Here is a 56,220-nt window from a genome sequence, read left to right as displayed (position 1 = left end):
CGACCAGCGGGAGCCGGAGCCGGGTGATCACCCGCAGGCCGCCGTCGCGCGTCTTGTGGTCGATCGGGTTCAGGCCCGCCGCCCGCACGCGGACCAGCACCTCGCCCGGTCCGGCGACCGGGCGCGGCACCTCGCGCAGCTCCATCACGCCCGGGTGGCCGTAGCGCCTGAGCACGTACCCCCGCATCCGCACGTTCCCTCCCTCGGTGGTCCGCCACGCACCGCCCGCCGCCCGCCGCGACGTCCGGCGCGCGCCGCGGGCCGCGCCCCCATAGCGTGACACCGCGACCGGGCCGCGCCACCTGCGGCAGCGTCCGGCCATCGTGACGAACCCCTGTCCCGCACCTCCCCGGCGGGACGTCACCCGCACCCCCGAGGAGGTACGGCCATGGCCGTCCAGGTCAGCATCGACAACTTCGCCCGCGCGGAGACGGACACGATGATCGCGAGGATGCTGCCGATGGTGGGCGGCCTCGGGACGTTCCACCACGACCGCGTCCTGGCCCCGCTCGACGAGCAGCCCGTGATCCGTCAGAACCGGGACACGCTGTACTCGGTGGCGATCGTCGACCTGGACGCGGGGGACGCGACGCTGACCGTGCCCGAGGTCGGTGACCGGTACCTGTCGGTGATGGTGATCAACCAGGACCACTACATCAACCGGGTCCTCCACGAGGCGGGCCCGTCCGTCCTCTCCCGCGACGAGTTCGGCACGGACTACGTGGTCGTCGCGGCGCGCACGCTCTTCGACCCGACGAGCCCCGCCGACGTCGAGGAGGTGCACCGCCTCCAGGACGGGCTCACCCTCGTCACCGCAGAGCAGCGCGAGTTCGTGCGCCCCGACTACGACCCGGCCAGCCACCAGGAGGTGCGCGGGGCCCTGCTCACCCTCGGCCGCACGATGGGCGGCCTCGAGCACTGCTTCGGCCGGGCGGAGGACGTCGACCCGGTGCGGCACCTCGTCGGCACGGCGCTCGGGTGGGGCGGCCTGCCCGACGCCGAGGCGTCGTACCTGAACGTCGAGCCGCGGCTCTCGGTGGGGCGGTACACGATCACGTTCGACGACGCGCCGGCCGACGCGTTCTGGTCGCTCAGCGTCTACAACGCCGACGGCTACTTCGAGCCCGGCCCGAGCGGCCTGACGAACGTGAACTCCGTCTTCGCGACGCCGGACCCGGACGGCCGCGTCACGATCCACCTCGGCGACTGGCCCGACGACACGCCCCACCGCATCCCGCTGCCCGAGGGGTGGAACTTCACCGTCCGCCTGTACCGGCCGCGGCTCGACGAGCTCGCCGCCTGGACGGTCCCGCCCGTCGTGCCCGCCTGACGCCGGCGCACGTCATAGCGTGGCGGCGGCCAGCGTCCCGCCGCCCGCGTGCGCGATCTCGACGCGCGCGATCCGGTCCAGCGGCACCGACGACGCCGCGCCGAGGCCGGTGGAGGCCGTGCCCGACCCGGTCCACGTCGCGGCGACCGTGCGTCCGCCGTCGTGGTCGACGAGGACGAGCTCGTAGGTCGGCGCCGCCGCAGGGTCGTAGCCGCCCGAGCGCGGCGGGTAGGTGCAGCTCCACTCCAGGCTGGTCCCCCACGCGCGGGGTGTCGCGGTGAGCGACGCCCGCACGTCGACCGCGCCCACCGGCTCGAGGTCCACGGCCGTGGACTGCGCGACCGGCGCCGGCGACGAGGGTGCCGGGCCCGGACCCTCCCCCGCGCCGCCGAGCGCCAGCCCCGTGCCGACCCCGCCCACCAGCAGCACCGACGCCGCCACCGCAGCCACCGATCGGCGCCGGCGCCGCGAGCGCCGGGCCGCGCCGGCCAGGGCCGCGAGGGGCACGACGTCCGCCAGGTCGCCGTCGTCGCCCCCGCCCACGTCGCGGCCTGCGTCCCCGCCCGCGGCCGTGCCCGCAACCGTGCCCCGGGGGTCCGACGCGAGGGCGTGCTCCGCGGGCACGGAGGCGAGCAGCCCGGGCAGGCCCGCGAGCTCCGCGACCGCCGCACGGCACGCGTCGCAGCCGGCCAGGTGCTCCTCGTAGTCCCGCCGGTCGGCCGGGCTCAGCGCGCCCAGGACGTACGCCGCGTCCCACTCGCGGTACGGGTCGGTCGGCGCGGTCATGGCGTCACTCCCTTCTCCTGCAGGGCGAGCCGCAGGGCGCGCAGGGCGTAGTGCATGCGGGACTTCACGGTCCCGGGCGGGACGTCGAACTCGTCGGACAGCTCGGCGACGGACCGTCCGCGGTAGTAGGCGCCCACGACGACGGCGCGGTGCTCGGCCGACAGGTCCGCGAGCGCGTCGGCGACGAGCCAGGCGTCCAGGACCGCCTGGGTCCGGTCCGGCTCGGGCTGCTCGGGCAGGCGCCCGGTGGCGCGCTCGCGCGCGTGGCGCGCGCTGCGGAGCTGGTCGACCACGAGGTGGCGCGCCACCGTGAACAGCCAGGCGCGCACGGACTCCTCCGGCCGTTCCAGCACCTCGGGGTGGCGCCACAGGCGCAGCAGCGACTCCTGCACCACGTCCTGCGCGTCGGTGTCGGCGGGCACCAGCCGCGCGACGAAGCGCTGCAGGTCCGGGGCGTGCGCGGCGTGGATGGCCTCGAGGAGCTGCTCGTCGGCGCGGGAGCGCGGCCTCATGACCGCTCCAGCACCAGCGAGATCTCGACGGCGCCCTCGTGGTCCACGCGGACGAAGCCGAGCGACGGCGCTGCGACGTCGTGGTCCGCGAACGTCACCGGCACCTCGGCGACGACCTGCACGACCTCCCCGACGGCCGCGACCTGGGCCGCGGCCACGACGTCGCGCGTCACGCCGTGCACGGTCAGCTTGCCCGGCAGGTCCACCTCGGTGGCGCCGGCGGCGAGCGGCACGGGCTCGGTGACCGTGAAACGCGCGGTCGGGTACGTCCCCACCTCCATCACGCTGCCACGGAAGTACGCGTCCCGCGGCGGTTCGTCGGTGTGGATGCTCGCGACGTCGACCGTCACCTCGCCCGACGTGAGCGCGCCGTCCTCGACGGTCACGGTGCCGGTCACCTGGTCGGTCCGCCCGGTGACGGTCACGTCCTCGCCCCGCAGCACGTCGTGCACGCGGTAGCCGGCCTCCGACCCGGGTGCCACCGTCCACGTGCCGTCGAGGGCCGCGGGGTCGGCGAGCGGAGCCCCCGACGTGGAGAGCGTCGGGACCTCCGCCGCGGCGCGGTTGGCGTGGTCGGCGTACAGGCCGGGGCCGACGAGCACGGCGGCGCCGCCGAGCAGGACCAGCCCGGCTCCCGCCCCCACCAGCACCTTCGTCCGTGTCCGCACGACCGCTCCTCCCGCCCCGGGCCGCGCCCGCCCGCGCGGCTCCACCCCGCACGACGAAGCAGGGCGCCCGAAGGTTCAGGTGAACCGCCGGCGCCGCGATCTCGTCGTCCCTCACAGCAGCACCCGAGCGGAGAGTCCGAGCCGGAGGAGTCATCATGCGCACCACGAGGTCACGACTGGCCGCCCTCGCCGCGGCGGCGGCGCTCGCCACCACCCTGGCCGCGTGCGGCGGCGGTGGTGGGAGCGGCGGCTACGGCGGCGGGGCGAGCACCCCGACCGACACCATGTCGGGCTCGTCCTCCGGCGGCGGGTCGGGGAGCGCCGGCGCGCTGTCCACCGCCGACAGCGACCTGGGCACGATCGTCGTGGACGGCCAGGGCATGACGGTCTACTACTACACGCCCGACGAGGCCGGGTCGGGCAAGAGCGAGTGCACCGGCGAGTGCCTGGCCGCGTGGCCCCCGGTGCACGCCGGCAGCGCGACGCCGGAGGTGCAGGGCGTGACGGCCGAGGTCGGCACGATCACCGGCAACGACGGGGAGTCCCAGGTGACGCTCGACGGCCGCCCGGTCTACCTGTACGCGGGGGACGCGGCGCCGGGCGACGTCGCCGGCCAGGGCATCCAGGACGTCTGGTGGGTGGTGGCGCCGGACGGCTCCGAGATCACCACGATGCCCGGCTCGGGCGGCGGGGGGTACTGACGCGGCACCCGCGGCGCGCGGTCACGGCGCACGGTCACGGCCCGGTGTGCCGCCGCAGGATCGTGGCGGCGTCGGTGCCGCGCGGCAGGACGCCGTACCCGTGGCCGCGGTCGGCACCCAGCCGGGCGGCCACGAACGCGTCGGCCGACGCGTCCGGGGCGTGCCGCACCATGAGCGACGCCTGCAGCCCGACGGCGAGGGCCTCGACGACGCGGCGCGCGGAGGCCTGCTGCCCGGCGGGGTCCGCGCCGGCGAGCCCGGTGAGCACCGCGCGGGTCGCGGCGAGGTGCGCGTCGAGGTCGCGGTGGGCGCCGGCGGCGAGCGCGAGCTCGGCGTCGACGGCGGCCAGCGACGCCGGCTCGCGCGTCATGGCCCGCAGCACGTCGAGCGCGACGACGTTGCCCGAGCCCTCCCAGATCGCCATCACCGGCTGCTCGCGGTAGCGCCGGGCGAGCGGGAACGCCTCGGTGTACCCGTTGCCGCCGAGGCACTCCATCGCCTCGTACGCGTGCTGCGGTCCTCGCTTGCACACCCAGTACTTCGCGACGGCGGTGGCCAGGCGGCGGAACGCCCGCTCGCTCTCGTCGTCCGCGTCGTGGGCCGCGGCGAGGCGCATCGAGGTGAGCGTCGCGGCCTCGGACTCCAGCGCCAGGTCGGCGAGCACCGCCGTCATCGCGGGCTGGTCCACGAGGGCGGCGCCGAACGCCGTCCGGTGCCGCGCGTGCCACAGCGCCTCGGCGACGCCCTGGCGCATCCCGGCCGCGCTGCCGTGCACGCAGTCCAGCCGGGTGCGCTGCACCATCTCGATGATCGTGCGCACGCCTCGGCCAGGCTCCCCGACCAGGTGCCCGACCGTGCCGTCCAGCTCGATCTCGGCCGACGCGTTGGACCGGTTGCCGAGCTTGTCCTTGAGCCGCTGGAGGCGGAAGACGTTGCGGGTGCCGTCCTCGAGGACGCGCGGCACGAGGAAGCAGGACTGGCCGTCCGGGGCCTGGGCGAGCACGAGGAACGCGTCCGACATCGGCGCCGAGCAGAACCACTTGTGGCCGGTGAGGACGTGCGTGCCGTCCCCGGCCGGCACCGCGCGCGTCGTGTTGGCCCGCACGTCGCTGCCGCCCTGCTTCTCCGTCATCGCCATGCCCACGAGCGCGCCGGGCTTGGCGCCGGGCGCGGCGAGGGCGCCGTCGTACCCGGTGGCGAGCAGGCGCGGCTCCCAGAGCGCCGCCAGGTCGGGGGCGTGCCGCAGGCTGGGCACGGCGGCGTGCGTCATCGACACCGGGCAGGCGTGGCCGGGCTCGACCTGCCCGAAGAGGGAGAACAGCGCGCCGCGGACGACGTTCGCCCCCGGCCGCGGGTCCGCCCACGCGCTCGTGTGCGCGCCGCGGCCGACTGCCGCGGAGATCACCTCGTGGTAGGCGGGGTGGTACTCGACCTCGTCGATCCGCCGTCCCCGCCGGTCGTGGGTGCGCAGCACCGGCTCGTGGGTGTTCGCGAGCTCCGCGGCCCGCTGGAACGCCGCGCTCCCGACGTGCGCCCCCGCCTCGACGAGCCTCTCCTCGCCCCAGCCCCCGCCGAAGGCGTGCACGGCGTCGCGCAGCACCGGGAAGTCGAGGTACTCGTTGACGTCCACACGCTCCGGCGGCTGGTTGGTCACCCCGTGCGTGCGATGCCCGCCCGCGTGCACGTCCTCGTCGACGGTCACGGCGGCTCCTTCCTCAGGTCGTCAGGAGGCGTACGCGCCCTGCCACACGGTGTCGAACGGCGTGCGGGCCTCGACGCGCGCCTCGATGCCCTGCGTCACCATGTCCTTCGCGACGCGGACCGCCTCGGGGACGTCGGCGCCCTTGGCGAGCTCGGCGGTGATGGCGGCGGCGAACGTGCAGCCCGCGCCGGAGACGCGCTCCTCGCCCACCTTGGGCGTGGCGAAGACGGTGACCTCGTCACCGTCGAACAGGACGTCGACGGCGTCGGGGCCGGCCAGCTCGACGCCGCCCTTCGCGACCACGTACCGGCGGCCGTGGCCGTCGCCCAGCCGGGCGTGGATGCGGCGCGCGGCCTCGGTCAGCTCCTCGACGGACGTGATGTCGTCCATGCCCGCGAGCGTCTTGGCCTCGAACAGGTTGGGCGTCACGACCGTGGCCAGCGGGAGCACCCGCTCGCGCAGCGCGGTGTCGGTGTCGAGCGCGGCACCGGGCTCCTGGCCCTTGCAGATCAGCACCGGGTCGAGGACGACGTGGCGCCACGGCTGCGTCTCCAGCGAGCGGGCGACGACGTCGATCGTCGCGGGCGTGCCGAGCATCCCGATCTTGACCACGTCCAGCGCGTGGGTGGACGTCGCGGCCTCGAACTGGTCCGCGATGACCTGCGGCTCCACGGGCACGAACCGGTGGCCCCAGTCGTGCTTCGGGTCGAACGAGACGATGCAGGTCAGCGTCCCCACCCCGTAGGTGCCGAGCTGCTGGAAGGTCTTGAGGTCGGCCTGGATCCCGGCCCCTCCCGTGGCCTCGGACCCGGCGATGACGTACGCGAGCGGCGGCGTGGTGCTCATGGTGGGCCAGCCTACGACGGTGGCGGACGGGTGTTGTCGGGCGCGATCCGTAGGGTGGGCGCATGAGCGTGAAGATCGGGGCCCACGTCGACCGGACCGACGCCGTCGCGCAGGCGGCGGAGATCGGGGCGGAGGTGGTGCAGGTGTTCCTCTCCGACCCGCAGGCCTGGAAGGTGCCGCCGCTCGACCATCCCGGTGGCGCGGAGGCCTTCCGCGAGGAGACGGCGGCCGCGGGCCTCGACGTCTTCGTGCACGCGCCGTACGTGATCAACGTGGCGTCCACCAACAACCGCATCCGCATCCCCAGCCGCAAGCTGCTCCAGCAGATCATGACCGGCGCCGGCGAGATCGGGGCGAAGGGCGTCGTCGTGCACGGCGGGCACGTCACCGCGAAGGACGACCCGGACGTCGGCTTCGACAACTGGCGCAAGGCGATCGACGCGCTCGAGACCGACGTGCCCGTGCTCATCGAGAACACCGCGGGCGGCGACTTCTCGATGGCCCGCCGCCTCGACCGGCTGGAGATGCTCTGGGCCGCCGTGATGCGGGCGAACGGGGCCGAGAACGTCGGCTTCACGCTCGACACGTGTCACGCGTGGGCGGGCGGCATCGACCTCGCCACCGCCGTCGACGACATCCGCGCGATCACCGGCCGCATCGACCTGGTGCACGCCAACGACTCCCGCGACACCGCGGGCTCCGGGGCCGACCGCCACGCGCACTTCGGCGACGGGAACATCCCGCCCGAGCAGCTCGTCGGCGTGGTCGCCGCCGCCGGCGCGCCCGTCGTGTGCGAGACGCACGGCGACATGGGCCCCGACATCGCGTGGCTCCGGGAGCGGCTGGCCGCCTGACCTCCGCCTGCCGGCAGGCCTGTGGACGACGGGCGGGCCGGGTGCCGTGGTCGCTCGACGAGATCGGGCGGGAGCCGCTCAGCCGGTGGCGAGCCCGGCGTCGTGCACGACGATGGCGGCCTGCACGCGGTTGGCGGCGTCCAGCTTGGTGAGGATGCGCGACACGTGCGTCTTCACCGTCGGGACGCTCATGTAGAGCGCGGCGGCGATCTCGGCGTTGGACAGCCCGCGCGCGACGGCGAGGGCGACGTCGCGCTCGCGCTCGGTCAGCGTCTCCAGCCGCGCGGCGGCGGCCCTCCGGCCGTCGGGGGCGGACCGGTCGGTGACCCGCGCGATGAGCTGTTCCGCGACGCGCGGCGACAGGGTCGGCTCCCCCGCCGCGGCCGCCCGGACGGCCGCGACCAGGCGGTCCGGCGGGGTGTCCTTGAGCAGGAACCCGGCCGCGCCCGCGCGGAGGGCCTCGACGATCATGTCGTCCGCGTCGAACGTGGTGAGCACGATGACCCGCGCGTCGGGCACCGACCGGAGCCGCCGCGTCGCCTCGATGCCGTCCAGGCGGGGCATGCGGATGTCCATGAGGACGACGTCGGGCCGCTCGCGCGCCACGACGTCCAGCGCCTCGAGCCCGTCCGACGCCGTCGCGACGACCTCCAGGTCCGCGTCGCCGCCCAGGATGAGCGTGAGCCCGGAGCGCACCAGCGCGTCGTCGTCGACCAGCACCACACGCGTCGCCCCGCTCATGCCGCCCACCTCATGCCGCCCACCTCATGCCGCCCACCTCATGCCGCCCACGGTAGCCAGGCCTCCAGCACGAACGCCGCGGCGCGCCCGTCGCGCGACGCCGGGTCCGCCGTCGTGCCGTACGACAGGCGTCCGCCGACGAGCTCCACGCGCTCCGTGAGCCCCACCAGGCCGAGGCCCGACGGCGGGGGCACGGACGCCTCGGGCACGGGCCCGACGCTGCGGACCGGGTTGCGCACGACGATCGTCAGCCCCTCGCCCGGCGCGCCCGTGACGGCGACGGCCACGGGCGCCCACGGAGCGTGCTTGCGCGCGTTCGTCAGCCCCTCCTGGACGATCCGGTACGCGTGCCGGCTGACCGCCTCGCCGAGCCCCGCGGCCCGCTCGGCCAGGTCCTCGATCCCCTCCACCCGCACGTCGGCCCCGTTCGCGCGGGCCTCGGCGAACAGCTCGGCGAGGTCGGCCAGCGACGGCTGCGGGGGCTCCGGCGGCACGCCGCCCTCCCCGTCCCCGGCGAGCGGGTCGCGCAGCACACCCAGCACCTCCCGCAGCTCGGTCAGCGCGGCGTGCGCGTTGTCCCGCACGACGCCGGCGGTCTCCGCGACCTTCTCCGGCGGCAGGTCGGTGCGGTAGGCCAACGCCCCCGCGTGCATCGCGACGAGCGAGATCCGGTGCGCCAGCACGTCGTGCATCTCGCGGGCGATGCGCGTCCGCTCCGCCGTGCGTGCCTGCGCCACCCGGCTCACCTGCTCCCGCTCGGCCGTCTCGGCCCGCTCCTGCAGCGACGCGAGGTGCTCCCGGCGCAGGCCGATGTACGCGCCGATCCACACGAACAGGGCATACATCACCGCGCCGCCGACGAGCTCGATCCAACGGTCGTAGGACTCCGGGGTGACGTACGGGTGCAGCGTGCTGTGCACCCGTCCCGCGGCCACGAACACCACTCCGACGACGGCGATCTTCCACCACCGCCGCGTCGTGGCCAGGGAGATCACCGCGATGGTCTCGGCGCCGACCACCAGGGACGAGACCGTCGCCCCGACGCACAGCACCAGCGCGATCGTCAGGGGGGCCTTGCGGCGCAGGAGCAGCAGCCCCAGCCCGACCAGCCCCACGAGGAAGTCCAGCGCCCACTGCCCGTCGGTCATCTGCCGCTGGCCGGTGTCCACCTCCCAGGCCACGAGGACCATCACCGTCAGGCCGGTGAGGAGGGCGACCAGCACGCGCCACGTCTCGCCCCACACCCGGCGGGCTCGGGACGGACGGGCAGGGGCGGTCGGCACGACGTCGAGCCTAGGCAGCAGCGGCACCGCGGGCATCCGCCGGGCGGAGGTGCCGCATCCTCCGGAAGGAGGACACGAACCATCCCCTCGCCGGACGCGGCGCCCGCCCGCGCCCGGGCAGGGTGGAGCCATGATCACCGTGGAGCACCTCACCAAGAGATACGGGCCGGCCGTGGCCGTGGACGACGTGTCGTTCACCGTCGAGCCCGGCCACGTGACCGGCTTCCTCGGCCCCAACGGCGCCGGCAAGTCCACGACGATGCGCATGATCTGCGGCCTCACGCCGGCCACGTCGGGCTCCGCCCGCGTGCTCGGCAAGCCGTTCACGGCGCTCGCCAACCCCGGCCGGCGCGTGGGCGTGCTGCTCGACGCCGGCGCCCAGCACTCCGGCCGCACCGGGCGCGAGGTGCTCACCCTCGCCGCCCTCATGACCGGCGTCGACCGCCGCCGCATCGACACCACGCTCGACCTGGTGGGGCTCACCGACCGCGAGGCGGCCCGCCGCGTGGGCCAGTACTCCCTCGGCATGCGGCAGCGGCTCGGGCTCGCGTCCGCGCTGCTCGGAGACCCCGAGGTGCTGATCCTCGACGAGCCGGCCAACGGCCTCGACCCCGCCGGCATCCGCTGGATGCGCGACCTGCTGGACGACTTCGCCTCCCGGGGCGGCACCGTGCTGCTCTCGTCGCACCTGCTGCGCGAGATGGAGGCGGTCGCCGACCGGATCGTCGTCATCGGCCGTGGCCGCGTCGTCGCCGAGGGCCACAAGGACGACCTGCTCCGGCAGGCCGGCGCGTTCGTCCGCTCCACCGACGACGCCGCGCTCGCCCTCGCGCTGCGCCAGGGCGGCGCCGGCGTGGAGGAGCTGGCGACCGGCGGGCTGTCGGTCGAGGCCGAGCCCATCGACGTCGGCCGCGCGGCCGCCGCGGCGGGCGTCGTGATCGCCGAGCTGCGCGCCGCCGACTCCCGCGGCCTCGAGGACCTCTTCCTCGAGCTCACCGCCGACGACGCCCGCGAGCAGACCCGCATGGAGGTGTCGGCATGACCACCGCGACCCCGACCCGCGCCGCCGGCGCGAGCCGCACGAACCGCCCGGGCGCCGACCCGCGCCCCGTGTCCTTCGCGACCCTCACGCTCGTCGAGTGGCGCAAGCAGCTCGACACCCGCGCAGGCCGCTGGATGCTGGCCGTCATCGCGATCATCACCGCGGCGGTGCTCGCCGTGATGATGGCGGTCAACGGCGGCAACCACTCGTTCAGCGCGTTCGTCGTCGGCACGACGACGCCGATGGCGATGCTGCTGCCCATCGTGGGCGTGCTCGCCGCGACGTCCGAGTGGTCCCAGCGGACCGCCCTGGTGACGTTCACGCTCGAACCCCGCCGCACGCGCGTCGGGCTGGCCAAGGTGGTCGGCGCGATCGGCTCCGGTCTCGCGCTCCTCGTGCTCACCGTGGGCCTGGCCGCCCTCGCGCACCTGCTCGTCGTCGCCTTCCGCGACGCCGACCCGGCCTGGGACGTCTCCCTGCGGGCCGTGCTCTACCTGGCGCTCTCCGTCGTGCTGTTCATGGCGCAGGGCGTGGGCTTCGGCCTGCTGCTGCGCAGCACGCCGGCCGCGATCGTCACGCTGCTGCTCGCGCCGACGCTGTTCGGCCTCGTGGGCGGTCTCGTGCCGGGCATGGCCGACGTCCTGCCCTGGATCGACCTCGGCACCGCGGGCGAGCCGCTGCTCTTCGGCGGCGCGCTCGACGGCCAGGGCTGGACCCAGCTCGCCACCGCGACACTCATCTGGGTGGTCGCACCGCTGGCCGGCGGCCTGTGGCGGACGGCGCGCAGCGAGATCTCGTCGTCCTGACCTGATCAGTCCGCCGGATCAGCCGTCGAGGTGCCCGCGCATCTCGACGGCGATCTGGTCGGCGTCGAGCTGGTCCAGGGCCCTGCTCAGCAGGTCCGAGTCGTAGGTCCCCACGGCTCGGGCCTCGAGCAGGGCCTTGCGCTGCGCGGCGATGGTCGCGAGGCGCAGCTCGAAGAACTGGGCCGACAGCTCCTCGGGCGTCGCCTCCTCCTCGTCCTGGTCGGCCTGCTCGCGCACGACGACGGTCCGCACGCGCTCCACGACGTACGGGGCGTAGGGGGTGCCGTCCTTGCGGCGCAGCCCGGGGTCGTCGAGCATGTCCCGGGCGGTGCCGTCGACGATCTCGCGCAGCCCCTGGGTCCCCTCGTCGAACCGCGACGACGTGACCCCGGCCAGCCCGAGCCTCCGCACCACCCACGGCAGCGTGCCGCCCTGCACCAGCAGGGTGCCGGCCGCGACCCCGAACGCGATGAGGACCAGCAGGGACCGCTGCGGGAAGTCCTCCCTGGGCAGGGTCTGCGCCGCCGCGAGCGTCACGACGCCGCGCATGCCGGCCCACACGATGACCACGCCCTCCTTCGGCCCGAGCGGGGCGGCGAGCAGGTAGTCGACGTCGGCGATCCGGCGCGTGAACCGGCGGCGGAACTCGGCGATCCGATCCATGCGGCGCTGCCGGATCCGCTCCTTCTGGTCGTCGGACAGCCCGCCCGAGGCCGCGGCCCGCCGCTTCGCGGCCTCGAGCTGCACGCGGCGCTGCACCCGCCGGACCTGGCGGCGGGGGTTGCCGGCCTCCCAGACGCGCTGGTCGCCCTGCGTCCACACGGCCGAGAGCGCCTTCGCGGCGTCGGGCGTGATGATCCCGCGCGGATCGGTGAACTCGTCGAGCTTCGCGGAGACCCGCTGCTCCATCCGGTCGAGCGTCTCGCGGACCTGCTCCGCGCGCCGTCGGCGAGCCGCGAGGTAGCGCAGCAGCGGCAGCACGAACAGCGCGCGCAGCGCGATGACGACGACCGCCGCGAGCGCCGCGACGCCCACCGCCGTCCACAGCGACCCGTGCGCCTCGCGGACGTCCTGGACGAGGCCGAACACCTCCAGGCCCATGGCCAGGAACAGCCCGCCCTCGAGCAGGGTCTCGATGGTGCGCCAGTTCATCCGCTCGGCCACCCGGTCCTGGGGACTGAGGTGGCGCGCCGAGAGCGTGCTGGTGACGAGGCCGGCCGCGACGGCGGCGACGATGCCGGAGGCGTCCAGCTCCTCGGCGGGCAGGTACGCCACGAACGGCACGACGAACGACACCGCGGTGGACAGCGCGGCGTGCCGCAGGTGCTCGCGCACCCACAGGCCGAGGCGACCGACGACCACGCCGATGAGGACGGCGAGCAGCACGGCCTTGAAGAAGCTTCCGACCACCCCCCACAGGCTGACGCTGGCGGCCGTCGCGGCGATCGCGGACCGCAGCAGCACCAGGGACGTCGCGTCGTTGAGCAGCCCCTCGCCCTCCAGCATCACGACGACGCGCTGCGGCGCCCCGAGCTTCTTGATGATCGACGTCGCGACCGCGTCCGTGGGGCTGACGATGGCGCCCAGCGCGATCCCCGCGGCGAGGTCGATGCCGGGGATGACCCACGAGAACACGAACCCGAGCAACACCGCGGTGATGACGACGAGCAGCACGGCCATCCCGCCGATCGCCGTGAAGTCGCGCCGGAAGTCCATCGAGGGGAACGAGGCCGCCGAGGCGTAGAGCAGCGCGGGCAGCACGCCGACGAGGATGACCTCGGGGTTGATCGGGATGGCCGGGACGACGGGAAGGAAGCTCACGGCGACACCGATCAGCACCAGTGCCAGCGGTGCGGCGACCCCGGCCCGGGGGGCGAGCGCGGTGACGGCGATGACGACGACCGCTGCGAGCACGCCGAAGAGCAGGACTTCCATGCCGAACAACGTAGGCGCACCTCCGCGCGTTCTCCTGGGCCCGTCTCCGATCCGGTATCGGAGTGACCCACGTCACACCTCGTCGGGACTTGCCGTAAAGATATATCGCGTCCTATCTTAGATACGTCGCCGCCCGAGGTCGAGGCGCCGCCGGCGCTCCCCGGGCGACACCGACCATCCATCCCGAACCAGTGAGGACACCGCTCATGCGTACCCCCCGAGACACGTCTTTCGACCCCCGCACCTACGACCCCCGGTCCTTCGACCGGCACCCCTTCGACCGTCAGCCCGGCCCGCGCGGCGACCGCCGCCGGCGGGGCGACTTCCCCGGCCCCGGCGGCTTCGGCCCCGGGTTCCCTCCGGGCCCGGGCTTCGGCCCCGGCTTCGGACCGCGCGGCCACCGGGGCGGCGGCCGCCGCGCCGGTCGCGGAGAGATCCGCGCCGCCCTGCTGCTGCTCCTCGCCGAGCAGCCGATGCACGGCTACCAGGTGATCACCGAGCTCGCCGAGCGCACCGACGGCCGCTGGCGCCCCAGCCCGGGCGCCGTCTACCCGGCCATCTCCCAGCTCCAGGACGAGGGCCTCGTCACGGTGGCCGACGACGGCGGACGCCGCCTCGCGTCGCTCACCGACTCCGGCCGCGCGTACGTCGAGGAGCACCGCGACGAGCTCGGCACCCCGTGGCAGAAGGTCGCGGAGGACCCGCGGCGCCAGGGGCACGAGCTGCACCACGCGATGCGCGCCCTGGGCGGCGCCGTCGAGCAGGTCGCCCGAGCGGGCACGCGCGCGCAGGCCGAGGCCGCGGCCGCGGTGCTCGACAAGGCGCGGCGTGAGGTCTACCTCGTGCTCGCGGACGACGTCGCCCCCGACGCCGACGCGGACGACACCGACGACCCGTCAGCCGAGGCCGACGATCTCGGTCGGTGACCAGCGGACGAGCCGGCCGGCGACCGCGAGCTGGACCCCCCAGCCGTCGCCGCCGAGCTCGACCTGCCACAGCTGACGACCCGAGGCGGCGTCGAGCGCTACCCAGTGCACGACGTCGCCTCGGGCGTAGTCCGGCACCACGAACGCGGCCAGCCGACCGTCGGTGAACGCCGCGTCGACGAACCGCGGCCCGTACGCCCCCATCGCGTCGAGCCCCTCCACCAGGTCGGGGCGCACCCACAGCACGTCCCCCGTGCCGAGGTCCACGCCGTGCACGCGCCGGCCCTCGTCCACCACCACGGCCACCTGAGCGGTCCGCACCAGCACGCTGGTGCTGCGCACGTCGGTGCGCCACAGCTCGGTCCCGTCGTCGGACGTCGCCACGGTCGCGGCGCCGCGCCGCGCGAGGTGCACGCCGTCCCCGCCCCCGTCCGTGCTGAGCGGCACGAGGTACCGCCCGCGCACCTCGCGCACCTCGGTGCCGTCGTCGCGCAGGATGCGGTCGGTGGCTGTGGGATCCTCGGCGCTGAGGTCGTCGGCGTCCGTGCGCACCGCGTAGCCGCCGCCGGTCAGCGGCTCCACGGAGAACCCCTCGAACGTCCCCGGGTCGGCCGGGCGGTCCAGGCGACCGCCGTCCGGCGTGAACCACGCGTCGATGCCGCACCCGCCGAGCCACAGCAGGCGGTCGGTGACCACCGTCTGGACGCCGCCGCGCAGGTCCACCCCCGACGTCGTGCCGTCGTCCGACCACCGCACGCACAACGACGGGTCCACCGCGCCGTCGAACGGGACCGTCTGCTGCCACCGGCGGTCGCCCGTGACCGCGTCCTCGACCCGGACCCGCAGGTCGTAGCCGTCCGAGATGGCCCCCGCGTCCGCGACGCCGGCCACGACGTCGTCCGCGACCCGCGGGTCCACGGGCGACGCCTCGCCCACCCACTCGACGGAGACCAGCGATCCGTCGCCGCCGGGGTAGAGCTCGGCCGGGGAGCCCTCCACCTCCCGCGTGCCCTCCACGGTGCCGTCGGCGGCGACCACGGTCACCGTGCTGCGCCGCACCCTGTCGCCCTCCGAGGCGCCGCCGTCGGAGGGCCTCGCCGTCACACACACGATCCGGTCCGCGGTGTCCGCCTGGACGCCGCCCGACCACACCTGCATCCCCGGGCCGCACGAGCTCGCGCCGGCCGGGAGCGCCACCTGCCAGCGCCGCTCGCCGGTCTCGACGTCCAGGCCGAGGAGCGTGTCCTGACGTTGCGCCACCACCAGCCCGCCGGCCACCGCCATGAGCCCGCCGGGCACGCTGCCCTCCGCCTCGACCCGCCACACCTCGTGCGGCTGGGCGCTCAGGTCCAGCACCCCGCCGGGCGCGGCGCGCAGGGCGGCGATGCGTCCGCGGTCGCCCACCGTGTCGACGACCACCGCCGTGAGCGCCGCCGCGACCACGACCACCGCGGCCACCAGCCGGCGGCCGCGCAGGGCGTCGCGCGCGCGGTCCAGCGCGCGGCGCCACGTCAGCGGCTCGGGCCCGGCGCCCGACGGCGGCGGGAACCCGTCCGGGCCGTCGTCGACGTCGTCGGGGTCGAGGTCGATGAGGAGGGGACCGCGGGACCCGGCGCTCCGGGTGGCGCGGACGACCGGCGCGTCCGCGGGATCCTCGACGTCGTCGGGCGCCGCGCCGTCCGCGTCGAGGTCGAACGTGTAGGCGTCCGGGCGGGCGCCGCGTCGTCGGGCCACCTCTCGAACCTAAGCCTGGCCCGCGTGCCCGGCGACCCGTGCGCGTCGCGGATGTTCAGGGCCCGCTCGTACCGCCCCTCAGAGCGCTCGGCGGCGCTCCACGGAGCGCGCGACGGCGAGCTCCAGCAGCGCGGTGCGGGCGCGCCGGCGGCGGTCGTCGGGGTCGACCGTGAGCCGGTCGCCGGGGTTGGCGCGACGCCCCGCCCCGGGGGCGGTCGCCGAGTGCGGCGAGGGCAGGACCGCCCGCGACGGGGCGGGGACGGGGGTCGGGACGGGCATCGTGGCAGCCATGGGAGACCTCCTTCGCGCGGCCCGGGCGGCCGCTCGTCCCCATGCTGCGCGGCGCCCGTTTCCGCGGTGTTGCCCGGGCGTCACGACCGCGTCAGGACCCGGGACGGCGGAGCGCTCAGAGGAAGACGGCGGTGCGCGGCCCGAGGGGGCGCACCAGCACCCGCCAGCTCACCGCCTGCGCCGCCAGGACGGCGGCGAACGCGCCCAGCACGGGCCAGGTCAGGGCGTGCAGCACCGCCGCGGGCGCGGCGAGGGCGAGCACCGCGGGCCCGACGACGGCGGCGGTCGCGGCCACCGGCACGACGGCGAGCAGCGGGCCGGAGACGCGCACGACGCCGGTGCGGTGCACACCGCGGTCCAGGTCGAACCGGGCCGCGAGCGCCACCCCCGCGACGACGACGAGCAGGACGGCGGCGACCAGCGCCGACGCCGTCCCAAGCGCCGCGACGGCGAGCGCGCCGAGCGCGCCGAGCGTGGCGAGCGCGGCGGCCGGCACGAGGGCGCGGCGGACACGCCGCCGGGCCTCCCGCGCGATCGCCTCGGGCGCCCGCGCGGCGACCACCAGCCCGCCGTGCACCCGCGCCGTCGCCACGGCGAGCCCCGCCGTGACGACCGGAAGCCCGAGCGCGAGCGCCTGCGCCGCGCCGGAGCCGCCGTCGGCCTGCGGCCCGACCACGGAGAACCGCACCCACGCGACGCCGGCCAGGGCACCGAACGCCGCCGGGAGCGCGAGGCTCGCCGCCTGCCCGACGGCGTCCCACCCCCGGCGCCAGCCCGGCGACGGCAGGCGGCTGCGCAGCCAGAGCGCGGCGTCGCGCACCACCCAGGCCACCAGCAGCGCCACCACGAACGGGTACCCGGCCGCCCAGAGCGTCGCCTCGACGTGGCCGAAGGCGGCGAGCAGCACGCCCGCCGCGGCGACCAGCCACACCTCCCCCAGCAGGAGGAACGGCGCGACCGTGGCCAGCACCGTGCGACGGCGCGCGTCGTCGCGGCCGCCGAGCGCGCGCACCAGCGGCACACCGCCCTGGACGGCGCCGTCGAGCGCGGCCCACCCCGCGAGCAGGACGGAGAGCAGCAGGCCCCAGCCCAGGACGTTCATCGGGTGCCTCCGAAGGTGAGGAGCTCGGCGCGGTCCTCGCGCCGGGTGCCGCCGTCGTCGCGCCCGTCGCCGTCGTCGCGCGCGTCGCCGTCGTCGTCGGTGTCGGCGTCGTGCAGCACCTGGGCGGGCGGGGCGCCGAGAGCGAGGCGCGTCGTGCCGCGGCGGGCGAGGCGCGCCATCACCGACCAGTCGACGACGGCGAGGGTGACCATCACGCCGACGAGGACGACGAGGGACGCGATCACCGCGCCCGCGGACGCGCCGGAGACGGCGTCCTCGGTGCGCAGCACGCCCGCGATCGCCCACGGCTGGCGGCCGATCTCGCGGGCCGCCCACCCGAGCAGCGCGGTGAGGAACGGCACGGGCAGCAGCGCGGTGAGCGTGGCGTAGAGGCCGGTGCGCAGCGGCCGCCAGAGGCGGAACAGCACGTTGCCGGGCAGCAGGAGCAGCAGCACGCACCCGACGACGAACGCCAGTCCGGCGACGCCCTGCATCACGCCGTAGGCGATGCCCACGACCGGCGGGTCGCCGCCGGGCAGGTCCTGCAGGTAGGTGAACTGCGCGTACCCGAAGGAGGTCGCGACGAACGCGCCGACGGTGCCCGCGACCAGCCCGATCCGCATCGAGCGCCGCCACACGTCGTTCTCCGGCGACATGACGGCGCCCGGCAGGCCGGCCGCGACCACGCCCGGCAGCCGCGACGGCGCCCGGCGCAGGTGCCAGGCGCTGACGCCCACCAGCAGGAACGCGCCCGCCATGAGGCAGGCGCCCACGACGTGCAGCGCGGACAGCAGCGCTGCGGGGTTGGTGACCAGGGCCGCGGCGTCGGTGACGCGGGCGACGCCGTCCACCATCTCGACACCGACCGGGTTCCGCAGGAAGCCGTTCGCCACCATCACGGTGAACGCCGACAGGTAGCCGGTGACCACCACCGCCCAGAACGCCGCCGTGTGCGCCCAGCGCGGCAGCACGTGCCACCCGAACACCCACAGCCCGAGGAACGTGGACTCCAGGAAGAACGCCGCCATCGTCTCGATCACCAGCGGGGCGCCGAACACGCCGCCGGCGACGTCGAGCAGGCCCGGGAAGTGGAGTCCGAGCTGCAGCTCCATGACGATGCCGGCGGCGATGCCCAGCGCGTAGTTGACGAGGTAGAGCTGCCCCCAGAAGCGGGTGGCGGTCTCGAGCGTCGCCGCCCGGCCGGCGTCGCGGGCGGCCGCCCATCGGGTCTGCAGGATCGCCACGACGGGCCCGAGCCCCAGCGTCACCAGGACGAAGAGGAAGTGGGTCCCGGCGAGCAGCGCGAACTGCAGGCGGGCGGCGTCGACGGCGGTCATGCGGCTGACGCTAGGGCGCCCGAGCCCCGCGATCCCAGGGTTTTCGGGACCTTCGGGGGACAACCCTGAGCGATTTCGGGGGACTCCCCTACCCCCACGGCCGACCTCAGGCGGCGGGGCGCTTGACGACGACCACGACCTCGATGGCCTGGCCGGCGCCGTAGCTCGGCGACAGTGTGCCCACCGCCTCCCAGCCCTCGCGGCCGAGGTCGTTGAGGTCGCGCTCCATCTGGGCGTAGTCGAACCCGCGCATCGCGAGCTTGTAGGTGAGCACCTTGTGCTCCCACGCGGTGGTCGGTGCGGTCATGGCCGGGCTCCCTCGTCGGTGTTCGTGGACGGTGCTCGTGGACGGTGCTCGTGGACGGGAATCGCGGTCCGTGCGGGCTGCCGGTCAGGCGCGCGCCGTCAGGGCGCTCCGCCAGCCGACGCGTCCGCCGGTCTGCAGCAGCGCGCCGCGGTAGGCCCGCTCGCTCACGAGCAGCGCCACGACGGCGAAGGCGGCGAGGATCAGCAGCGAGACGATCGGCTCCCACCACGCGGCGTCGCCGGACAGCACGCGCACGGGCATCGAGACGACGTTCGCCACGGGGACGTAGGACAGGACCGTCTCGAAGGTGCCGCTGGCGGAGAACGTCAGGAAGTACACGCCCATGATGGCCATCGTCATCGGGGTGGTGGTGTGCTGCAGGTCCTCGGTGCGCGACGCGAGCGCGCCCGCCACCGCGTACAGGGCCGCGAGGCCGAGGAAGCCGACCGCGAAGAAGAGCACGAACCAGACGAGCGACGTCGACAGCGACGGCAGGATCGACGCCGTCGGCGTGAACGACAGGGCCGCGAGGCCGACGGCGGCGAACACCACGTTCTGCGCCAGCGCCACGACCGAGCTGCCCAGGATCTTCCCGGCCAGCAGGTGCCGCAGCGGCACGGCGGTGGCCATGATCTCCACCAGCCGCGACTGCTTCTCCTCGACCACGCTGCCCGCGATCATCTGCCCGGAGCCGAGCGCCCCGATGAAGAACAGCAGCGCGAGGGCGAACGATGCGAAGAACAGCGTCTGCGAGTCCACGGCGTCGCCGTCGACCCGGTCGGTGGTCAGGGTGCCGCCGGCGGTGAGCTCGGCGGTCGTGGTGCCGGCGGCCTGCGCGTTGGCGTCGAGCGTCTCCGCGGCCACCCCCGCCGTGAGCAGACGGGTGAGCGTGCTGTCGGGGTCCGCCTCGCCGGTGAGCACCCAGCCGCCGGCGCCCCCGTCCGCGCCCCCGTCAGCAGGGTGCAGCCAGCCGTCCGCGTCGCCGTCGGCGAGCGCTTCGCGGGCGGCCGCGTCGTCGGGCACCTCGAGGGTCGTGAGCTCGGCGCCGCCGCCCTGCTCCTCGGGGATCGCGGCCGCGGACGCGACCGCCGCCGTCGCCGCGGCGTCGCCCGCCGGGACGGCGACCGTGAAGCTGTCGGTCTTGCTGCCCTGCCAGGCCATGAACCCGGCCAGCGCGGCGATGATCGCGACCGAGACGAGCAGCCCCACGAGGAACGTCTTGTTGAGGGCGCGCACCACGATCTCGCGCTTCATCACGACCAGCCATGCGCCGCGGGTGCTCTCCTCGCCGGTCCGGTCGAGGGTGCCCGGCGTGTCCGGGCGGGTCGGGGTCGTGGTGGTCATGCCGTCACCTCGCGGTAGATCTGGGCCAGCGTGGGCCGGACGGGGGTGAGCTCGCGGACGCCGCCGCGCTCGAGGCCGGTGGCGAGCAGCCGCTGCAGGGACGCGTCGTCGGCCACCTCGAGCAGCGCGACGGGCCCGTCGACGTCGACCGCGTGCACGCCGGGGACGCCGCGCACCCAGCCGGCGTCGCCGCTCGTGACGAGCCGGTGGCGCAGCGCGCCGGTCCGCTGCAGGTCGGCGGGCGCGCCGTCGGCCATGACGCGGCCGGACTTGAGGATCACGAGCCGCTCGCACAGCCGCTCCACCAGGTCGAGCTGGTGCGAGCTGAACAGCACCGGCACGCCGCGGGCGGTGTGCTCGGCGAGCAGGTCGACCATGCCGTCGACGGCCGCCGGGTCGAGGCCGCTGAACGGCTCGTCGAGCACCAGGAGCCGCGGCGTGCCCATCAGCGCGGCGACGATCTGCACGCGCTGCTGGTTGCCGAGCGACAGCTTCTCCACGTGCTCCTTGGACCGGCCGGCGAGGCCGAGCCGGTCGAGCATGTCCAGCACCTCGGCGCGGGCCCGCGGGGCCGCGATGCCGCGCAGCCGCGCCAGGTAGACGAGCTGGTCGAGCACCGGCTGCTTCGGGTAGAGGCCGCGCTCCTCGGGCATGTACCCGAACGCGCGGCGGTCCGCGCGGGTCACCGGGTCGCCGCCGAACCGGACCTCGCCGGCCGTGGGCGCGAGGACGCCCATGATCATGCGCATGGTCGTCGTCTTGCCGGCGCCGTTGCCGCCGACGAACCCGGTGAGCAGCCCGGCCGGAGCCGCGAACGAGACGTCGTCGACGGCCGTGAGGTCGCCGAACGTCCGGGTCAGGCCCCGGACCTCGAGGGAGTCGTTGTCCATGACGACGACGTTACGGACCGCGAGCCCGCGGCGGATCCGCCCGGCGGCGGAGTTCCGCGCCTCCCCCTGCCGACGGAGCCGCGCTCACCCTCGACCTTCGTCGCGGCACGGTGGCCGCCGGTCGGTACCGGCGGCCGTCCGCCCCCGGCACCGTGCGGCCGGACGCACGGTTCGCCGGCGACCTCCTCGCCCTGACGACGGTCGGCCGGAAGACCGGTCAGGAGCGGTCCGCCCCCGTCGGCGGGTTCCCCGGCGGCAACGGGAGCTGGATCGTCGTCGCGTCCGCCGCCGGCGCAGGGGCGAACCCCGCCTGGTACCTCAACCTCGCGGCACACCCCGACCACGAGCTGCCCGTCATCCGGCTGACCTCGCGCGCCTGACGTCGACGTAGTACTTGGTGACGGTTCAGCGCCGGGAACCGTCACCAGGTACTACGTCGACAGCACCAACGGGGTGTCGGCAGGCCAGGGGCGCGGCGCCCAGCCCGCCCGATCGAGCAGGCGGCCGACATCGGCGACGACAGCTCCCCCGATGACGTCCCGTCCCGTGTACCGCAGCATCCTGGCCCCGCGGGCGACCAGGGCGTTCTGCCGGGTCCGGTCGCGGAACACGGCCTCGGGGGTGGAGTGCTCCTCCCGCCCGTCGAGCTCCACGGGCACGACCCCTCCGGCGGGCAGGAACCAGGCCAGGTCCGCGCGGGCCAGGAACCGGCCGCGCTCGTCGTGGATCTCGAGCTGGAGCGCATCGGGCGGGAAGCCTGCGTCCGTGCAGGCCAGCCGCGCCCGGGTCTCGATCGGCGACTCCGCCCGCCCGTCCGACTCGTCCCACCACGCCCTCGAGCGCGCGGCGCCACGACGGCCACGGGCGGCCTCGCGGGCGTGTCGGAACTCGGCCTCCGTGACGAGGCGTCGATGCCCCACCGAGTCCATGAGGGCGACGGCGTCGCAGCGGTCGAGCTCCGGGACCGCCTGGGCCAGGGCGAGGTCTGCCTGGACGCAGGGGATGCCGTCGACGACCACCCACCGGCGGAGCTGCTCCCGTCGGATCCGGACGGGCTTGCTGCTCCGACGAGGCGTGCCGTCGGGGAAGGTCACCTCCGGCGGCACCCGCCGCGGCGCGCCCTGTGCGCCCTGCAGCACGAGCGAGGCGACGCCGGTCGCCACCGAGCCGGGGAACGCGAGCGGGCCGACGATCGCGCCCCGGCGCCGACGTCGGTCGTACGGGTCGTCGTCCCGCGCCGAGGGAATGCCGGTGTCGAGGACGCCGAGCATGGCGCGCCGCCATCGTCCCTGCCGTACGAGCGCGGCGACCTGATGGCCCGTCAGCCCGTGATCACGGCACTGGGTGACGGAAGCCAGGCCTTCCTGGTGGGCGGCGAGCCGGACAAGTGGCGAGGGGACGTCGATCCGACGAGGCATGGCAGCAGCCAAGCCGAGCGGGACGGCGGACGGCCGGCGTTGTCCACAGCCCTCGAGGTAGTACCTGGTGGCGGTTCCGCGCCGGGAACCGTCACCAGGTACTACGTCAGCGCGCGGTGGTAGTAGACGACGGCCTGCACGCGGTCGCGCAGGTGCAGCTTGGCCAGCACGTTGGAGACGTGGGTCTTGACGGTGGCCTCGCCGAGGAACAGCTCGCCCGCGATCTCGGCGTTCGACAGCCCCTGGCCGACGAGCACCAGCACCTCGCGCTCCCGCGGAGTGAGCTGGTGCAGCCGGGGGTCGGACGGTGCCGGCTGGGTGCCCGACGGCGCGCCCGCCGGCGGCCGCTCCCCGGAGACCATGCGCTCGATGACCCTACGGGTGACCTCCGGCGCGAGCAGCGCGTGCCCGGCGGCGACGGTGCGGACGGCGTCGACGAGCCGGTCGGCGTCGGAGTTCTTCAGCAGGAAGCCGGACGCGCCGGCGCGCAGGGCGTCGTCCACGTAGGCGTCGTCGTCGAAGGTGGTGAGCACCAGGACCTTGGCGAGGTCGTCGGCGACGATGCGCCGGGTGGCCTCGATGCCGTCCATCACCGGCATCTGCACGTCCATGAGCACGACGTCGGGGCGCAGCGCCCGCACCTGCTCCACCGCCTGCGCGCCGTCGGCGGCCTCGCCCACGACCTCGACGTCGGGCTCGACGGACAGGATCATCGCGAAGCCGGAGCGCACCAGCTTCTGGTCGTCGACCAGCAGCACCCGCACGGGCGCGTCGGCGCTGGTCACGGGCGGTCCTCGGGCAGGGGCAGGCGCACCCGCACACGGTAGCCGCCGGTGGCACGTGGCCCCACGTCGGCGACGCCGCCGTGCGTCGCGACGCGCTCGCGCACGCCCACCAGCCCGAGGCCGGTGCCCGTGGAGCCGGGGCGCGGGCGGCCGTCGTCGAGCACCTCCACCTCGGCGAAGCCGTGCGGGAACCGGTCGGCGGACGGGTCGTCGCGCCGTGCCGGGCGGCGGTCCACGCGCACGACGACGCGCGCGGACCGGGCCGTGGAGTGCTTGCGCACGTTGCTCAGCGCCTCCTGCGCGGTGCGGTACAGGCTGAGGCCGACCGGCGCGGGCACGGCGTCGACGGCGCCCGGCTCGGCCACCACCCGCACGTCGACGTCGAGACCGGCGTCGTCCGCGAGGGCCGGGACGTCGGCCAGCCCGGGCTCCGGCGCCCGCCCGCCGGCCGCCGCGGTCCCGGCCGGGCCGACGTCCTCGACCCCCCGCAGCGTGCCGAGCAGCCCGCGCATCTGCGCCACCGCCTCGCGCGACTCGCTCTCGATCGTGGCCAGCGGCTCGGCCGCGGCGGCCGGGTCGCCCGCGAGCATCCGCCGGGCTGCGGCCGCCTGGATGCCGATGACGGACACGTGGTGCGCGACGACGTCGTGCAGCTCGCGGGCGATGCGCAGCCGCTCGGTGACGACGGCCTGCCGCTGGAGCTCCGCCGTCTGACGCTCGATCGTCGCGGCCTGCGCCTCCAGCTGCTCGCGGCGGCGGGCGCCGTGCCACATGAGCTGGCCGGCCACGACCGCTCCGTAGAAGTAGGCGACGTTGATGAGCAGGTTGTACGCGGTGAACGCGACGCCGGGGTCGACCAGGCCGGGCTGCTCGTCGGCCAGCCCCATCGACTCGATGATGCCGTCGATGCCCGCCCCGACGGCGAACTGCCAGGCCAGCCACCCGAACATCGCCAGCAGCGCGGCGCCCACGACGAGCACCATCGCCTGCCGGTCGCGCGCCCACGCCACCGCGCTGAACAGGGCGACGAAGTAGACGACCTGGAGCGGCACGAGGATCGTCACCAGGGGGACGGTCAGACCCACCACGAGGAAGTGCAGGTACACCACGGAGAGCACGACCAGCGGGAACCGCCGCCGCCACATGAGGGGCGCGGCGCCCACGGCCGCGAGCAGGTAGAGCAGCCAGGTCGGGGCCGTCTCGTCCTCGAAGTACCCGATGCTGCGGGCGAGCTCGGCGCCCACGAGGGAGACGACGACGAACACGGCCCCGAGCCACAGGTCGTGGCGGTAGGCGCGGGCGGGGTCGGCGGGCACGCGTTCCCACCCGGAGTCGATCCCCCACCAGTCCGAGAGACGGGCGGTCCACCCGGCAGGTTGCTGCGGCATCCGCCCAGCGTAGGAAGACCGGCCGGGGTCCCGCCTCCCCCACGAGGCGGAGTTCGGGGGCAGGATGGGCGACGTGACCACCATCACCGGGATCGACACGACGCCCCCCGCTGCCCTCACCGTCTCCGTGTGCCGCACCTGCGCGGTCGAGCACGCCGAGCGCCCCGACACGTGCGCGATCTGCGCGGACGAGCGCCAGTGGGTGCCGGCGTCGGGGCAGGCGTGGACCACCCTCGAGGAGCTGGCCGCGGAGGGGTGCGCGGTGTCCGTGCGCGAGCTCGAACCGGGGCTCGTCGCCCTGGAGGTCGCGCCGGGGGTCGGTATCGGGCAGCAGTCGAAGCTGGTGCTGACGTCGGCCGGTGCGCTGCTGTGGGACCCGCTGGGCTTCGTCGACGACGCGGCGGTGGACGCCGTGGCCGGCCTGGCCGGCGAGGGCGGCGTCGTCGCGGTCGCTGCGAGCCACCCGCACATGTTCGGGGCCCAGGTCGAGTGGTCACGGCGGCTGACCGCGGTCACGGGACGCGAGGTCCCGGTCCTGGTCAGCGAGGCCGACGCCGGCTGGGTCGCACGCCCCGATCCGGTGATCGAGACCTGGGCCCCCGGACCCGCGGGCGAGCGGGAGATCCTTCCCGGTGTGTGGCTCAGCCAGCCCGGCGGGCATTTCCCGGGCTCTGCCGTCGTGCACTGGGAGGCCGGCGCCGACGGGCGGGGCGTGCTGCTGTCGGGCGACACGATCTTCGCGAACCCGGACCGCACGGCGAGCTTCATGCGCAGCTACCCCAACCGCATCCCGCTGTCCGCGGCGGTCGTGACGCGCGTCGCCGCGCACGTGGCCCGCCGGCCCTTCGACCGCCTCTACAACAACTTCGACGGCGTCATCCCGGCCGACGCGCGCGACGTCGTGCTGCGCTCCGCCGAGCGGCACGCGGCCTGGGTGCGCGGCGACTTCGACCACCTCACGTGAGTGCCTCGGCGGGCTCGTGCCGGGGCAGGACCGGGGCGGCGTCCGGCGGTCCCGGCACCACGACCGCCGCGATCGCCGTCGTGATCGGGATGGCGAGCACGAGGCCGATCGACCCGACCAACGTGCGGACGATCTCCTCCGCGATCTCCCCCGAGGTGAGCGCGGTCACGGGCGACTGGTCCAGCAGCCACACCGTGAGCAGCAGGGGCAGCGCGGCGCCCACGTAGGCGAAGGCGATCGTGTACACCGTCGACGCGATGTGGTCACGACCGATCCGCATCGCCCGCGCGAACAGGGCGCGGCGCGAGGCCAGCGGCGCCAGCGCGCGCAGCTCCCAGACGGCCGACGCCTGCGTGATCGTGACGTCGTTCAGCACGCCCATGCCCGCCAGCACGAGCCCGCACAGCGCGATGCCCTGCAGGTCCACCCCGGCCGCCATGGACGGCAGCATCTGCGCGGTCTCCGACGTCGCGCCCGTGATCTTCGAGGCGGACGTGGCCCACGTGCCGATCGCGGCCGTGAGGGCCAGGCCGGCCAGCGTGCCCAGCAGCGCCACCGACGTCCGCGTCGTCAGCCCGTGCGCCAGGTAGAGCACGACGAGCATCACCGCCGACGACGTCACCAGCGCGACCGCCATCGCGTCCTTGCCTGCGAGCAGGGCGGGGAACGTGAACCCGAGGAAGACCGCGAACGCGACACCGAGCCCGGCGATCGCGGCGAGGCCCCGCCACCGGGCCACGAGGAGGACGACGAGCACGTACGCCCCGGCGAGGAGCGCCAGCGGGAGCTCCCGCTGGTGCTCCATGAAGACGTAGGGGGCGGCGATCTCCCCCTGGAGGTCGCCGATGTGCAGCGCCACCAGGCCGTCGCCGGTCTCGAACTCGAACCGCGGGTCGACCTGCATGCGTGACGCGCCGCCGTCGGGCAGCTCGATCGGCAGGGTCACCTCGCCCGACTCGTCCTCGCCCGGGGGCCCGGCCACCGTCACCTCGACGAAGGAGCTCCCGTCCACGACCACGGGGATGCGATCGGGCACCTCGCCGGCCTTCGGCCAGAGCATCCACATCCCGAGCGCCGTCGCGACGATCGCGGGCAGCACGAGACAGGCGATGACGAGCCGGGTGCGTCGTGGAGCCGGCGCCACCGGTCCGCCGTGCGCGTGGCCGTGTGCGTGGGCTCCCGTCATGGGCGAATCCTCACACGGGGCCCGCCGGTTTCCCGGACGTACACTCCCGGGGTGAACCAGACGCCCGACCCCGCCGCAGGCCCCGGGACCGGGCGGGCGGTCGGGGTGGCGCTCGCGATCGTCGCGGGGTTCGCCGCCGCGCTGCAGAGCCGCGTCAACGGCACCCTCGCCACCGAGACGGGCACGGCGTTCGGCACGGCCGCCCTGTCGTTCGGCTCGGGCCTGGTGCTCCTCACCCTCGCGCTCCCGTTCTCCCGCGCCGGGCGGTCGGCGCTCGCCCAGGTCGGCGCCGGCCTGCGCCGCGGCGGCTCCTCGGGCGGCCTGCGCTGGTGGGAGTGCCTGGGCGGCCTCGGCGGCGCGTTCTACGTGATGTCGCAGGGGCTGACGGTCGACGCGCTCGGTGTGGCCGTGTTCACGATCGCGCTCGTGGCCGGGCAGTCGGTGAGCTCCCTCGTCATCGACCGGCTAGGGCTCGCGCCGGGCGGCGTGCGCCTGGTGACCGTGGGCCGGGCCCTCGGCCCCGTGCTCACGGTCGTCGCCGTCGTCGTGGTCTCCGGCGCGGGCGCGGCGACCGCCGCCCTCGGGCTGGCGCTGTTCCCCCTCGTGGCGGGCGTGCTGCAGTCGTTCCAGCAGGCGCTCAACGGCCGCGTGCGCGCGGCCGTGCGCCCTGCCGGCGGCGGCCGCGACGGCGGCGTGCTGGCCGCGACGTTCGTGAGCTTCCTCGTCGGGACGGCGGCGCTGCTCGTGGTGTTCGGGGTGTCGCTCGCCGTCGACGGCGCCCCCACCGGCTCGCTGCCCCCCGACCTGCTGCTCTATTCCGGCGGCCTGCTCGGCATCGTCTTCATCGCCCTGCAGGCGGCGGTCGTGCAGCGCATCGGCGTGCTGCTGCTCGGGCTCGGCATGATCGCCGGCCAGGTGGTCGGCGCGCTCGTCCTCGACGTCGTCTCCCCCGCCGTCGCCCCACCGGGCGCCGCGACCTACGCCGGCGCGGCGCTCACCCTCGTCGCCGTCGCCGTCCCGCTCCTCGAGGGCGCGCTGCGCCGCCACCGCTGACCTCCCGGTCGCTCCCGGGCGCGACGACGCCGCCCCGACCAGGCGGTCGAGGCGGCGTCGTCGTGCGTGGTGCTCAGCGGGTGACGCGGTGCGTCACTTCTGCCAGCCCCAGTTCTCCGGGTGCGGGGCGAGGCCCTCGAACCCGGAGGTGCGCCAGCCGAAGTTGGCCAGGCCCTTCTTCACCGCGGTCATCTCCGGACCGAAGTCGATCGGGAAGGTGCCGTACTGCTCGAGCGCCTTCTTCTCCGCCTCGTTGAAGGCGGTGATCGCGGCCGGGATGTCCTCGATGGTGCCCGGCTTCTTCATCAGCTCGTCGATCTCCTTCGTCCCGATGTACGTGAAGTTCGAGTCCGAGTCGGAGCAGTAGAGCTGGCAGCCCGAGGTGCTGTAGCCGTACGGGTCGGAGGACGACCAGGCCATGATCAGCATCTCGTACTTGCCGCCGAGGACGGTGTCCGAGAACTTCGACGGGTCCTGGTTGTCGAGCTCGACCTCGATGCCGGCCGCCTTGAGCATCGCCTGCACGGCGTTCGCCATGGCGGTCTGCGTCGGGCTGTCACCGAAGAAGGTGTACTTGAGGTGGACCGGCTTGCCGTCCTTCTCGTAGTAGCCGGACTCCTCGTTGAGGGTGTAGCCCGCGCCCTCGAGCGTCGCCTTGGCGTTCTCCACCGAGAAGGCGGCGTCGGCCGGCATGTTGTTCTCGTAGCCGTCCTGGATCGGCGACATGACCTCGGACCCGGCCGGGTCCTCCTCCCAGCCGAGACCCTGGAAGTCGATCTCGGCGAGCTTGGAGACGTCGGTCGCCTGCGTCACGGCCTTGCGCACCGCGATGTCCTGCAGCGCCTCGGCCTTGGTGTTCAGCGTGAACACACCGGTCGACAGGGCGTAGTTGATGAGGATCTGCACGTCGTCCATGCCGCGCGCCACCTTGAGGCGGTCGGCCGCGGCGACGCCGACGGAGTCGATCTCACCGTTCTGGAAGGCGTTGATCGAGGCGGCGTCGTCCATCTGCTTGAAGACAATCTTCTCCAGCTTCGGCGCCTCGCCCCACCACTTGGGGTTCGGCACGAAGGTGGCCTGCGTCTCGTCCTGCGAGTCGACGATGAACGGACCGGCGGCCCACTCGTTGTGCGGCTCGTTGACCCAGCCCTTGGTGTAGGTCTTGGCGTCCAGGGCGTCCGGGTGCATCAGGTTGATGAACAGGAACTGGTACGGGAAGAACGGCGTGTCGAAGGTGACGACGACCTGCTTGTCGTCCTTGCCCTTCTTCACCGACTTGATCTGGTCGTACCCGGTGGTACCCAGGGGGTTGAACCCCTTCATGGTGCCCGACTGCGCCTTCCAGGTGGCCTCGAAGGCCGTCCAGTCGATCGGCGTGCCGTCGTTCCAGGTGGCCTTCGGGTTGACGTCGTAGGTGACGACCAGCGGGTCCTCGCTGGTGACCTCGACGTTCGACAGGTAGTCCGGGTTCGGCGTCGGGTTGCCCGCGACGTCGTAGTCCCACAGCGACGCCTGGTACAGCTTCCAGAAGTCGCCCATGTAGCGGGTGTTGCCGTCGACCGAGAACGCGTTCCAGTTCGGCGTGACCTCGGACGTCGCCAGCGTGAGCGTGCCGCCGTCCTCGACCGCGTCGCGGTCCTGCGGGTTGTTGTACGCCTTGCCGGCCTCGGGCATGGGCAGCTCGCCCTTGTACGAGGAGGGGACGCCGTCGGCGGGCTGCGTCGTCATCGACGTGTCGCCGTTGCCCTTGGCCGTGCCCTCGTCGTCGCCACCGCCGGAGCCGCACGCGGCCAGGGTGAGCGCGAGCACCGCGGCAGCAGCGACCGCACCGACGCCCTTCTTGCGGATCGTTGTCATGATTCTCCTTGAGAAGCGTCTACCCGGGGGGTAGATGACCCGGACGGGTCAGGCGCGGGTGGTCTCCCGCACGTCTGTGAGGCCCGCCGACGTCCTGGTCAGCGGGAAGTGGCAGGCGGCGAGCTGGTCGTCGCCGCCGGTGAGGACGGGCAGCACGGTGTCGCAGCGCCGCTGGTCGTCGGCCGGCAGCGTGGCGCGCACGGGGCAGCGGCTCGCGAAGCGGCAGCCGGGGATCTCCTCCACCGGGCTGGGCAGGTCGCCCTCGAGCACCACGCGCTTGCGCCCGCGCTCGAGCTGCGGGTCGGGCAGCGGCACGGCCGACAGCAGGGCCTGCGTGTACGGGTGGCGCGGCGCGGTGAAGACCGCCTCCGTGTCCCCGGACTCGACGACCTGCCCCAGGTACATCACGGCCACGCGGCTGGAGATGTGCCGGATCACGGACAGGTCGTGCGCGACGAAGAGGAACGCGACGCCGAGCTGGGCCTGCAGGTCCTCGAGCAGGTTGATGACGCCGGCCTGGATCGACACGTCGAGGGCCGACACCGGCTCGTCGAGCACGATGAGCCGCGGGTTCACGGCGAGGGCCCGCGCGATGGCGATGCGCTGGCGCTGGCCGCCAGAGAACTGCGACGGGAACCGGTCGACGTGGTCGGGGTTGAGGCCGACCAGCTTCATGAGCTCGTCGATGCGGGCGTTGACCTTCTGCCGCGACCAGCCGTGCACCTTGAGCGGCTCGGCGAGCACGTCGTAGACCGGCATGCGCGGGTCGAGCGAGCTCATCGGGTCCTGGAAGACGATCTGCAGGTCGCGTCGCAGCCCCGCCCGCTCGCGCGTCGAGAGCTCCTCGAGGTTCTTGCCGAGCACGGCGACCCGGCCGCCCTGCGGCGCCTCGAGCTTCATGATCTCGAGGAGCGTCGTCGTCTTGCCGGAGCCGGACTCGCCGACCAGCGCGACCGTCTCGCCGGCGCGCACGTCGAACGTGACGCCGTCCACGGCCTTGACGGTGCCGACGCGGCGGCGCAGGAAGCCGCCCTTGGTGAGCGGGAAGTGCCGCTTGAGGCCCTCGACCTCGAGCACGACCTCGCGCTCGGAGCGGGGCACCGACTCGAGCGTCGACTCGGCGGCCTCGGCCACCTCGTACGCGTCCTCGAACGTGACGCCCTGCTCGGCGAGCTCGTCGGCGCGCACGCACGCGGCGAGCGTCTCGGGCCGGCCGGCCACGGGCAGCAGGTCGGGCTCGGCCGTGCGGCAGCGGTCCTCGACGAGCGGGCAGCGGTCGGCGAACGGGCAGCCGACGGGCAGGTCGACCAGCGACGGCGGGTTGCCCTGGATCGGCACGAGGCGGCGGTTCTCGCCGCGGTCGGGGCGCGGCACGGCGCCCAGCAGGCCCATCGTGTACGGCATGGCGGGCCGGGCGAACAGCTCGTCGACGGGCGCCTGCTCCACGGGGCGGCCGGCGTACATCACGAGGACGTCGTCGGCCACGCCCGCCACGACGCCGAGGTCGTGGGTGATCATCACGACGGCGGCGCCGGTCTCGCGCTGCGCCTTCTTGAGGACGTCGAGCACCTGAGCCTGGATCGTCACGTCGAGGGCCGTCGTGGGCTCGTCGGCGATGATGACGTCGGGGTCGTTCGCGATGGCGATCGCGATCATCACCCGCTGGCGCATGCCGCCGGAGAACTGGTGCGGGTAGGCCCGCAGCCGCTCGGCCGGGTTGGGGATGCCGACCAGGTCGAGCAGCTCGATCGACCGCTCCTTGACCTGCTTGCGGTTCAGGTCCTGGTGCAGGTCGAGGGCCTCGGCGAGCTGGTCGCCGATGGAGAAGACCGGGGTCAGCGCGGACAGCGGGTCCTGGAAGACCATCGCCATCTCGTTGCCGCGGTACTTGGACAGCTCGAGCTCGCTGAGCCCGAGCAGCTCCGTGCCCTTGAGCCGGATGGAGCCCTCGACGCGGGCGTTCTCGTCGAGCAGCCCCATGACCGACAGGGACGTCACGGACTTGCCGGACCCCGACTCCCCCACGATGCCGAGCGTCCGCCCGGGCATGAGGTCGAAGTTCACGCCGCGGACGGCGCGGACGGTACCGGCCTCCGAGGCGAAGCTCACGTGCAGGTCGCGCACGCTCAGGACGGGGTTCATGCTCGGCCTCCCGACCGGGAGTTCGGGTCGATGGCGTCGCGCAGGCCGTCGCCGATGAGCTGCACGGAGAACGTGAGCAGCACCAGCGCGACCGACGGGGCGATGAGCACCCACGGCGCGGTGAGGATGACGCTCTGCCCCGCCTGGAGGATGGTGCCGAGCGAGGTGTCCGGCGCCTTGATGCCGAGGCCGAGGAACGACAGCGCCGTCTCGGAGTTCACGGCGGCGACCACGCCGAGCACGGTCTGGATGATGAGCACCGACCCGAGGTTCGGGATGAGGTGCCGACGGATGATCGTGAACGACCGCACGCCCATGTACCTGGCGGCGTGCACGTAGTCGAGCTCGCGCAGCGACAGCGTCAGGGTGCGCAGCACGCGGGCGTACCCGATCCAGCCGAAGACCGTGATGCCGAACGTGAGCCAGATCCAGCCGTTGGCGCCGGACGACGAGCGCACGATCATCGCGATGAGCAGGAACGACGGGATCACCAGCAGCATGTCGAGGACCCACATGCCGACGCGCTCCACCCAGCCCTCGAAGAAGGCGATGGTGGTGCCGATGATCGCGGCGATCACCGTGATCGCCACGGACGACAGGATGCCGATGGCGAGGGAGCGGCCGAGGCCGCGCGCCACGAGGGCGAAGACGTCGGACCCGCCCGTCGTCGTGCCGAACCAGTGCTCGGCGGACGGCGCCTGGGCGAGGGCGAGGAAGTCGGGCTCGTCGTAGCCCCACTGCGCGATGCGCGGGCCCACGAACGCGAACACGACGAGCAGCACCAGCAGCACCAGCCCGACGACGGCGGACGGGCGGCGCGCGAAGCGCCTGGCGATCAGGGTGAAGCGCCCGGTGCGCCGCAGCCCGGTGCTCTGCTCGTCCTCCGCCGTGAGGACGGCGGCGGCGGTGACGGTCAGCTCGGAGTCAGCCATGGTTGTCCAGCCCCTCTCAGCTGATCCTGATGCGCGGGTCGAGCCACGCGACGACGAGGTCGGCCAGCAGCGCACCGACGAGGGTGCACACGCCGGCGAACGCCGCGATGCACGTCGCGCCGTTGATGTCGTTGTTGACGATCGTCGTGACGAAGTACCGGCCCAGGCCGTTGATCGCGAAGATCGTCTCGGTGATCACGGCGCCCGTGAACACCGTCGCGATCGAGAACGCGACGTTCACGGCCGTCGGGATGAGCGACGTGCGCAGCGCGTGCTTGCGGATCGCGAGGTGCAGCGGCAGGCCCTTGGCCCGCGCGGTGCGCACGTAGTCGGCCTTCATCGTGTCGAGCAGGTACGTGCGCTGCGTGAGGTGGTAGCTCACGGCGCCGATGATCGTCAGCACGATGGTCGGCAGGATGAGGTGCTGCGCCAGGTCGAGCAGCCACAACCATGGGTTGTCGCCCTCGTAGCTGTGCAACCCGGTGACGTAGAACAACCGGAACCCGAGCGCCTCGTTGATGTAGATCGCGGCGATGACGACGAACAGCGCGAGCACCGCCGTCGGGATCACGAGGAAGAAGGTCGCGAAGCCGCCGAGCACGCGGTCCTGCCACTTGTACTGGCGGATCGCGGTGTAGACGCCGATCGCGACGCCGATGACGATCGCGAGCACCGTGGCGAGCGTGACGAGCTGCGTCGACGCGCCGATCCGCGTCGCGACCGCGCTGGCCACCGGCTCCTGGTCGGGGCTCAAGCCCCAGTTCCAGTGCAGGACGATGTCCGTCAGCCAGCGCCAGTAGCGCAGCAGCAGCGGGTCCTCGTCGTTGATGTTCGCCGCCGTCAGGGACGCGTTGATGGAGTCCATCGGCGGGCGCGGGTTGCGCGACAAGTAGTTGGACCGGGGGTCCATGAAGACCGAGGCCAGCAGGTACGTCGCCGAGACGGCGACGAAGAGCATCGCGACGTAGTTCGCACCACGCCGCAGGAGGAACCGGCCCATCAGTCGCGACCGACCACGCTCGTCGGTGCGGGCACGGGGGTGCCCCCTCGTCCGGGTGGCTGGTTCCCGGTCAGCATGGCGAGAGGCGCGACACGCATGGACTTCCCTGTGCACTTGGGGCTCGTGGCCCGACGACGCGCGTGGCCCCTGCCCGGTGGGTGCGGGCCGCGCGCACTGATGACGAAAGCGCAGGCCGGGGTGGTTTGGCAGGGCGCCTCACGATAGACCTGTGCAACAGTCGCTGACCTTACTCGCGCTGTGTTTCGCCGTGGTTCACGTCTTGTCACACGGGCGTTCAGCGCACCGGAGATGAGACGCAGAACACACCATAGGGCCGATAAAATTGCAGGTCGGCGCGTTCTGGACCGGTGAACATATCGATTCGATCACGATCGTCGACCCGGCCACCTATCGGGGCCGGAGCGCCGACGGACGACGGCGGCCGGCCCACCCCGTGGGTGGACCGGCCGCCGTCGTCACTCCCGGCCGCTGCCGGGCTCAGCGCCTCAGAACTTCTGCTGCATCTGGGGGTTGAGCGACCGCAGGTTGGTCTTCGCCTTCCCGTCGATCCGGTCGTCGATGTCGAACGTGTCGAAACCGATCCCCAGGTCGTTCGAGTAGGCGTAGCCGTTGTACCAGTAGGTGGACCAGGTGCCACCGCTGGAGACGCCCGCGCCGCGGTCGAACCAGGCGAGCTCCTTCGGCTTCTTCGAGTTGGTGAAGTCGAACACCGACACGCCGCCCTGGTACCAGGACTGGACCATGAGGTCCTTGCCCTTGACCGGGATCAGCGAGCCGTTGTGCGCCACGCAGTTCTCGGAGGCGTCGTTGATCCGCGGGATCTTGTAGTAGCTCTGGAACACGAGCTTCGTCTCGTGCTTCCCGCCCTTCTTCCGCTCCTTCTCGATGTCGTAGATGCCGTTGGCACCGAGCTCCGGGGCGTACTCGCCGGTGCAGGTCGCCAGCCCGCCGCCGCCGAGCTCGTCGGTGAAGACGACCTTGGTGGCGTCGTTGTTGAAGGTCGCCGAGTGCCAGAACGCGAAGTTCTCGGTGTCCCGGACCGTGCTGATCACCTTGGGGCGGGCGCGGTCCTTGATGTCCATGAGGATGCCGTCGCCCATGCACGCACCGGCGGCGAGGTCGTACTTCGCGTAGGTGGTGATGTCGTGGCAGCCCGACGTCGCCGAGGCGCGCCGGTCCGGGTCACCCTCGTAGCCGCCCTCCGGGAACAGCTTCGGCGTGGCGACGAGCATCGCCGCGGCCGGATCCTTCACCGGGATCTTCACGATGGAGATGATGTCGTGCGGCGGCCGGCAGTCGGGGTAGGTCGAGCTCGGGCTGTACGACGAGACGTAGACGTACAGGTCCCGGCCGTTCTTGCTCGGCGCCAGCGAGTGGGTGTGGGACCCGCACGCCGTCTCGATCGACTTGACGTACTCGGGCTCGAGCGGGTCGGAGATGTCCCAGACCTTGATGCCCTCCCAGGCGTCCTTCTCCGTCGCGGGGCGGGTCGTCGAGGCGCAGGAGTCGTCGCTGCGCGACGAGTCGGTGGACAGCACCAGGATGTCGCCGTAGACGGAGATGTCGTTCTGCGAGCCGGGGCAGTACACCTGGAGCGCCTGGACGGGCTGCTCCGGGTCGCGCAGGTCGTAGACCGTGAACCCGTCGTAGTTGCCCGCGTAGGCGTACTTGCCCTGGAACGCGATGTCCGAGCCGGTGCCCTGCAGGGCGCCGTTCTTCGGGTTGTTGTTGAGGTGCTCGATCTTCGACGAGGCCACCTCGCCGGGCGGGACGTCGGGCTCGGCGGCGTCGGACGCCGACGCGGGGGCCGCGAGACCCAGCGCCCCCGCGACCAGGGCCAGCGAGAGGGCGACACCGGCGACGCCTCTCGTCCGTGAACTGCTCGTCCGTGAACTCCGCATCCGTGGACTCCTCTTCCGTGAACTCAGGGTTGGACGACGCGCTAGCGCCACACCTCGTGGTGTTGGTCACACTGAGTGTTGTCTGGAAGCATCCTCCCCACCAGGTGTGCGGGCATCTTTTTACGCCGTGGCAACAACCTCAGGAGAGGATCTTCCGGTGACCACAGACCCCCGGATCCGTCGCTCGGGCGGCCGTCGCGCCGCCCTGACCTGCGTCGTCACGCTCGCCCTGGGGCTCTCCGCCGGGTGCACCGCCGAGGAGCCCGCGCCGGCACCGACGCCGTCGTCGGCCGTGCTCGCGCCGGGGAAGCCCGGCGAGCCCGCCGAGACCATCGCCCCCGAGGACTACGAGGGCATGGGTGACGCCGACGTCGTCACCGAGGCGGACGCCGACTTCATGACGCGGATGATCGGCCACCACGCCCAGGCCGTGGAGATGGCGCAGCTGGTCCCCGAGCGGTCGGAGTCGGCGCCGCTCGCGAAGTTCGCCGACCGCATCCGCCTGACGCAGGACGGCGAGATCGACTACATGAGCCGCTGGCTCGAAGACCAGGGCCTCCCGGTGCCCGCGGTGGCGACGGCGTCGGCCGCGCCGTCGGACGGGAGCGGGCCGCGCGCCCCGCAGGCCCACGACCACGGCTCCATGCCCGGCATGCTGACCGAGGCCGAGATGACGGCCCTGGCGGACGCCGACGGCACCGCGTTCGACCGGCTGTTCCTCGAGGGCATGATCAAGCACCACGCGGGGGCGCTGGAGATGGTCGACGACCTCAGCGCCGCCGGGCGGGACGAGACGGTCCAGGAGTTCGCCTCGAACGTGGCGGCAGATCAGATCGCGGAGATCGACCGGATGTCCCGGCTGCTCAACGAGCTCCCCGGCTGACGGGTCGGCTCACCCCTCGCGGGCGACCTCCGCGACGAAGGCCCGCACCGGCGCGGTCGCGTCGGAGGAGCGCCGCACCAGCGCCCAGCGCACCGCGGGCGCGCCGTCGAGCGGGAGGTACCTGACGCCCGGCCACGGGAAGTAGCGGCGGCCCTCGTCGGGCACCGGGCACACCACCTTCCCCGCGGCGACGAGGGCGAGGATCTCCTGGTAGGTGGCGGCAGCCGGTCCGCGCGGGACCTCCCGCCCGGCCGGCGTCCGCTCGGGCAGGACGCCGGCCAGCCACGCCGGCGGCGCCGCCCCGCGGACCGCGGGCACGGCGTGCTCGGCGAGCGCCTCGACGTCGACCCGCCCCGCCGCCGCGAGCGGGTGGTCCGTCGCCACCAGGAGCCGCAGCGGCTCGGACCGCAGCACGGGGCCGACGGTGAGGTCGGGCTCCTCGACAGGGAGCCACGTCGTCAGGAGGTCGACGTCGCCGCGCCGCAGCGCGGCGAACGGGTCGCTGAAGACGACCTCGCGGAAGCGCAGCTCGACGTCGGGGTGCCGCGCCCGGAACCGGGCGAGGTCGGGCTCGAGCTCGTGCGCCTGCCCGCCCATGAAGCCGAGCGTCAGCGTGCCGGCCACGCGCCGCGCCGCGGCCGTGGCGGCGGCGACGGCGGCGCCGATGCCCTCGTACGCGGGGCGCAGGCCCGCGCGCAGCACCTCACCCACGGGGGTGAGCTCGACCTTGCGGCTGGTGCGCTCGAACAGCGGCGCCCCGACGGCCCGCTCCTGCTTGCGGATCGACTGGCTCACGAGCGACACCGAGACGTGCAGCCGGTCCGCCGTCCGGCCGAAGTGCAGCTCCTCCGCGAGGGTCAGGAAGATCTCGATCTCACGCAGCTCCACGCCCCGTCCCACCCCTCGCCGCCGTGCCCCCCTCGGCCCGGGGCGACCGATCGTTGACCCGGGGTGAACGAGCGTAGCCGGATCGGCCGTTGATCCGTGCCGGGGCCACGGCGAGCCTGGGAACGCCCGCGAGGGCCGACCGCACCACGCCCAGGAGGACCACCATGCGCCCACCCTTCGTCGCCGAGCACGGCTCCTCGAACGCCCGGGTCGACGGCGGCCCGCGCCGGCACGAGCGCCCGCTGCACCGGCCCGCCCCCGCGTGCCGCCTGCCTCCGGCGTCGGTCCGGCGGCGCCGCCGGACCGCGAGCGCGAGCGCGAGCGCGAGTGCGAGTGCGCCCGAGGGTGACGACGACGACGGGGCGTCCGCCGTCAGCGGCGGCCCAGGGCCGTCACCATGAGCATCGTGGAGTCGTCGTCGGACTCGAGCCCGGCGAGCTTGTGCTCGATCACCTCGAGGTCGCGGGTGAGCCCCACGGTGGAGCGCAGGTCCTCCAGCCGCTCCGTGAGCCGCGTGCCGCGTCGTTCCACGAGGCCGTCGGTGTAGAGGAGCAGGGACTCGCCCGGCACGAGGTCGATCCGCCCGGCACGCACGGCCGTGCGCATCGCCCCGACCGGCGGGTTGCGGACCACCTCGACCAACCGCGCGCCGTCCGCGTCCGCGACGACCGGCGGCAGGTGCCCGGCGCAGACGTAGTCGACGCCGCCCGTGCCGGTCTCGGGGTCGACGTCGAGGATGCCGACCAGCAGCGTGGCCATGTCGTCGGTGAGGAGCGTCCGGGCGAGGCGGTCCAGGCCGGCCGCCGCCGTCGCGACGTCACGGTGCTCGAGCAGCAGGGAGCGCAGGCCGTTGCGCAGCTGGGTCATCGCCGACGCGGCGGGCAGCCCGTGCCCGGCGACGTCCCCGATGACGAGGGCGGTGCGGCCGTCGGGCAGCTCGAACGCGTCGTACCAGTCGCCCCCGACCCGGCCGCCGTCCGCGGGCCGGTAGCGGGCCTCGAGCCGCCACCCCGGCAGGGTCGGCAGCTCCGCCGGCAGCGAGGAGTGCTGGAGCACCAGCGCCGCGCCCAGGTCGGGCCGGGACCGCCGGTACAGGAGCTCGACGATGGTCCGGCGCGCTACGAGGGCCGCGCGGACGTCATGGTCCGACCACGGCTCGCAGGTGCCGTGCACGGCCTCGCGCCACGCCGCGAACGACCGTCGCGGGCCCACGCGCACGACCGCGCCGCTCTCGTCCCGGTCGACCGTCTTCTCGTGCGGGTCGCCGCCCCACGTGACCTCGCGCGCGACCTCGCTGCGGAACAGGGCGAGCAGGTCCCCGTCGGGCAGCGGGGCGACGAGCGCGCCCGCGACGTCGCCCAGGCGGTCGGCCAGCCCCGGGTGCTCGGCCCGCAGGTCGTGCGACGCGTACACCGGCTCCGTGCCGCCGTCCCTGCGGGGCCGCGCCGTCCGCCGCACGACGTCGACCACGGCCTCGGGCTCGTCCGGGACCAGCCCGACCGTGGCCGTCGCGTCGCCGGTGCGGACCATCGCGCCGTCGGCGCCGAGGATGCGCAGCAGCCCCGGCTGCGCGACGGCGTCGGCCACCGGGTCGTCCTCCGCCCGGACCAGCGCCTCGAGCGCACGGGAGACCTCGCGGGCGTGCTGCGCGTCGTCCGCGGCGGCACGCACCACCATCTGCAGGGACAGCCCCGCCGCGAGCGCCTCGGCCGCCGCGCGGACCTCGAGCGACGGCGTGTGCGGGCCGGCGACGTGGTGGCACGCGACCATCCCCCACAGCCGCCCGCCCCGCAGCAGCGAGATCGACATCGAGGCGGCGACCCCCATGTTCCGCAGGTACTCGACGTGCACCGGCGACACCGCCCGCAGGCCGGCGAACGAGAGGTCGGTCGGCTCTCCGGCGGCCGGCAGCAGCGCGGGCACCAGGGGCCGCGGCACGGACGCGACGTCGTGGATGAGGCGCAGCCAGCTCTTCTCGTAGAGGGCGCGCGCCTGGGGCGGGATGTCGCCGGCCGGGTACCGGTGGCCGAGGAAGGGCTCGAGGTCGGCGCGCCGCGCCTCGCCCACGACCTGGCCGTGGTGGTCCTCGTCGAACCGGTACACCATCACCCGGTCGAAGCCCGTCACCTCCCGCACCCCGCGCGCCGTGAGGTCGTACAGCTCGTCCAGCGAGCCGGCCGTCGCCGCCTGGCCGAGCACGGTGTACGCGGCGCGGTACGGCTCCGCCGGGTCGGCGGCCTGGTCCGCGAGCGGCTCGAGCTCGACGACCACGGCGCCCTGCGGGTTGCGGTGGGTCGACGCGACCCACGTGCGGCCGTCCAGCGTCACCCGCCGGAGACCGTCCGCGAGCGGCCCGCCCTCGGTGACGTCCTCGAGCCGCAGGGCCGCCACGGCCTCGGCGCCGAGCACGGCGGTCAGGGGCCGGCCGAGCACGTCGGCCGGCTGCGGGCCGATCAGCTCGGGCAGCGTGGCCGAGGCCTGCACCACCACGTCGTCGCGCAGCACGAGCAGCACCCCGCGGGGCTGCACCGAGCCGGGCACGTGGATGGGTTCCGCGGCACAGGTGTCGAGAGCGTCGTCGTCCGGGCCGTGCTCTGGGTCCTGCATGTCGTCCACCCGTCCGGGCTCGTCACCGCTGGCTGCCGCGTCTTGGCATGGGCGCACCCTTCCACGGCCCGCACGCCCGCCACAAATGACGGCCGGGGTCAGGGGGCGGTGACGAAGACGTCGAAGAGCTCCGGGTGGTGGCCGTGCACCAGCACGGCGAAGACGACGGCGTCGAACAGCAGGTGCACGGTCACGACGTACGGAAGGCTCTTGTAGTGGGCGAAGATCCACCCCTGCACCAGGGCGAACGGCACGGTGAGCAGCGGCCCCCACTCGCGGTAGCCGAGCTCCCACAGGAAGGACACGAAGATCGCGGCCTGCAGCACGTTCGCCGTCCACAGCCCGAAGTGGCGGCGCAGCAGCGCGAACACCGTGCACACGAAGAACAGCTCGTCCCAGATGCCGACGGCGTTGACGCCGACGAACAGCCGGGCGACGTCCTGCCCGCTCTCGAGCTCCGGCCAGTTGAGGTAGGCGCCGGAGCCCAGGAAGTACCACGGCAGCACGAGGTAGCCGACCGCCACCACGACGACGAGGTACACGTACTGCCCGCGCGTCCAGCGGCGGCCCGTCGCGACGGGGAACCGCACCGCCCCCGCGCCGTCGTCGTCGCGGAACCAGTACCGCGACGCCGCCCACGGCACCAGCACCGCGAGGGACAGCACGACGGCGAACCGCGCGATCCCGGCGTCGGACAGGTCCGCCTCGAGGGAGATCGTCGAGATGATGCCGAGCGCGACGGCGATCAGCGCGAGGTCGCGGCCCAGCCGCCGGTCGACGAGCAGGCCGAGCGCGACGCCGGCCACGAGCGGCACGTAGGCGAGCGGGCGCACGTGCACCGCGAACAGCAGCACGGCCGACGCGGACACGAGGGCGGCGGCCAGGATCCGCGGCAGCGCGGCGGGGGCACGGCGGGTGACGTCCATCGTTCGGCGAGGATATCCGGCGGCCTGCGTGGAAGAATCCGGGGCATGGTCGCGGGTCGCGGAGCGCAGAGCCCTGCCGAGGGTGCGCGCCCGTGACGCCACGCTCCCCCGGCAGGACGGTTCCGGCCCAGGACGCCCCGAGGACGGGCGCGGTGCAGGACGCCCCGGGGACGGGCGCGGTGCAGGCGCTCGTGGCGGCCGGGCTCGCCCGGCCGGTCGCGGACGAGTCGTTCGACCGCTTCGCGCGGCTCGTGCAGCGCCAGCTCGGCGTCCCCACCGCCCTCGTGACGCTCGTGCTCCCGGACGCCCAGGTGTACCCCGGCGCGCTCGGGCTGCCGGACCCGTTCCAGGCCACCCGGCGCACCACGCTCACCGAGCCGCTGTGCGGCGAGACGATCCGCTCCGGCCAGCCCCTCGTCGTCGAGGACCTGCGTGCGGACCCGCGCTTCGCGAGCCGGGAGACGGTCACCGAGCTCGGCATGGGGTCGTACGCGGGCTTCCCGATCTTCGACCGGCACGGCACCGCCGTCGGCACGGTGTGCGCGCTGGACACCGAGGCGCACGCGTGGAGCGCCACGGACCTCGCCACCCTGGCCGACCTGGCCGCCGCCTGCACCGCCGAGCTGCGTCTGCGCCTCGAGCGGCAGCGCGCGCACCGCATCCAGCAGGTGGCGGTGCATGCCACGCGCCGCACCCGCATGCTGCTCGACCTCACCGACAGGTTCGCCGCCGCGACCACGCTCGACGAGATCGTGGACGCGCTGCGCACGTCGGGACCCGGGCTGGGCACCGTGTGGGCCGCGCTCGCGCTCGCGGAGCCCGGCGGGTCCGGCCTCACCCTCGTGGAGCGCGACGGCGCCTACCCCTACCTGCCGCGGCACTGGCGCCTCGACGACCCGGCGGTGGCGGCAGTCGCCCGCGCCCGCCGGTCCGCGTTCTACCGGGACGGCGCGGCCGCCCTGCGCGCCCAGCCCACCTGGGCGCCGTGGATCGACCCGTCGCTCGGCGGCCTCGCGCTGGTGCCGATGGTGGTGGACGACCGGCTGCTCGGCGTCGTCGTCCTGCTGTGGCGCGGCCCGCACGAGCACGACGACGAGAGCCGCCGCACGGCCGCCACGCTCGCGTCGTGCGTGGCGCAGGCCCTGGTGCGCATCCGCGTGCTGGAGGACCGGCACCGGGTCGCCACCACGCTGCAGGCCGCGATGCTCACCGACCTGCCCCGCGTGCCGTACCTGGAGCTCGCGTCGACGTACGCGTCCGCGATCCGCACGGACAAGGTGGGCGGCGACTGGTACGACGCGGTGGAGCTCGACCCGCGCTCGACCGTGCTGATGATCGGCGACGTGACCGGGCACGACATGCAGGCCGCCGCCCGCATGGGCCAGCTGCGCGCCATGCTGCGCACCCTCGCGTGGTGCCAGGACGCCCCGCCGGCGCGGCTCCTGCGCGAGCTGGACCGCGCCAACCGCGGGCTCGGGCTGACCGCCAGCGGCACCGCCGTCGTCGCACGCCTGGACCGCACCGGCCGCGGCGAACCGGGCAGCGGCGACGACCGGTGCCGGCTGTGGTGGGCCAGCGCCGGGCACCCGCGGCCGGTCGTGCTGCGCGCCGACGGGAGCGTGCACGAGCTCGACGGCCGCCCCGACCTCATGCTGGGCGTCGACCCGTCGGTCGTGCGCCGCGACCACGCGGCCGAGCTCGGCCCCGGCGACACCCTGCTGCTGTACACGGACGGTCTCGTGGAGTCGCGCACCGCGACGTTCGCCGCCCGCGCCGCGGACCTGCGCGCCGTCCTGGCGGACCTGCACGGCAGCCCGACGGCGGATCTGCCGCAGCGGCTCGTCGACCGGATGGTGCACGGCCGGCAGCGCGACGACGTGGCCGTGCTCGTCGCCCGGGTCCGCTGACCCGGGCCGGCAGTCCGTCAGGGGTGCGCGACGCTGAGCTCGACGAACATCGCGCGGTTGAGGCGGAACGCCTCCTGCGCCTCGGAGACGGCGAGCTCGACCTCGGTGTCGTCGAGGTCGAGCCCGTCGAGGCGCTCGCGGTACACGTCCTTGAACGGCTTGGCCTTGGGGATCTCGGGGAAGTCGTAGAACTCCAGGCCCGCCGCGCCCATGCCGTAGTGGCGCTGCATCATCCGCTGGATGACCTGGCCGCCCGAGAGGTCGCCGAGGTAACGCGTGTAGGCGTGCGCCGCATAGCAGGCGACGTCGCCGCCGACGGCGTCGAGCCGCGCGACGTAGCGCTCGGTCGCGGGCAGCACCCGCACGACGTCACGCCATCCGGCGCCGTGCAGGTGGGCGAGGTCCCGCTCGATGGCGGGCACGCGGGTGAGCTCGTCGAAGACCAGGGCGGCGCCGCGCTCGTCCTGCCGCATCCGCTCGCTCGCCTGCTCGAGCGCCGTGTAGACGGCGAGCTGCTGCGCGGCGAGGTCGGCGTACGCGGCGACGTCGAGCCCGCCCGACAGGAGCCGTTCGACGAAGCCCTCGGACTCCGCCTGCGTGTGCTCGGCGCGCGTGCCCTCGCGCAGTCGGGTCGAGAGCGCGGCAACGTCCGCGAGCACCGTCATGGGACCTCCAGCATCGGGTGTCGTGCCAGGCCATGGACGACCGGCAGGTACCGAGGTAGTGACAGCTCGTCACGACCTGGCGTCACCATAACAGCCCAGGTAAGGGTTGCCTACCCTGATCCCGCACGATGGTCGGCGGGACTCGCCGCGCCGGCTGTCGGTGCCGTCCGGCACGCTGGGCCGATGACGACGAGCGAGCTGCCCCCGGACGCCAAGACCGTGCTGCACCGCTACCTGCGCTCCGCGCGCGAGGCCTTGCTGTGGAAGCTGGAGGGGCTGTCGGAGCGAGAGGCACGGATGCCCCGCACGCCGACCGGCACCAACCTCCTCGGGCTGGTCAAGCACGCCGCCACGGTGGAGATCGGCTACTTCGGCGACGTCTTCGGACGCCCCTGGCCGCGTCCCGAGGACGCGCCGTGGCTGGCCGCGGCCGACGCCCCCGACGCCGACGCGGACGCGCTCCAGGCGGAGTTCTTCGCCACCGAGGACGAGTCGGTCGAGCAGGTCGTCGGCCTGTACCGGCAGGTGTGGGACTTCGCCGACGCCACCATCGACGCCCTGCCGCTGGACGCGCCCGGGCACGTCTGGTGGTGGCGCGAGGGGAACCGCGACGTCACGCTGCACCAGATCCTCGTGCACGTCTCCACCGAGCTGAGCCGGCACGCCGGCCACGCCGACATCCTCCGGGAGGAGGCCGACGGTGCCGTGGGGATGCGGGCCGGCAACGACAACCTCGCCGACGGCTTCGACTACGCCGCGTTCACTACCAGGCTGCGCGGCATCGCCGAGCGGTTCCCCGGGGCAGCCCGATGAGCGCCCCGGACGTCCCCACGATCCGGCAGGTCGTGCTCGACACCACCGACGCGCGCCGGCTCGCGGAGTTCTACCGCGAGCTCTTCGGGCTCGCGTACCGCGCCGGCGACGAGCCACCCGGTCCCGGGCAGCCGGACGAGCGCGGTGCCGACTGGCTGGTGCTGCGGAACCCGGGCGGCGTGCCGCTCGCGTTCCAGCAGGTGCCGTCGCTGCCGCCGACCACCTGGCCCGACGACGGCGTGCCGCAGCAGCTGCACCTCGACGCGACCGTGCCGGACGTCGCCGCGCTGGACCGCCAGCACGAGCGCGCCCTCGCGCTCGGTGCGCGGCTCCTGCTCGACCGCTCCGACGACCCGGAGGAGCCGCTGCGGGTCTACGCCGACCCTGCGGGCCACCCGTTCTGCCTCTTCGTGGGCTGAGGACGCCGCGGCGCCCACCGGGGTCGGGCCGCAGGGGACAATGGGCGGGTGCAGTGCCCCCACTTCGACGCCGGCCGCTGCCACTCGTGCACCCTCCTCGCGACGCCGTACCCCACGCAGGTGGACGAGAAGGTGGCGCACGTGCGCGCGCTGCTCGCCGACGGCCGCATCGACTGGCTCCCCGCCGTCACCGGCCCGGAGTCCGGGTTCCGTAACAAGGCGAAGATGGTGGTCAGCGGCACCGTCGAGGAGCCGGTGCTCGGCATCCTCGGGTCGGCGGCGGGCCCGTTCGCCGGCCAGGGGATCGACCTCACCGACTGCGGTCTGTACCCGCCCGCGCTGCAGGAGTCGTTCCCCGTCCTGGCCGCGCTGATCACGCGGGCGCGGCTGCAGCCGTACGACGCGACGTCGCCGTCGCGCGGGGTACGCCGCCGCGAGACGCCGCGCGAGTCCGCGTGGCGGGGCGAGCTCAAGCACGTGCTCGTCACCCTCTCCCCGGACGGCGAGCTCATGGTGCGGTTCGTGCTGCGCAGCCAGGAGCCCGTGGCACGCCTGCGCAAGCACCTGCCGTGGCTGCTCGACGAGCTGCCGCAGGTCGCCGTGGTGAGCGTCAACGTGCAGCCGGTGCACGCCGCCGTCCTCGAGGGCGACCTGGAGATCGTGCTCACCGAGCGGCAGGCGCTGCCGATGCGCGTCGGCGCGGACGGCATCACGCTGCACCTGCGCCCGCAGAGCTTCTTCCAGACCAACACCGCCGTCGCCACCGCCCTGTACGCGCAGGCCCGGGCGTGGGTGGACGAGGTGGCGCCCGCGTCCCTGTGGGACCTCTACTGCGGCGTCGGCGGCTTCGCGCTGCACTGCGCCGCTCCCGGGCGCGCCGTCACCGGGATCGAGATCTCCGCGGAGGCCGTGACGAGCGCGGGCGCGACCCGTGACGGGCTCGCCGCGCTGCCCGCGGACGCCGTCGTCGCCGGGCACGACGCCGCGTGGTGGGCCGACGCCGTGGCCGGCGTCCGTTTCGCCGCCGGCGACGCCACCGAGCTCGTGCCCGGGTCCCCGCGCGACGGCGTCGCCCCCGAGCTGGTGGTCGTCAACCCGCCGCGGCGCGGCATCGGCGCCGACCTGTCCCGGCGGCTCGAGGAGTCCGCCGTCGGGCACGTGCTCTACTCCAGCTGCAACGCCGTCACGCTGGCCGAGGACCTCGCGCGGATGCCCTCGCTGCGTCCGACCCGCGCGCGCCTGCTCGACATGTTCCCGCAGACCAGCCACTACGAGGTGCTCGTCCTGCTCGAGCGCGGCTGAGGGACGTCGCATCCCAGGGGTTTCCTGCAGCGCCTCCCGGGCCTACGCTCGCGCCATCCGCACCCCGCAGCGTCGCGCCGTGCGTCGTGAGCCCGACCCGGGCCGCGGGGTCACCACCAGGAGGTCGACCGTGAGAACAAGGACGTTCAGCACGGCCGTCGCGACCGCAGCCCTCGGCGGGCTCGTCGTCGCGGCGTCCCTCACCCCCACGGCGACGGCGGCACCCGCCGTCGCCACCGGCCGACACGGCACCCACGTGCCGGGCCCCGACCTGTCGAAGAAGGTCACCGGCGAGCGAGTCTTCCGGCACCTCGAGGCGTTCCAGGAGATCGCCGACGACAACGACGGCAACCGCGCCGCCGGCACCCCCGGCTACGAGGCGTCGGCGCGGTACGTCGAGAAGACCCTGCGCAAGGCCGGGTACCAGCCGGAGCGGCAGTACTTCGAGTTCGACACCTTCGACGTGCTCGACCTGTCGGTCACCGTCCCCGGCGTCGAGTTCGACCCCGTGCCGATGACGTACTCGACGTCCACGCCCGACGACGGCGTCACCGCGGCCGCGGTGCAGCCCGCGATCGCCGACGGCTGCCCGGCCAGCGACGACCCCGAGGCACCCCACGACGACTCGTGGGCCGGCGTCGACGCCACCGGCAAGATCGCCGTCGTGCAGCGCGGGGCGTGCGCGTTCGCCGCGAAGGCGCTCGCGGCCGGTGAGGCCGGCGCCGCCGGGCTCATCATCTACAACAACACCGACGGCGCCCTCAACGGGACGCTGGGCGAGCGCAACGACGGCTACGCGCCCACCGTGGGCGTCACGCAGGCGGAGGGCGCAGCCATCGTCGCGGCGATCGAGGCCGACCCCGCGCTGCAGGTCTCGTTCGACCTCCAGGCGGTGATCGGCACCGCCGAGACGTTCAACGTCATCGCGGAGACGAAGCGCGGGCGGCACGACAACGTGGTCATGCTGGGCGCGCACCTCGACGGGGTGCCGGAGGGCCCGGGCATCAACGACAACGGCACCGGCTCCGCGGCGATCCTCGAGACCGCCGTCCAGCTCAACAAGAAGAGCGCCAAGCTCAACAACGCCGTGCGGTTCGCGTGGTGGGGCGCCGAGGAGCTCGGGCTGGTCGGGTCGGCGCACTACGTCGACGACCTCGTGACGAACGACCCGGAGGGGCTCGAGGACATCGCGACCTACCTCAACTTCGACATGGTCGGCTCGCCGAACTACACGATCGGCGTGTACGACGCGAACGAGTCGACGTTCCCCGCCCCCGTGACGGTGCCCGAGGGCTCCGTCGCGACCGAAGCCGTGTTCACGGACTACTTCGACGGGATCGACCAGGCGTGGGTGGACTCGGAGTTCTCCGGCCGCTCCGACTACGACGCGTTCATCAGCAACGGCATCCCCGCCTCCGGCCTGTTCACCGGCGCGGACGCGATCAAGACGGAGGAGGAGGCCGCGGTCTTCGGCGGCGTCGCCGGCGAGGCCCTCGACCAGAACTACCACTCCGAGGGCGACGACCTGTCGAACGTGAGCCTCGAGGCGCTGGACATCATGTCCCGCGCGATCGGGCACGCCGCGCAGCAGCTGGCGTGGAGCACCGAGGCCGTCAACGGCGTCCGGCCCGGTCGGCCGTGCCACGGCCACGGACACGGACACGGGAACGGCCACGGGAACGGCCACGGTCACGGCCACGGCGGGGGTCACCACCGCGGGGCGCACGGCTTCGCCACGCGCTGACCTCAGCCGACCTGCACCGCACGCCGGTCGAGCCTGTCGGGACCCGGTCCCGGCGGGCTCGACCTGCGTCGGTCAGCAGGACCAGATCCACGCCGGCCAGTTGTAGGTGCGCTTGACGGTCACGCCGGGGTCGACCCCGGGCGGTGCCTCGACCGTGACCGTCAGCTCGCCGACGTCGTTGCGCCACGACGCCACGTACCAGCCGCCGTCGCACTGCTTGGCCCGGAGCCAGCGGCGGTCCTCGGCGACCTTGACGACCGTCGCGTCCGGGTCGGTCGTCGTGACCGCGTCGACGCCGCGCAGACCGGACGTGGTGACGCTGACCGTCGTCCGCACGGGGGTCGGCGTCGGGGTGGGCGTGGGTGTCGGGGTGGGTGTGGTGGGGGCCGTCGGCGTCGAGGTCGGCGTGGAGGGCGACGGGCTGGGCGACGTCGTCGGCGAGGGGCTGGCGGAGCCGGACGGCGCCGGGGACGGCGTCGGCTCGGCCTCCGGGTCGCTGGGCTCCGGCGACGACGGCGTGCCGGGCCGGGTGCCCGGCGGCGGGCCGGTCGGCGTGGTGCTCGGCGTGGTGCCCGGCGTGGTGCCCGGCGCCGTCGGATCGGTCGTCGGGGCCGTCGTCGGGTCATCGGTCACCGGCGGCGCCGAGGGGCCCTCGGACGGAGCCGGCTCGGCGGAGGTGGACGCGCTCGGCTCGGGCTCGGGCGGGGCGTCGGGCGAGGCCGTGTCACCGGGCGCCGGGGCGGGCACCGCCGACGACGACGTCGGACCGGGCGCGGGCGGAGCCGCCGCCGGCCCGCCGACCCCGCCGCTCAGGGCCACCGCGACGGCCGCGACCGCGACCCCCGCCACGGTGCCCGCGCCGATCATCCCGGCCTTGCCGAGCTGGCCCAGCCGCAGCGCGAGCGCCCGCACCCACTCCCCGGCCGCGAGCAGCGCGGCCCCGACCGGCCCGGACCACGCGATCGCCCCGGTGCCCGTCGTGCCGGCGCCGAGCGCGCCGACGACCACGGGGGCGCCCGCGACGACCCCGGCCGCCGTGCCCGCGAGCAGCAGGGGGCCGGCGTCGCGCACCGCCCAGCCGGCCTCGCGCACGTCGACGAAGGCGCGCATGCAGCCCTGGCAGCCGAAGAGGTGCGCCTCGAGCACGGTGCGGCGCGGGGGCGACAGCCGGTGCCGCACGTAGGAGTGCAGCGACTGCCTCGTGTCGAGGCAGCCGGGCGGGCACGCACGGGCGTGGGCCGCGGCGAACGCGGCGCCGAGCCGCTCCTCGGCCTGGCGCAGGCGGCGCAGCACCGCGCGGGCGTGCATGCCCAGCTCCGTGGCGATCGCCGAGAGCTCGCGGCCGACGACGTGCCTGTCCCACAGCAGCCGCTGGTCGTCGTGGGGCAGCGTCGCGAGCACCGTACGGAGCACCGCGGGGTCGACCGTGCCGGCGGCCCCCGGGGCGTCGTCGCGCCCGTCCGCCGCGGCCGCGGCGCGCATCTTCCGGATGGCGTCGTCGACGGCGCCCCGGCGCGCGGGCGCGTCGCCGTCGTGGATCGCGGTCACGCGACGCCCCCGTCCTGCCGATGCTCGTCCGTGCCCGTCGTCGCGGGCCGTCCAGGGCGCGCGGCACGGGCGCGCCGGGGGACATGATCGCAGCGGCCCACGGGTCGATGGCAAATCCCCTGCCCCGAGGGGTGCGCGGCGCGGTGACGCCCGCCGGGGCCGCGGAACGGTCCGCGAACCGGCACGTCGAGCTACTCCGTGGGCGGGTCGGTCTCGTCCGTGGGCTCCGGATCGGGGGTCGCGGTCGGCGTGGGCGTCGGGGTCGCGGAGACCGTCGGGGTCGGCGTCGGCGTGGGCTTCTCCGTGGGCTTCTGCGGGGGCTCCGACGGCGCCGTGTCGGAGGGCTCGGGGTCGGGGTCGCCGGCCGACGTGCCGGGGTCGTCCGTCGACGGATCCGACGTGGACGACCCTGTCGACGGTGAGCTCGACGACGAGGCCGGCTCGTCGCGCCCGGGCGACGACGCGGGCGACGTCGACGGGTCGGACGTCGCGGCGTCGTCGTCCGACGACGCGGTCGGCGAGGGCTCGCCCGACGGCGTCGCCGACGGGTCCACGGACGGCGTCGGCCCCGCGCTCGGGCCGTCGTCGCGGGACGCCGACGACGGGGTCGCCCCGGGCGACGTCGCGCCGGCGGGCGCCGTCCCCAGGACGGTCGCCCCCGGGGACGAGCCGGTCTCCGGGGCCGCGGGCGCCGCGTCGCCGCTGCCGAGCGCGATCGCGACGGCTGCCACGGCGACGCACGCGACCGTGCCCGCGACGATCAGCCAGCTCTGCCGGCGCGCGGGCCGCGGGGCGGCGCCCGCCGCAGTGCCGGACGCAGTGCCGGACGCCGGGTCGGACGAGGTCTCCGCGGCCGCCACGACCGCGACCGCGGGAGGGTGCCACCCGCCCGCGAGCAGCCGCGGCCCGGCGTCCCGCAGCGCCCAGGCGGGCTCGCGCACGTCGACGAACGCCCGCAGGCAGGCGGCGCAGTCGAGGAGGTGGTCCTCGACCGCGGTCTCCTGCCCGGTCGCGAGCCGGCCCTGGACCAGGTCGAGGAGAGCCCGCCGCGTCCCGGCGCAGGCCGGCGGGCAGCCCGGCGCGTGCGCGTCGGCGAGTGCGGCCGCGAGGCCCTGCTCCACCTGCGGCAGGAGGCGGGCCGCCGCGCGGGGGTGCGTGCCGAGCGCGGCGGCGACGGCGGACGGCTCCTGCCGCTGCACGTGCGTCGCCCACAGGAGTCGCTGGTCGTCGCGCGAGAGAGTCACGAGGGCGGTGCGCAGCACCTGGGGGTCCGCGGTCCCGGCCGCGCCGGGCGCTCCCCCGCGCCCGGCGGCCGCGGCGGCGACCCGCATCCGCCGGATCGCGTCGTCGACATAGCCCGCGCGCGCCGGCGCGTCGTCACCGCCGGTCTCGGTCACGGTGCCCCCGTCCCTGGGTCTCCAGCGGCGCGCCGACGGCGCGCTCGCGGGGCTCATGATGGCAGCGCACCCCAGGGTTCCGGCAAGCCCCCGACCAGGCAGGTCTCAGGGGGCGGGACGACGGTGACGCCCGCGCGGAGGTGGAGCAGGCTCGGGGGCGTGAAGGAGTACGTGCTCTTCGACCACGACGGCGTCCTGGTGGACACCGAGCCCTGGTACTACCGTGCCGGGGAGCGGGCCCTCGCGGACGTCGGTTTCACGCAGGACCGGGGCCGGTACCTGCGCGACATGCACCACGGCCAGGCCACCTGGGCCCAGGCGCGGGCCGCCGGGATCGACGAGGCCACGATCGACCGCCAACGGGCGGTCCGCGACCGCTACTACCAGGAGTACCTGCGCACGGAGGCCATCGAGATCGACGGCGTCCTCGACGTCCTGGCGGCGCTGGCGCCGCACGTCCGCATGGCGATCGTGACGACGTCACGTCGCGTGGACTTCGACCTCATCCACGAGGGCGGCGACATCCTGCCGTTCATGGACGTCGTCCTCGTGCGCGAGGACTACGTGCGCGCCAAGCCGCACCCGGAGCCGTACCTGACCGCCCTGCGGGCCCTGGGGGCCGCGCCGGAGGAGGCGCTGGTCGTCGAGGACTCGTCGCGGGGCCTCGCCGCCGCGGTCGCGGCGGGCATCGACTGCGCCGTCGTCCACCACGACTTCACGGCCTCGCATGACTTCTCGGCCGCCACCCACCGGATCCGCACCCTCGCGGAGCTCCCGGCCCTCGTGCGCGACGGCGCGTGACCGTCGCCGGCAGCCGTGGCCGCCCCCGGGGAGCGGGCGGCCACGGTCGGGGCCGGGTCGGTGCGGCGGCGCGGGTCAGGACCGCGCGGTCGCGAGCGCCTCGACGTGGCCGCGCCCGGCCAGGCCCATGAGCCGGTCCAGCGCGCGGCGGGCGTCGGCGCGGTCGTCGTCCTCGGCCGCGAGCACCAGCGAGTAGAGGTCCTTCGGGTCCTCCGGCTCGGCGACGAGGTCCAGGTGCTGCAGCAGGGCGTCGGGGACGTCGTCGCGCACGAACCGCAGCGCGGCCCAGTCCTCGACGGCGAACCCGACGGAGTCGAAGACCGTCACGGTGGTGTCGTCCGGGGTGTGCCGGTCGCCCGCGTGCCGCGCGAACGTCTCCCCCGGCCCCGCCGAGGCGGGGGCGCCGCGGCGCCCGTCGCGGCGGCCGGCCACGACCTCCCACAGCTCGGTGACGACGAGGTCCGGCGTCTGCTGGATCTCGCCCTCGACGCGGGTCTGCGGCTCGTACTCGACGAACACCTCGGCGTCGCGCAGGATCGCCGGGTCGAGCTCGGTCTTGCCGGGGCAGTCGCCGCCGATGGCGTTGACGTGCACGCCCGGGTGGGCGAGGCGGAACACCATGTCGTGCGTGAGCACCGTCGCGTTCGTCTTGTCCGCCGTGCAGGTGGTGATCACGTCGGCGCCGGTGACGGCGTCCTCCCCGCTGCTCGCCTCGTGCACCTCGAAGCCGAGGGCGCGAGCGTGCCGGGCGAGCTTGGCCTGCGCGCCGGGGTCGGTGTCCCAGACGCGCAGGTGCGTGATCCCGAGCGCCGCCCGCATCCCCAGGGCCTGGAACTCCGACTGCGAGCCCGCACCGATCAGCGCGAGGGTGCGCGAGCCGGAGCGCGCCAGGTAGCGGGCGGCGAGCGCCGACGTCGCCGCGGTGCGCAGCGCGGTGAGCAGCGTCATCTCCGCGAGGAACGTGGGGTAGCCGTTGCGCACGTCGGCGAGCACGCCGAACGCGGTGACCGTCTGGAAGCCGCGCGCCGGGTTGCGGGGGTGCCCGTTGACGAACTTGAAGCCGTAGGTGACGTCGTCGGACGTCGGCATGAGCTCGATGACGCCGTCGCGCGAGTGCGACGCGATGCGCGGGCGCTTGTCCAGGTCGGGCCAGCGTGCGAAGTCGACCTCCAGGGCGTCCACGAGGTGCCCGATGAGGGCCTCCGGGCCGCGGTGCGCCACCCAGCGCGCCATGGACGCGACGTCGAGGAACGGGACCCTGCTGGTGGACGTGGTCATGCGCGGGCCTCCTGGCTCAGGGGAGCGGCGAGGGCGGGACGCAGCTCGAGGGTGCAGCACTTCACGGAGCCGCCGCCCTTGAGCAGCTCGGACAGGTCGACCCCGACGGGCTCGAAGCCGCGCTCGCGCAGGCGGGCGTGCATGCCGGTGGCGCGGTCGGTGAGGAACACGTGCAGCCCGTCGGACACGGCGTTGAGGCCGAGGACGGCGGCGTCCTCGGGGGTGGCGACGATGGCGTCCGGGTAGCGCTCCGCGAGCACGGCCTGCGACGCCGGGCTGAAGGCTTCCGGCAGGTACGCGACCAGCGGCGACGGGCCGCCGTCGAGCACCGCGAGCGCCGTGTCGAGGTGGTAGTAGCGGGGGTCCACGAGCTCGAGGGTCACGACCTCGACGCCGAGCAGCGCGGCGACCTCGGCGTGCGCGGCGCGGGAGGTGCGGAAGCCGGTGCCGGCGAGCATGACGTCGCCGACGAGCAGCAGGTCGCCCTCGCCCTCGTTCTGCTCGGCCGCCTGGCCGAGGCTGACGACGCCGTCGCCCGCGCCGGCGAACCACGCCTCGTACGCGATCCCCTCGGGCCGCCGCTCCGGGTAGGTGAACCGGGCGGCCAGCGCGCGGCCGCCGAGCACCACGCCGCCGTTCGCGGCGTAGACCATGTCGGGCAGCCCGGGCACGGGGTCGATCACCTCGACGTGGTGGCCGTGGGCCTCGTAGGTGGCGCGCAGGTGCTCCCACTGCGCGAGCGCCCGGCCGGCGTCGACCGGCACGCCGAGGTCCATCCACGGGTTGATCGCGTAGACCACGTCGAAGTAGGTGGGCGGGCACATGAGGAAGCGGCGCGGGGTCGCCGTGCGCTCCGTACTCGCGGGCTGGGGAACCGTGGCCGACGTCGTCGTCGGCGTGGTGAGGGCCGTCATGACCGGGACGCTAGGGCCGCGGACGTTGCGCCCGACGCGCGATCCGTTGCGCGTTCGGGGCCCCGACGTGGCGGATCGTGCGCGGCGGTTGAAGAATTCGGGCATGGAGAGGGCATGGTGGCGGCATGGACGCGGTGAACCGCAGGATCGTCGGCCACCTGCTGCGCGACGGGCGCGCGACCTACGCCGACATCGGCGCCGACGTGGGGCTGTCCGCGCCGGCGGTGAAGCGGCGGGTGGACGTCATGCTGGCGCGCGGCGAGATCACCGGGTTCACGGTGCGGGTGGCGCCCGAGGAGCTGGGGTGGGGCGTCGAGGCCTACGTGGAGCTGTTCTGCCGCGGCAACGTCTCCCCCGCCACGCTGCGCCGCGACCTGGCGACCATCCCCGAGATCGTGCGGGTCGACACCGTGACCGGCGAGGCCGACGCGATGGTGCAGATCATGGCCGGGAACATGGCCGACGTGGAGCGCACCGTCGAGGCCATCCGCGCCAGCGCCCGCGTGGACAAGACGCGCACGTCTCTGGTCATGACGCGCGTCATCGACCGCCCCGCGCGCTCGTCGTCGGCGGAGGGGGCGTGACGTGCGCGCCCGTCGCGCCGTCGGGCTCGCGGTGGGCCTCGCCGTCCTGGCGACGGCCTGCACGTCCCGGGGCGACGACGCCGCGCCGCTGCCGAGCGGCGTCGCGCAGGGCCTGAGCGCCGAGCTGCGGCAGGACCGCACCCAGTACGCCGACCGCCGGGCCACGCTGCACGTCGTCAACGGCTCCGACCAGGCGGTGACGCTGCTCGGCGGCGCCCTCGACGCGCCGGGCTACGGCCCGAGCGCCCCCGACGGGCCGACGCGCGCGCGGACCCTCGCGCCCGGGGCCGGCCGCGACGTGCGGCTGCGGCTCGGGGAGATCGACTGCGACGCCGAGCCGCCCGCGGCCCTGTCGGGCTCGGACGCGCAGACGACGCCGGTCGCGACGGCGACGGTGCGCCTGGCGGCGGGCGAGAACTCCCCGGGGAGCACCCCCGCGGGGACCACCCTCGAGGTGGACGTCACCGACCCGCTGGCCCGCCTCGCCGCCGTGCACGCGGAGGCGTGCGCCGAGCGGCTCGTCGCGTCGGGGGTCACGCTGCGCGTCACCGACGTGCGCGCCGCGGACGTGCCTACGCCCGACGGCGACGCGCCCGGTGGCCGCATCACGCTCGCCGTCGAGCCCGTGCCCGGCGGCCCGGACGTGCGGCTCGTCGAGGTCTCCGGCACGACGCTGCTCTCCCCCGCCACCGGCAACGCCTGGACGGGCGACGGCCTGGCCGACCAGGCGGACGGCCAGGTCGTGCTCGACGTCGTGCCCGCGCGCTGCGACCCGCACGTCGTGGCGGAGGACAAGCGCGGCACGTTCCTGCCCGTGCACGCCGACGTCGACGGGGCGCCGCAGCCGGTGATCTACGTGCCGATGACCGACCAGCAGCGCGCGGCCGTCTACGACGTCGTGCACGACACCTGCGGCTGGGGCTGAGCCCAGCGTCGTGCGCACCCCGAGCGGGTGAAATCTGCACACGGGCTCCCCTTATTGAGGGTGCATCAGTAAGGTCCCTCAAGACCCGTCGACGACGACGGGCCACGGCCCCCAGCCGTGCGGACGCCTGCGTCGACGACGACGCGGACCGGAGTGAGGCCCGATGAACCCGACCACCCCCGTGCCACGACGATCACGCGGACCGGCCGTCTCGGCCGCCGCGGCCGTCACCGCCCTCGCGATCGCGGCTCTCCTCGCGCTCGTGGTGCTCGTCCTCCTGAACGGCAAGGTCGCCGACGGCGCCACCCGCCTGGACGCGGGTGCCGTCCAGGTGCACGACGGCGCCGGCCGGTTGTCCGACGGCAGCACGCAGCTCGCCGACGGCGCCGGCGAGCTGTCCGACGGCGCGGGCGAGCTGTCCGACGGCACCGCCCGACTCGTCGACGGCACCGGAGACCTCACGGCTGGCACCACGCGCCTGGCCGACGGCACCGCCGAGCTGCGCGAAGGCCTCGTGACCAAGCTGCAGCCCGGCACCATCGAGGCGCTCGCCGGGATCCAGAAGCTGCACGACGGCACCGGGCTGCTCACGGCCGGCGGCTCCGAGCTCAGCGACGGCGCGGCGAAGGTCGCCGCGGGCAGCGTCCGGGCGTCCGACGGCGCTTCCGAGCTCTCCGGCAAGCTCCCCCAGCTGGTCGACGGCGCAGCCCAGGTCGCCGCCGGAAACGCCAAGGCCGCGGACGGCGCTTCCGAGCTCTCCGGCAAGCTCCCCCAGCTGGTCGACGGCGCAGCCCAGGTCGCCGCCGGAAACGCCAAGGCCGCGGACGGCGCTTCC

51 protein-coding genes and 1 pseudogene (1 of these 52 only partly in view) are annotated in these 56,220 nt (G+C 74.7%); 19 read left to right on the top strand and 33 right to left on the bottom strand.

Translation table 11 applies throughout. The annotated features are described in order from the left end of the window. Window positions 1–175: the 5' portion of an NADP-dependent oxidoreductase gene (locus ACH443_RS16125; RefSeq protein WP_430590871.1), read on the bottom strand. The gene continues 845 nt to the left of window position 1, outside the view; the window shows 175 of its 1,020 coding nt (coding positions 1–175); the start codon lies at window positions 173–175; its stop codon lies off the left edge, out of view. A 213-nt stretch (window positions 176–388) separates the two neighbouring features. On the opposite strand from ACH443_RS16125, the gene ACH443_RS16120 reads away from it, so the two are divergent. After that, a complete protein-coding gene (locus ACH443_RS16120) occupies window positions 389–1,330 on the top strand; it encodes a DUF1254 domain-containing protein (protein WP_430590870.1) in 942 nt (313 codons plus the stop codon). A gap of 12 nt (window positions 1,331–1,342) precedes the next feature. Here the strand turns inward: ACH443_RS16120 and ACH443_RS16115 are convergent, their stop codons facing one another. Genes ACH443_RS16115 through ACH443_RS16105 form a run of 3 tightly spaced genes read right to left on the bottom strand, consistent with a single transcriptional unit; the run spans window position 1,343 to window position 3,296 of the window. Continuing rightward, on the bottom strand, window positions 1,343–2,116 hold the full coding sequence (locus ACH443_RS16115; RefSeq protein ID WP_430555474.1) for an anti-sigma factor family protein: 774 nt from the start codon (window positions 2,114–2,116) through the stop codon (window positions 1,343–1,345). Continuing rightward, window positions 2,113–2,628 carry a sigma-70 family RNA polymerase sigma factor gene (locus ACH443_RS16110; protein WP_430590869.1) on the bottom strand — a complete coding sequence of 172 codons (516 nt, stop codon included), beginning with the start codon at window positions 2,626–2,628 and terminating at the stop codon, window positions 2,113–2,115. The genes ACH443_RS16115 and ACH443_RS16110 overlap by 4 nt, the downstream gene beginning before the upstream one ends. After that, window positions 2,625–3,296: a YceI family protein gene (locus tag ACH443_RS16105; protein WP_430590868.1), complete on the bottom strand. Its 672-nt coding sequence runs from the start codon at window positions 3,294–3,296 to the stop codon at window positions 2,625–2,627. The genes ACH443_RS16110 and ACH443_RS16105 overlap by 4 nt, the downstream gene beginning before the upstream one ends. Before the next feature lie 155 nt (window positions 3,297–3,451). Here ACH443_RS16105 and ACH443_RS16100 point away from each other — a divergent pair, with 155 nt between their 5' ends. After that, window positions 3,452–3,997: a COG4315 family predicted lipoprotein gene (locus ACH443_RS16100; RefSeq protein WP_429763111.1), complete on the top strand. Its 546-nt coding sequence runs from the start codon at window positions 3,452–3,454 to the stop codon at window positions 3,995–3,997. 34 nt (window positions 3,998–4,031) lie between these two features. Here ACH443_RS16100 and ACH443_RS16095 read toward each other — a convergent pair whose 3' ends face one another. Both ACH443_RS16095 and ACH443_RS16090 read right to left on the bottom strand, forming a co-directional pair. Then, complete coding sequence (locus tag ACH443_RS16095) at window positions 4,032–5,699, bottom strand: acyl-CoA dehydrogenase family protein (RefSeq protein ID WP_430590867.1); 1,668 nt, start codon at window positions 5,697–5,699, stop codon at window positions 4,032–4,034. 21 nt (window positions 5,700–5,720) lie between these two features. Then, complete coding sequence (locus tag ACH443_RS16090; RefSeq protein WP_429763109.1) at window positions 5,721–6,545, bottom strand: hydroxymethylpyrimidine/phosphomethylpyrimidine kinase; 825 nt, start codon at window positions 6,543–6,545, stop codon at window positions 5,721–5,723. Between the two features lie 62 nt (window positions 6,546–6,607). Here ACH443_RS16090 and ACH443_RS16085 point away from each other — a divergent pair, with 62 nt between their 5' ends. Beyond that, a complete protein-coding gene (locus ACH443_RS16085; protein ID WP_429763108.1) occupies window positions 6,608–7,399 on the top strand; it encodes a deoxyribonuclease IV in 792 nt (263 codons plus the stop codon). A gap of 78 nt (window positions 7,400–7,477) precedes the next feature. Here the strand turns inward: ACH443_RS16085 and ACH443_RS16080 are convergent, their stop codons facing one another. Both ACH443_RS16080 and ACH443_RS16075 read right to left on the bottom strand, forming a co-directional pair. After that, on the bottom strand, window positions 7,478–8,140 hold the full coding sequence (locus ACH443_RS16080) for a response regulator (protein WP_429763107.1): 663 nt from the start codon (window positions 8,138–8,140) through the stop codon (window positions 7,478–7,480). A gap of 38 nt (window positions 8,141–8,178) precedes the next feature. Then, on the bottom strand, window positions 8,179–9,423 hold the full coding sequence (locus ACH443_RS16075) for a sensor histidine kinase (RefSeq protein ID WP_430555469.1): 1,245 nt from the start codon (window positions 9,421–9,423) through the stop codon (window positions 8,179–8,181). Window positions 9,424–9,553: 130 nt separating this feature from the next. Here ACH443_RS16075 and ACH443_RS16070 point away from each other — a divergent pair, with 130 nt between their 5' ends. Further along, complete coding sequence (locus ACH443_RS16070) at window positions 9,554–10,465, top strand: ABC transporter ATP-binding protein (protein WP_430590866.1); 912 nt, start codon at window positions 9,554–9,556, stop codon at window positions 10,463–10,465. Further along, on the top strand, window positions 10,462–11,271 hold the full coding sequence (locus ACH443_RS16065) for an ABC transporter permease (RefSeq protein ID WP_430590865.1): 810 nt from the start codon (window positions 10,462–10,464) through the stop codon (window positions 11,269–11,271). Before ACH443_RS16070 ends, ACH443_RS16065 begins: the two co-directional genes overlap by 4 nt. Before the next feature lie 18 nt (window positions 11,272–11,289). Here ACH443_RS16065 and ACH443_RS16060 read toward each other — a convergent pair whose 3' ends face one another. Further along, a complete protein-coding gene (locus tag ACH443_RS16060) occupies window positions 11,290–13,206 on the bottom strand; it encodes a cation:proton antiporter (protein WP_429763102.1) in 1,917 nt (638 codons plus the stop codon). Between the two features lie 206 nt (window positions 13,207–13,412). On the opposite strand from ACH443_RS16060, the gene ACH443_RS16055 reads away from it, so the two are divergent. Next, window positions 13,413–14,132 (top strand): PadR family transcriptional regulator, encoded by a 720-nt coding sequence (locus ACH443_RS16055; protein WP_430555467.1) that lies wholly within the window; start codon window positions 13,413–13,415, stop codon window positions 14,130–14,132. On the opposite strand, the gene ACH443_RS16050 is transcribed toward ACH443_RS16055, so the two are convergent. From ACH443_RS16050 to ACH443_RS16020, 7 genes are all read right to left on the bottom strand, one after another. Then, a complete protein-coding gene (locus tag ACH443_RS16050) occupies window positions 14,103–15,866 on the bottom strand; it encodes a PQQ-binding-like beta-propeller repeat protein (RefSeq protein WP_429763100.1) in 1,764 nt (587 codons plus the stop codon). The genes ACH443_RS16055 and ACH443_RS16050 overlap by 30 nt on opposite strands. Window positions 15,867–15,944: 78 nt before the next feature. After that, window positions 15,945–16,157, bottom strand: a complete 213-nt coding sequence (locus ACH443_RS16045) for a hypothetical protein (protein ID WP_429763099.1) — start codon at window positions 16,155–16,157, stop codon at window positions 15,945–15,947. Window positions 16,158–16,272: 115 nt separating this feature from the next. Next, on the bottom strand, window positions 16,273–17,259 hold the full coding sequence (locus ACH443_RS16040) for a cytochrome d ubiquinol oxidase subunit II (protein ID WP_430590864.1): 987 nt from the start codon (window positions 17,257–17,259) through the stop codon (window positions 16,273–16,275). After that, window positions 17,256–18,596 (bottom strand): cytochrome ubiquinol oxidase subunit I, encoded by a 1,341-nt coding sequence (locus tag ACH443_RS16035; protein WP_430590863.1) that lies wholly within the window; start codon window positions 18,594–18,596, stop codon window positions 17,256–17,258. The genes ACH443_RS16040 and ACH443_RS16035 overlap by 4 nt, the downstream gene beginning before the upstream one ends. 106 nt (window positions 18,597–18,702) lie before the next feature. Beyond that, entirely contained in the window at window positions 18,703–18,903 is a 201-nt protein-coding gene (locus ACH443_RS16030) for a DUF4177 domain-containing protein (protein ID WP_429763096.1), read from the bottom strand. A gap of 84 nt (window positions 18,904–18,987) precedes the next feature. After that, window positions 18,988–20,247, bottom strand: a complete 1,260-nt coding sequence (locus tag ACH443_RS16025) for an ABC transporter permease (RefSeq protein WP_430555463.1) — start codon at window positions 20,245–20,247, stop codon at window positions 18,988–18,990. Further along, window positions 20,244–21,137 carry an ABC transporter ATP-binding protein gene (locus ACH443_RS16020; protein WP_429763094.1) on the bottom strand — a complete coding sequence of 298 codons (894 nt, stop codon included), beginning with the start codon at window positions 21,135–21,137 and terminating at the stop codon, window positions 20,244–20,246. The genes ACH443_RS16025 and ACH443_RS16020 overlap by 4 nt, the downstream gene beginning before the upstream one ends. Before the next feature lie 110 nt (window positions 21,138–21,247). Here ACH443_RS16020 and ACH443_RS16015 point away from each other — a divergent pair, with 110 nt between their 5' ends. Next, window positions 21,248–21,517, top strand: a complete 270-nt coding sequence (locus ACH443_RS16015; protein WP_430590862.1) for a nitroreductase/quinone reductase family protein — start codon at window positions 21,248–21,250, stop codon at window positions 21,515–21,517. Between the two features lie 51 nt (window positions 21,518–21,568). Here the strand turns inward: ACH443_RS16015 and ACH443_RS16010 are convergent, their stop codons facing one another. The 3 genes from ACH443_RS16010 to ACH443_RS16000 form a co-directional block, all read right to left on the bottom strand. Then, complete coding sequence (locus tag ACH443_RS16010) at window positions 21,569–22,408, bottom strand: hypothetical protein (protein ID WP_430590861.1); 840 nt, start codon at window positions 22,406–22,408, stop codon at window positions 21,569–21,571. A 248-nt stretch (window positions 22,409–22,656) separates the two neighbouring features. Continuing rightward, window positions 22,657–23,268 carry a response regulator gene (locus tag ACH443_RS16005; protein ID WP_429763218.1) on the bottom strand — a complete coding sequence of 204 codons (612 nt, stop codon included), beginning with the start codon at window positions 23,266–23,268 and terminating at the stop codon, window positions 22,657–22,659. A 68-nt stretch (window positions 23,269–23,336) separates the two neighbouring features. Next, entirely contained in the window at window positions 23,337–24,728 is a 1,392-nt protein-coding gene (locus ACH443_RS16000) for a sensor histidine kinase (RefSeq protein WP_430590860.1), read from the bottom strand. Window positions 24,729–24,801: 73 nt separating this feature from the next. On the opposite strand from ACH443_RS16000, the gene ACH443_RS15995 reads away from it, so the two are divergent. Continuing rightward, window positions 24,802–25,692, top strand: a complete 891-nt coding sequence (locus tag ACH443_RS15995) for a hydrolase (protein ID WP_430590859.1) — start codon at window positions 24,802–24,804, stop codon at window positions 25,690–25,692. Here ACH443_RS15995 and ACH443_RS15990 read toward each other — a convergent pair. After that, a complete protein-coding gene (locus ACH443_RS15990; protein WP_430590858.1) occupies window positions 25,685–26,878 on the bottom strand; it encodes a YibE/F family protein in 1,194 nt (397 codons plus the stop codon). The two genes, ACH443_RS15995 and ACH443_RS15990, sit on opposite strands and share 8 nt — an antisense overlap. Window positions 26,879–26,929: 51 nt before the next feature. Between ACH443_RS15990 and ACH443_RS15985 the strand changes: the two genes are divergently transcribed. Further along, window positions 26,930–27,931 (top strand): DMT family transporter, encoded by a 1,002-nt coding sequence (locus ACH443_RS15985; RefSeq protein WP_430590857.1) that lies wholly within the window; start codon window positions 26,930–26,932, stop codon window positions 27,929–27,931. Window positions 27,932–28,024: 93 nt separating this feature from the next. On the opposite strand, the gene ACH443_RS15980 is transcribed toward ACH443_RS15985, so the two are convergent. The 5 genes from ACH443_RS15980 to ACH443_RS15960 all read right to left on the bottom strand — a co-directional run bounded on the left by ACH443_RS15980 (window position 28,025) and on the right by ACH443_RS15960 (window position 35,784). Then, window positions 28,025–29,788: an ABC transporter family substrate-binding protein gene (locus ACH443_RS15980; RefSeq protein ID WP_430555456.1), complete on the bottom strand. Its 1,764-nt coding sequence runs from the start codon at window positions 29,786–29,788 to the stop codon at window positions 28,025–28,027. A gap of 48 nt (window positions 29,789–29,836) precedes the next feature. Then, entirely contained in the window at window positions 29,837–31,930 is a 2,094-nt protein-coding gene (locus ACH443_RS15975; RefSeq protein WP_429763087.1) for a dipeptide ABC transporter ATP-binding protein, read from the bottom strand. Then, window positions 31,927–32,862: an ABC transporter permease gene (locus ACH443_RS15970; RefSeq protein WP_429763086.1), complete on the bottom strand. Its 936-nt coding sequence runs from the start codon at window positions 32,860–32,862 to the stop codon at window positions 31,927–31,929. The genes ACH443_RS15975 and ACH443_RS15970 overlap by 4 nt, the downstream gene beginning before the upstream one ends. A gap of 16 nt (window positions 32,863–32,878) precedes the next feature. Then, entirely contained in the window at window positions 32,879–33,862 is a 984-nt protein-coding gene (locus ACH443_RS15965) for an ABC transporter permease (RefSeq protein WP_429763085.1), read from the bottom strand. A gap of 506 nt (window positions 33,863–34,368) precedes the next feature. Then, the gene (locus ACH443_RS15960) at window positions 34,369–35,784 is read right to left on the bottom strand and encodes an LVIVD repeat-containing protein (protein WP_430590856.1); all 1,416 of its coding nucleotides are present in this window, start codon (window positions 35,782–35,784) and stop codon (window positions 34,369–34,371) included. A 157-nt stretch (window positions 35,785–35,941) separates the two neighbouring features. Between ACH443_RS15960 and ACH443_RS15955 the strand changes: the two genes are divergently transcribed. Next, window positions 35,942–36,667, top strand: a complete 726-nt coding sequence (locus ACH443_RS15955) for a DUF305 domain-containing protein (RefSeq protein ID WP_430590855.1) — start codon at window positions 35,942–35,944, stop codon at window positions 36,665–36,667. Window positions 36,668–36,676: 9 nt separating this feature from the next. Here the strand turns inward: ACH443_RS15955 and ACH443_RS15950 are convergent, their stop codons facing one another. From ACH443_RS15950 to ACH443_RS15940, 3 genes are all read right to left on the bottom strand, one after another. Further along, the gene (locus ACH443_RS15950) at window positions 36,677–37,555 is read right to left on the bottom strand and encodes a LysR family transcriptional regulator (RefSeq protein ID WP_430590854.1); all 879 of its coding nucleotides are present in this window, start codon (window positions 37,553–37,555) and stop codon (window positions 36,677–36,679) included. A 372-nt stretch (window positions 37,556–37,927) separates the two neighbouring features. Further along, window positions 37,928–40,162 carry a SpoIIE family protein phosphatase gene (locus ACH443_RS15945; protein WP_430590853.1) on the bottom strand — a complete coding sequence of 745 codons (2,235 nt, stop codon included), beginning with the start codon at window positions 40,160–40,162 and terminating at the stop codon, window positions 37,928–37,930. Between the two features lie 98 nt (window positions 40,163–40,260). Next, entirely contained in the window at window positions 40,261–41,088 is an 828-nt protein-coding gene (locus tag ACH443_RS15940) for a type II CAAX prenyl endopeptidase Rce1 family protein (protein ID WP_430590852.1), read from the bottom strand. Between the two features lie 92 nt (window positions 41,089–41,180). On the opposite strand from ACH443_RS15940, the gene ACH443_RS15935 reads away from it, so the two are divergent. Further along, complete coding sequence (locus ACH443_RS15935; protein WP_430590851.1) at window positions 41,181–42,995, top strand: SpoIIE family protein phosphatase; 1,815 nt, start codon at window positions 41,181–41,183, stop codon at window positions 42,993–42,995. 17 nt (window positions 42,996–43,012) lie between these two features. Here ACH443_RS15935 and ACH443_RS15930 read toward each other — a convergent pair whose 3' ends face one another. Beyond that, on the bottom strand, window positions 43,013–43,660 hold the full coding sequence (locus tag ACH443_RS15930) for a heme oxygenase (biliverdin-producing) (RefSeq protein WP_430590850.1): 648 nt from the start codon (window positions 43,658–43,660) through the stop codon (window positions 43,013–43,015). Between the two features lie 183 nt (window positions 43,661–43,843). Between ACH443_RS15930 and ACH443_RS15925 the strand changes: the two genes are divergently transcribed. The 4 genes from ACH443_RS15925 (at window position 43,844) to ACH443_RS15910 (ending at window position 47,938) form a co-directional block, all read left to right on the top strand. Continuing rightward, a complete protein-coding gene (locus ACH443_RS15925; RefSeq protein ID WP_430555451.1) occupies window positions 43,844–44,473 on the top strand; it encodes a DinB family protein in 630 nt (209 codons plus the stop codon). Continuing rightward, complete coding sequence (locus ACH443_RS15920; protein WP_430590849.1) at window positions 44,470–44,892, top strand: VOC family protein; 423 nt, start codon at window positions 44,470–44,472, stop codon at window positions 44,890–44,892. The genes ACH443_RS15925 and ACH443_RS15920 overlap by 4 nt, the downstream gene beginning before the upstream one ends. 48 nt (window positions 44,893–44,940) lie before the next feature. Beyond that, window positions 44,941–46,194 (top strand): 23S rRNA (uracil(747)-C(5))-methyltransferase RlmC, encoded by a 1,254-nt coding sequence (rlmC, locus tag ACH443_RS15915; protein ID WP_430590848.1) that lies wholly within the window; start codon window positions 44,941–44,943, stop codon window positions 46,192–46,194. Between the two features lie 130 nt (window positions 46,195–46,324). After that, a complete protein-coding gene (locus tag ACH443_RS15910; protein WP_430590847.1) occupies window positions 46,325–47,938 on the top strand; it encodes a M20/M25/M40 family metallo-hydrolase in 1,614 nt (537 codons plus the stop codon). A 72-nt stretch (window positions 47,939–48,010) separates the two neighbouring features. On the opposite strand, the gene ACH443_RS15905 is transcribed toward ACH443_RS15910, so the two are convergent. Together ACH443_RS15905 and ACH443_RS15900 are read right to left on the bottom strand one after the other, a co-directional pair. After that, window positions 48,011–49,486 carry a zf-HC2 domain-containing protein gene (locus ACH443_RS15905; RefSeq protein ID WP_430590846.1) on the bottom strand — a complete coding sequence of 492 codons (1,476 nt, stop codon included), beginning with the start codon at window positions 49,484–49,486 and terminating at the stop codon, window positions 48,011–48,013. A gap of 191 nt (window positions 49,487–49,677) precedes the next feature. After that, window positions 49,678–50,883, bottom strand: coding sequence for a hypothetical protein (locus ACH443_RS15900; protein ID WP_430590845.1), 1,206 nt, complete (start codon window positions 50,881–50,883; stop codon window positions 49,678–49,680). Window positions 50,884–51,042: 159 nt separating this feature from the next. Here ACH443_RS15900 and ACH443_RS15895 point away from each other — a divergent pair, with 159 nt between their 5' ends. Continuing rightward, entirely contained in the window at window positions 51,043–51,684 is a 642-nt protein-coding gene (locus ACH443_RS15895) for an HAD family hydrolase (protein ID WP_430590844.1), read from the top strand. Between the two features lie 75 nt (window positions 51,685–51,759). On the opposite strand, the gene ACH443_RS15890 is transcribed toward ACH443_RS15895, so the two are convergent. Together ACH443_RS15890 and ddaH are read right to left on the bottom strand one after the other, a co-directional pair. Next, entirely contained in the window at window positions 51,760–52,962 is a 1,203-nt protein-coding gene (locus tag ACH443_RS15890) for an ornithine cyclodeaminase (protein WP_430590843.1), read from the bottom strand. Continuing rightward, the gene (gene ddaH / locus ACH443_RS15885; RefSeq protein ID WP_430590842.1) at window positions 52,959–53,876 is read right to left on the bottom strand and encodes a dimethylargininase; all 918 of its coding nucleotides are present in this window, start codon (window positions 53,874–53,876) and stop codon (window positions 52,959–52,961) included. The genes ACH443_RS15890 and ddaH overlap by 4 nt, the downstream gene beginning before the upstream one ends. Before the next feature lie 125 nt (window positions 53,877–54,001). Between ddaH and ACH443_RS15880 the strand changes: the two genes are divergently transcribed. From ACH443_RS15880 to ACH443_RS15870, 3 genes and pseudogenes are all read left to right on the top strand, one after another. Further along, window positions 54,002–54,460, top strand: coding sequence for an Lrp/AsnC family transcriptional regulator (locus ACH443_RS15880; protein WP_429730455.1), 459 nt, complete (start codon window positions 54,002–54,004; stop codon window positions 54,458–54,460). A 1-nt stretch (window position 54,461) separates the two neighbouring features. Continuing rightward, the gene (locus ACH443_RS15875) at window positions 54,462–55,385 is read left to right on the top strand and encodes a hypothetical protein (protein WP_430590841.1); all 924 of its coding nucleotides are present in this window, start codon (window positions 54,462–54,464) and stop codon (window positions 55,383–55,385) included. A gap of 163 nt (window positions 55,386–55,548) precedes the next feature. Further along, window positions 55,549–56,220 (top strand): annotated as a pseudogene (locus tag ACH443_RS15870) (hypothetical protein); the annotation flags it as partial.

The sequence above is a fragment of the Isoptericola sp. NPDC019571 genome (assembly GCF_044389385.1).
Taxonomy (GTDB): domain Bacteria; phylum Actinomycetota; class Actinomycetes; order Actinomycetales; family Cellulomonadaceae; genus Isoptericola; species Isoptericola nanjingensis.
Note: the sequence above shows the minus strand (reverse complement) of the source record. Positions and strands in the feature narration are given on the sequence as shown.

Excerpts from the sequence above, each read along its gene's own strand:
- ACH443_RS16120 (WP_430590870.1), top strand. The coding sequence starts at position 389 with ATGGCCGTCCAGGTCAGCATCGACAACTTCGCCCGCGCGGAGACGGAC.
- ACH443_RS16115 (WP_430555474.1), bottom strand. The coding sequence starts at position 2,116 with ATGACCGCGCCGACCGACCCGTACCGCGAGTGGGACGCGGCGTACGTC.
- ACH443_RS16110 (WP_430590869.1), bottom strand. The coding sequence starts at position 2,628 with ATGAGGCCGCGCTCCCGCGCCGACGAGCAGCTCCTCGAGGCCATCCAC.
- ACH443_RS16100 (WP_429763111.1), top strand. The coding sequence starts at position 3,452 with ATGCGCACCACGAGGTCACGACTGGCCGCCCTCGCCGCGGCGGCGGCG.
- ACH443_RS16090 (WP_429763109.1), bottom strand. The coding sequence starts at position 6,545 with ATGAGCACCACGCCGCCGCTCGCGTACGTCATCGCCGGGTCCGAGGCC.
- ACH443_RS16085 (WP_429763108.1), top strand. The coding sequence starts at position 6,608 with ATGAGCGTGAAGATCGGGGCCCACGTCGACCGGACCGACGCCGTCGCG.
- ACH443_RS16080 (WP_429763107.1), bottom strand. The coding sequence starts at position 8,140 with ATGAGCGGGGCGACGCGTGTGGTGCTGGTCGACGACGACGCGCTGGTG.
- ACH443_RS16070 (WP_430590866.1), top strand. The coding sequence starts at position 9,554 with ATGATCACCGTGGAGCACCTCACCAAGAGATACGGGCCGGCCGTGGCC.
- ACH443_RS16065 (WP_430590865.1), top strand. The coding sequence starts at position 10,462 with ATGACCACCGCGACCCCGACCCGCGCCGCCGGCGCGAGCCGCACGAAC.
- ACH443_RS16060 (WP_429763102.1), bottom strand. The coding sequence starts at position 13,206 with ATGGAAGTCCTGCTCTTCGGCGTGCTCGCAGCGGTCGTCGTCATCGCC.
- ACH443_RS16055 (WP_430555467.1), top strand. The coding sequence starts at position 13,413 with ATGCGTACCCCCCGAGACACGTCTTTCGACCCCCGCACCTACGACCCC.
- ACH443_RS16045 (WP_429763099.1), bottom strand. The coding sequence starts at position 16,157 with ATGGCTGCCACGATGCCCGTCCCGACCCCCGTCCCCGCCCCGTCGCGG.
- ACH443_RS16040 (WP_430590864.1), bottom strand. The coding sequence starts at position 17,259 with ATGAACGTCCTGGGCTGGGGCCTGCTGCTCTCCGTCCTGCTCGCGGGG.
- ACH443_RS16035 (WP_430590863.1), bottom strand. The coding sequence starts at position 18,596 with ATGACCGCCGTCGACGCCGCCCGCCTGCAGTTCGCGCTGCTCGCCGGG.
- ACH443_RS16030 (WP_429763096.1), bottom strand. The coding sequence starts at position 18,903 with ATGACCGCACCGACCACCGCGTGGGAGCACAAGGTGCTCACCTACAAG.
- ACH443_RS16025 (WP_430555463.1), bottom strand. The coding sequence starts at position 20,247 with ATGACCACCACGACCCCGACCCGCCCGGACACGCCGGGCACCCTCGAC.
- ACH443_RS16020 (WP_429763094.1), bottom strand. The coding sequence starts at position 21,137 with ATGGACAACGACTCCCTCGAGGTCCGGGGCCTGACCCGGACGTTCGGC.
- ACH443_RS16010 (WP_430590861.1), bottom strand. The coding sequence starts at position 22,408 with ATGCTCGGCGTCCTCGACACCGGCATTCCCTCGGCGCGGGACGACGAC.
- ACH443_RS16005 (WP_429763218.1), bottom strand. The coding sequence starts at position 23,268 with ATGATCCTGTCCGTCGAGCCCGACGTCGAGGTCGTGGGCGAGGCCGCC.
- ACH443_RS16000 (WP_430590860.1), bottom strand. The coding sequence starts at position 24,728 with ATGCCGCAGCAACCTGCCGGGTGGACCGCCCGTCTCTCGGACTGGTGG.
- ACH443_RS15990 (WP_430590858.1), bottom strand. The coding sequence starts at position 26,878 with ATGACGGGAGCCCACGCACACGGCCACGCGCACGGCGGACCGGTGGCG.
- ACH443_RS15980 (WP_430555456.1), bottom strand. The coding sequence starts at position 29,788 with ATGACAACGATCCGCAAGAAGGGCGTCGGTGCGGTCGCTGCTGCCGCG.
- ACH443_RS15975 (WP_429763087.1), bottom strand. The coding sequence starts at position 31,930 with ATGAACCCCGTCCTGAGCGTGCGCGACCTGCACGTGAGCTTCGCCTCG.
- ACH443_RS15970 (WP_429763086.1), bottom strand. The coding sequence starts at position 32,862 with ATGGCTGACTCCGAGCTGACCGTCACCGCCGCCGCCGTCCTCACGGCG.
- ACH443_RS15965 (WP_429763085.1), bottom strand. The coding sequence starts at position 33,862 with ATGGGCCGGTTCCTCCTGCGGCGTGGTGCGAACTACGTCGCGATGCTC.
- ACH443_RS15960 (WP_430590856.1), bottom strand. The coding sequence starts at position 35,784 with ATGCGGAGTTCACGGACGAGCAGTTCACGGACGAGAGGCGTCGCCGGT.
- ACH443_RS15945 (WP_430590853.1), bottom strand. The coding sequence starts at position 40,162 with ATGCAGGACCCAGAGCACGGCCCGGACGACGACGCTCTCGACACCTGT.
- ACH443_RS15940 (WP_430590852.1), bottom strand. The coding sequence starts at position 41,088 with ATGGACGTCACCCGCCGTGCCCCCGCCGCGCTGCCGCGGATCCTGGCC.
- ACH443_RS15930 (WP_430590850.1), bottom strand. The coding sequence starts at position 43,660 with ATGACGGTGCTCGCGGACGTTGCCGCGCTCTCGACCCGACTGCGCGAG.
- ACH443_RS15925 (WP_430555451.1), top strand. The coding sequence starts at position 43,844 with ATGACGACGAGCGAGCTGCCCCCGGACGCCAAGACCGTGCTGCACCGC.
- ACH443_RS15920 (WP_430590849.1), top strand. The coding sequence starts at position 44,470 with ATGAGCGCCCCGGACGTCCCCACGATCCGGCAGGTCGTGCTCGACACC.
- ACH443_RS15890 (WP_430590843.1), bottom strand. The coding sequence starts at position 52,962 with ATGACCACGTCCACCAGCAGGGTCCCGTTCCTCGACGTCGCGTCCATG.
- ddaH (WP_430590842.1), bottom strand. The coding sequence starts at position 53,876 with ATGACGGCCCTCACCACGCCGACGACGACGTCGGCCACGGTTCCCCAG.
- ACH443_RS15880 (WP_429730455.1), top strand. The coding sequence starts at position 54,002 with ATGGACGCGGTGAACCGCAGGATCGTCGGCCACCTGCTGCGCGACGGG.